The following is a 54,358-nucleotide window of genomic DNA, read 5'->3' as shown; positions in this document are numbered from 1 at the left end:
CGGTCTTGGCCTGCTGCTCCTTGACCCACAGGTCGTGGTGGACCTTGGCCCAGGCCAGATCGACCTCGCCGCTGCCCATGGCGTCGTAGGCGCCCTCCATGCCGAGCGAGCCGATATAGATGTGGGCCAGGATGCCGGCGATGAACACCACGCCGATCAGCGAGTGGATCACCTGCATGACCTGCATCCCGTTGATGTCGGTGAAGGCGAACGGGAAGATCATCATGATGCCGGTGGCGCCCATGGCGAAGCCAAAGCCGACCACCATCCAGAACACCATCTTCTGACCGGCATTGAAGCGGCCGGCGCTCGGATGCGCATCGCCGAGGAGGCCGCCACCCTGCTTGAGCCAGATCCAGTCGATCTTGCCCGGGATGTTGTCCTTGATCCAGAGCACCAGCATGAACAGCACGCCGAGCATGAACGGCCAGGCGAGGTAGATGTGCGCGTACTTGCCGTACTGGGCGAGCGTCGCGAACGCCTCCGGCCCGATCAGCGGCATCAGGAGCCGCTTGCCGAAGATGTAGTTGAGGCCCGACAGCGACAGGATGATGAAGCAGGTCGCCGTCATCCAGTGCGAGAAGCGCTCGAAGCTGTTGAAGCGCAGGAGCTTCTTGCCCGACTCCTCGCTGTGCTCGAGGCGGATGCGCCCGCGGGTGAAGTAGAACAGGCCGAGCGCGGCGATCATGCCGAGCACGGCGAGCGCGCCGATCCACGGCATCCAGGATTCGCGGAACTCGCGCCATTCCCTCCCTTGAGGCTGGATCAGGTTGGCGGCCGTGGGATTCGGGATCGAGATCCGGCCGTGGATCTTCGGATCCTGCTTGAACAACAGCTCCTCGTTGACCGAGGAGGCGGTCGGGTTCGGGGCGCCGTCCGGCGCGCGCACCTGGGCGCCGGCGGGGCCCGCCAGCATCAGGGTTGCCGCCAGGAGGGCGATGGAGGTCAGCCTGCGCATCGGCGTCTTTCCCTCAGATCGCGATCGTCTCGCGGTAGGCTGTCTTCCAGCCCCACGCACCCGAGCCGTAGCCGCGCTTGATCACCCGCTCCTTGTAGATCTGGGCGATCATCTCGCCGTCGCCGGCGAGCAGCGACTTGGTCGAGCACATCTCGGCGCAGAGCGGCAGCTTGCCCTCGGCCAGACGGTTCGAGCCGTACTTCTCGTACTCGGCGACCGAGAGGTCGACCTCCGGACCGCCCGAGCAGTAGGTGCACTTGTCCATCTTGCCGCGGGAGCCGAAGTTGCCCACCCGCGGGTATTGCGGTGCCCCGAACGGGCAGGCGTAGAAGCAGTAGCCGCAGCCGATGCACAGGTCCTTGGAGTGCAGCACCACGGCATCCGCCGTGGTGTAGAAGCAGTTCACCGGGCACACCGCCGCGCAGGGCGCGTCGGTGCAGTGCATGCAGGCCATCGAGACCGAGCGCTCGCCGGGCTTGCCGTCGTTGAGGGTGATGACCCGGCGACGGTTGATGCCCCACGGCACCTCGTGCTCGTTCTTGCAGGCGGTGACGCAGGCGTTGCACTCGATGCAGCGGTCCGCGTCGCAGAGGAACTTCATTCTGGCCATGAGGATCCCCCCTTACGCCGCGCTGATCTGACAGAGGGTCACCTTGGTCTCCTGCATGCCCGTCACGGGATCGAAGCCGTAGGTGGTGACGGTGTTCACGCTCTCGCCGAGCACCACCGGGTCGGCGCCCTTCGGGTAGAAGTCGCGCATATCCTTGCCCTGGAACCAGCCCGAGAAGTGGAACGGGGCCCAGGCGACGCCCTTGGCGACCCGGTCGGTGACCAGCGCCTTCACCTTGGCCTTCGCGGAGTTCTCCGGGCCGTAGACCCAGACGAACTGCCCGTCCTTGATGCCGCGCTCGGCGGCGTCCTGGGTGTTGACCTCGACGAACATGTCCTGCTGCAACTCGGCGAGCCAGGGATTCGAGCGGGTCTCCTCGCCGCCGCCTTCGTATTCGACGAGGCGGCCCGAGGACAGGATGATCGGGAACTGCTTGGCGACGCCGCGATCGACCGCCGCCTTCTGCACCGAGAAGCCGACATTCGGCATGCGGAACTGCCGCTCGTCGGGCCGCGTCGGGTACTTGGCGACGAGGTCGGGCCGGGGCGAGTAGATCGGCTCGCGGTGGACCGGCACCGGGTCGGGCAGGTTCCAGGCATTGGCCCGGGCCTTGCCGTTGCCGAACGGGATCACGCCGTGATCGAGGCAGACCCGCTGGATGCCGCCGGACAGGTCGGTGGCCCAGCTGACCGCGTCCGGATTGTTGCCGCCGATCCGCTGGATCGTCGCGAGCTCCTCCGCCGTCAGATCCTTGTCCCAACCGAGCTTGCGGAACACCCCGAAGGTGAATTCCGGGTAGCCGTCGGTGAGGTCGGAATCCTTGGTGAAGGAATCCTCCGCCAGCAGCGTCTGGCCGTTGCGCTCGGTGCCGAACCGGGCCCGGAAGGTGCTGCCGCCCTCCTTCACGTGCAGCGACGTGTTGTAGAGGATGTGGGTGCCCGGATGCTTCAGCTCCGGCTTGCCCCAGCACGGCCACGGCAACCCGTAATAGTCGCCGCCGACCTCCGGATCGTCCTTCGGCGCCCGCAGGGTGACGAGGTCGAACTTGTGCTGGTTCTTCATGTGCGCCTTGAGGCGCTCGGGGCTCTGGCCGCAATAGCCGGTCGACCAGCCGCCGCGGTTGATCTCCCGCAACAGGTCCTCGGCCGACGGCACGCCGTCCACGACCTTGCTGTTCTTGAACAGCGAGTCGGCGAAGCCGAGTTTCTGGGCCATCCGGTAGATGACCTCGTAGTCGTTCTTCGACTCGAAGGCCGGCTTCACGATCTGCTCGCCCCATTGCAGCGAGCGGTTCGAGGCCGTGCGCGACCCGTCCATCTCGAGCGAGGTGCAGATCGGCAGGAGGTAGGTGTTGTCGCGCCTCGCATCCATCGCCGCGAAGGTGGTCGGGTGCGGATCGGCGACGACGAGCAGTTCGAGCTCGGCCATGCCCTTCACCGCCTCGGGCATCCGGGTCACGGTGTTGCCGCCGTGGCCGAACACCATCATGGCCTTCAAGGGCGTGCGCTGGTCGACCTGGTCGGCCGGCAGGCTCACCGCGTCGAACCACCGGGTCGAGGTGAGACCGGGGGTCTCCATGTTCTCCTTGCGCGAGCGCGCCTTGCGGCCAGCGCTGGCGGGCACCTCGTCGAAGCGCGACTGCAGCCAGTCGTACTCGACCTCCCAGACCCGGGCCCAGTGCTTCCAGCCGCCCTCGACGAGGCCGTAATAGAGCGGCAGCGTCGTCACATCGAGGCCGAGATCGGTCGCGCCCTGGACGTTGGTGTGGCCGCGGAAGATGTTGGCGCCGGTGCCCGGCTTACCCACGTTGCCGGTGGCGAGGCACAGGATGCAGAGCGCCCGCACGTTGGCGGTACCGACCGTGTGCTGGGTCGCGCCCATGCACCAGATGAGCGTCGCGGGCTTCTCCTTGGCGAAGAGCTCGGCGACGCGCTTGAGCTGCTCGCCCGGCACGCCCGACACCCGCTCGACCTCGTCGGGCGTCCACTTGGCGACTTCCTTGCGGACGTCGTCCATCGCGTAGACGCGCTGGCTGATGAAGTCCTTGTCCTCCCAGCCGTTCTGGAAGACGTGCCAGAGGATGCCCCAGATCACCGGGATGTCGGTGCCGGAGCGGATGCGGACGTACTCGGTCGCGTGCGCGGCCGTGCGGGTGAAGCGCGGATCGATGACGATCATGTTGGCACGGTTGATCTCCTTGCCCGACAGCACGTGCTGCATGGAGATCGGGTGCGCCTCGGCGGGGTTGCCGCCGAGGATGATCATCGTCTTGGCGTTGCGGATGTCGTTGTAGGAATTGGTCTGGGCGCCGTATCCCCAGGTGTTGGCGACGCCCGCCACCGTGGTCGAGTGGCAGATGCGGGCCTGATGGTCGACGTTGTTCGTGCCCCAATAGGCCGCGAACTTGCGGAACAGGTACGAGGCCTCGTTGGTGAACTTGGCCGAGCCGAGCCAGTAGACCGAATCGGCGCCGTTCTTGTTGCGGATCGCCTGGAGCTTGTCGGTGATCTCGGTGATCGCCTGGTCCCAGGAGACCCGCTGCCACTCGCCGTTCACGATCTTCATCGGGTAGCGCAGGCGGCGGTCGCTGTGGACGAGCTCGCGGATCGCCGCGCCCTTGGCGCAATGCGCCCCGCGGTTGATCGGGCTCGCCCAGGACGGCTCCTGGCCGACCCAGACGCCGTTGACGACCTCGGCCGTCACCGTGCAGCCGACCGAGCAGTGGGTGCAGACGTTCTTGCGGATCACGGCCTGGGCCGGATCGGCCGACGAGCCGGCGGCCTTAGCCTGCCGCACCGCGCCGAGCCGCACGGTGCCGAGCACGGCCAGCCCGCCGGCGGCCAGCCCCGATTTCCGCAGGAAGCCGCGGCGGTCGAGGGTGTGGGCGGTCAGTCCCGCGGCGAGGGCCTGATGGCTGCCGCGGGCCGCCACGCCGTTCCTGCGCTTGGTCAGCATGCCGGTCTCACTTCTTCAGCGTCTCGTAGCCGTTGGTGCGGTAGAAGGCCTTGACGTGGTCGGTCTCGCGGTAGCGCGACCGGGTCTCGGCATTGCCGGGGTCGTAGGCCTGGGCTTCGGTGGTGCCGAGCGGTACGGACGCGACCGCGGCCGCCGCCGCGGCGGTGCCGCCGCCGAGCGCGCGGAAGAATTGCCGCCGTCCGAGGCCGTCCTTCTTCGTGTCGTCGTCCTGCCGCATCGCGGCCCTCCCTTCTGTATCCGGATCCTGGTCCTCACGCCGCCGAGGGACTTACGCCTCGATGGCGAAGGCCTCGGCCTCGACCGTCGTGAACACCTCGCCGAGCTCGCCGACGGCCCGGTAGAACGGCGTGGCGGCCTGCGCCGCAACGTCGGTAAAGAAACGCCCGATCCACGGTTTCAGATGCCGCTCGAAGAAGCGGTGATCGGCATCCGGCTCGGCCGGCAGGCGCCGGCCCGCCAGAGTCGCCATCACTTCGAGCAGGGTGGCGGCGTGGTCCTCCGGCTCGCTCGAGCCCGGATCCCGCTCGAGCCCGAGCGCAGCGAGGTCCTGGCGCACCCGCGCGAGCGGCCGCTCGTTGAGGAAGCCGGTGAGGTAGTAGGAGGCGTAGGGCATGATCAGTCCGCGCCCGACGCCGACGAACAGCGCGAAGTAGTCGCGCCCGACGGCACGCGGATCGGCCTCGCGGGCGGCGCGGCCGAGGGCGGCGTGGGCCTGACCCAGCGGCGAGGCGTCGCCATCGAGCCCTTGAAGGCCGGCGAGCAGGTCCGGCGCCGGCGCGCGGCCGAGCAGGGCCGCCAGGAGGTCGTATTCCTGGGCGCGCAGAGCGTCGATCTCGTCGGTCGGACCGGAGCCCTGGTTCACCATCACCTCGCGCAACGTGGCGTCGTCACCGGGGGCTGCCGGCGCTCGGTTTCCTCCATCATTTGGAGGATGCGGCGCCCCGTTGCCGGCACCATACCGGGGAATCCATGGCGCACAATTCTACTTTCTAACGCTTCAAATCGGTATCGCCCCGCCATGACGTCGCAGGCGGGGCGGGGAGGGGGGTGGCTCGCACTGACCGTGCGCATCGCCTCTCCCCGCCGGCGCCGGACTATTTGGGGAAAGAACAGGCGTGGTTTCTCCCTCCCCCCTCTGCGGGAGAGGGTGGCGAGCGGAGCGAGCCGGGAGAGGGGACGCCGCGTCCGGAGAGGTCGCGACCATGATGACGGGCGCCGTCTCGATCAGCGTCGCGCTGCCCCTGTCCCGGCCTACTTCGTAGGCCACCCTCCCCTGCAGAGGGGGGAGGGGGAAACCCGCGCCATTAGACATCCCTCCACCCTCGACCATGGGGGCGCAGCTCTCTCCCCGCCCGCGGGGAGACGGGGAAAGTGCGACATCGTCGGCAACGTCGCTCTCGTCGCTGGTGGTGGAGGAGGTCTCCTCCCCACCCCCGAACACCCGCTCCACCATCGCCTGCACCTCCTCGGCGGAGATCAGGCCTCCCGTGCCCGGCACCCCGCCCGGCGTGTTCCAGTCGTAGGCGTATTCCCGCGCCTCGCTGACGAAGTCGCGGATCGCCGGGTCGACCGACCACATCCGGCGGAGCGCCGCGTTGCGCAGGGCCCGCGGCACGCCGGCGCGCAGGAACGGCGTCAGGTCGGTCGCGGCGGTGAGGGCGTCAAGGGACGGGAGCTGCGCCAGTTCCTCGGGGGAGAGGCCGCCTTCGTCGTCCGGTGCCGCGACGGGCTCGGCCGGCAAGGCCTCGGGCGCCGCTTCCGCCGGCCGGCGCGCCTCGTCGCGCTTGCGCCGCGACCAGCGGGCGAGGAAGCCGTCGCTCACGGCTCCTCTGGCCGGCGCCGCGCGCCGCCTCCCTGATGGGATCCCTGGCGCGCCAGGGCCTCCGGATCGGCCCGGTCGCGCTTGCGCTTGTGAAACACCCGCTCGACGTGGAACGCCCGGTAGAACGCCCCGACCTCGACCTGGATCTCCGGCGGCATCGGCACTGCCTCGACGATCTCGCCGATGCCCTCGGCCAGCGACTCGCCCTCGTAGGGGTCAGCGGTCACGGTCGCGACGGCGTAGGTCTCAGGGCCGGTCTCGCGCAGGGCGACCCAGAGCGAGGGCTGGGCCGCCGCGAGGTTGTCGCCGTAATGCGCGGTCTCGGCCGGGTGCAGCTCGACCTCGTAGGCACCGGCATAGAACGTCTCCTCGTCGTCGGAGGCCGAGAGGCGGGTCCAGGGCGCGGTGCCGGGCAGGCCCGGCAGCACGGCGACCGGCAGCCAGGCATGGCTCGCCCACGGGCCCTTCAGCCGGCGCTTGGCGACGACGACCCCGACGGAGATCAGCTGCGTGCTCATCAGGCTTCTCCCGCCTGGATAACGGGAAGGCCCGCGACCAGGTTCTGCGGCTTCATCGTCACCAGCCGGTCGGGCGTCATGGCCAGAAGCAGGTAGACCGGCCGGTCGCCGACGCGCGGATCGGCCCGGCTGGAATCGAGGATGCGGAGCCGGAACAGGGCGACCACCCGCTCGAAAGCGGAGGGCTCGACAGCCTCGCCGCGCCACAGGGCATTGCCGATCCGCGTGCCCTCCTGGTCGAGGCCGACGAACCAGCGCCAGTCCCGGTCCTCGATCGCCGGAAGGGGGGCGACCTCGACCTCGACGGCAAGGAGATGACGCACGAAGGCCTCGATCGCCCGCGCCAGCCCCTCGCGGCTCTTCGGATCGGAGCCGAGGTTGAGCGCCATGCTGAAGGCGTCCGACCGGCTCCAGTAGGTCCAGGCGGTGTCGGCGGTCATCACGTCGAGTTCGGAAACCGGCTCGCGCCCGAGCATCGCCACGAGCGGCGATTGTCCGCGCGCGCCCTCCGCCTCGTCGATCAGTTCGGCATCGGCCAGCAGCAGCGAGCCGTCGGTCACGGAGGCCCGCTGCGGGCGGAAGAACAGCTCGGCGGCGCGCAAGGTGAAGGGGTCGTCGCAGCCGTCGAGGGCGTTGCGCAGGATCAGGTGGACGAGCTGGTTGAGGAACAGGATCGGGGTGCCGGCGCTCCCGCGGCGGACGAGGTCGAGATAGGCCGCCTCGAGGTTACGGGCGGCGAGCAGCCGGTCGCGAAAAGCCAGGATCATCTCCCAGTTCTCGCGCGCATCGGCATCCGCCAGGGCCGCGATCTCGGGCGGCGTCACCGGGCGGCGGGGATCGCGCAGGAGCGCGGCGTGGAGCGCCCGCTCGGCGGCGCAGGCCTCGTCCGGCGGCACCAGCTCGGGCCGGGCGAGGTAGGCCAGCAGCAACTCGTCGGTGACGACGAGGCCGCCGCCCGCGTCGCGCCGGGTGAGATGGTGGCCGCTCGAGACCCAGAACTCGGTCATCAAGGCTTCCTGTCGAGGAGGCCCACGAGGTCGACCCGCTCCTCGGGCTCCTCGTCGGTCTCGTAGAAATCGAAGGCGCGGGCATAGGCGTGGCGCCGGTCGGATCCCGGCACCGCCCCCTCCCGCGGGCGCAGGGCGCGGAACTGCTCGCGGATCTCGCCGTCCTCCAGCGTGCGGTGCAGCGCCAGCACCGTGCCGACCGGCGGGGTGCAGAGCGATTCGGCCACCGCGATCTCCTCCCGGGCGGCGGCGAGCGCGCTTAGCCAGTCCGGCGCGCCGAGGCGGGCCTGGAACTGGGCCGCCAGCGCCTCGGTCGCGGCCTCGCGCTCGGGCTCGCTCGCCTCGCTCACCACCACCAGGGTCGAGAAGCCGAACGACTCGATGCCGACGAAGCCGGCCCGGAACGCCGCGCGCTCCTTGCCGGCGAGCGCCGCCGGATCGCGTTCGAGGAACAGGAAGCTGCCGGTCACCGCCCACTCGCCGGGCGGGGCGGCGACCGGGAAGACCAGGGTATCGGAGGGGTCGAGCCGCAGGGTGCGGGGGAGCTTGAGGCTCACAGGCGCGGGCCTCCCCGCTCCGGATCGTACCAGCCGGTATCGTCGAGGCGGAGCAGGGCGGGATCACCGGCGAGGTGATCGCGGGCCCGCGCCAGCGCGGAGGCGGGGCCATCCTCGGCCCAGAGCGAGAGCCCGCGCAGGAGGTGGCGGGCGAAGCTCTCGACCAGCGCGTCGGCGCCGGCCTCGAAACCCTCCTCCTCCAGCGAGGTCGAGCCCGGGGTGTGGCCGGGATCGCCCGCCTCGCGCTTCGAGGCGATCAGCATGGCGGAGAAGACGAGCCAGTCGGGCACCGCGGCCTCGGCGCACGCTTCGGGCCAGGCCAGGCGCCCGCCGCCGAGGCGGGCGCGGTCGAAGAACAGGGTGCCGGCCGCGTCCAGAGTCAGCGGCTTGTCGGGCGGGGCGTGGCTGCCGACCGCCTTGGCGAGCGCCGTGAGGCCGACGAGCCCGACGAGGCGGGCGGTCGCCAGCGGCTCCTCGGGCGCCAGCACCACCGCGATCTCGACCGTGCCGGGCCGGCGCCCGACCACCAGGGTGCCGGCGGCCCCGTCATCGGCGTCGGCGAGTGCACAGGCCCGGTCGTGCGCCGTCCCGGCAGGGTCTGACAGACGCAGCAGCCGGAAGGCGGGGGGCAGCATCGGGCCGGAGGGATCCGCGAGGGTCATGAGGGAGATGGCGTCGCCTGCGCGCACGTGTCGGGTCGTTCTTTTTAACGGCTCGTATATAGCGCTGGACCGGTGAACAAGGGGCATGACGCCCCAGGGGGCGGCGGCCCGGCATGGCCCGGGCCGCCGCCCGGTCGGAGACGCGTGTGGTGTCGGATCGGATCGTGATCGCCTGTTCCTGCGAGGGCAGCATGCCCCTCGACGCGGCGGCGATCGGCAAGGCCTGCGGCGGCCAGCTGCAGACGGGCGACCAGTTCTGCGGCCGCGAGCTGGAGCGGGTGCGGGCCGCGATGGCGTCGGGGGCGCCTGTCACGGTGTCCTGCACCCTCAAGGCGCCGCTCTTCCGCGAGGTGGCGGAGGAACTGGGCGCCGAGGGCAGCGTCGCCTTCGCCAATATCCGCGAGACGGCCGGCTGGTCGGCGGGGGCAGCGGCCGCGGGGCCGAAGATGGCGGCCCTGCTGGCCGCCGCCGCCGAACTGACGCCGTCCCCGACGAGCGTGAGCTTCGAGAGCCAGGGCGTCGCCCTGGTCTACGGCCGCGACGAGGTCGCGATCGAGGCCGCGCAGCGCCTCGCCGACCACCTCGACGTCACGGTGCTGCTCACCCGCCCCGGCGAGGTGGCGCCGCCGCGCACCGGCGAGATCCCGGTACTGAAGGGCACAGTGCGGGGGGCGACCGGCCATCTCGGCGCCTTCAGCCTGGCGATCGACGACACCGCCCTGCCGCTGCCCTCCTCGCGCCGGGTGCTGGCCTTCGGGCCGTCGCGGGACGGGGCGACCTCGACCTGCGACATCGTCGTCGATCTCACCGGCGGCGCGCCGCTCTTCCCGGCGCACGAGTTGCGCAGCGGCTATCTCAGGGCCGATCCGCGCGACCCGGCGGCGGTGGAGCGGGTGCTGTTCGAGGCCTCCCACCTCGTCGGCACCTTCGACAAGATCCGCTTCGTCGACTTCCACGCCGAGCTCTGCGCCCATTCGCGCTCGCGCATCACCGGCTGCACCCGCTGCCTCGACATCTGCCCGACCGGGGCCATCGCGCCTGCCGGCGACCACGTCGCCATCGATCCCCATGTCTGCGCCGGCTGCGGCTCCTGCGCCTCCGTCTGCCCGACCGGGGCCGCCGCCTACGCCCTGCCGCCGGCCGACGCGCTGATGCGGCGCCTGCGCACCCTGCTCTCCGCGTTCCACAAGGCGGGCGGGGCCGCCCCAGTGCTGCTGATCCACGACGAGGCCCACGGCGCGCCCCTGATCGACGCGCTCGCCCGATACGGCGACGGCCTGCCGGCGGACGTGCTGCCGGTGCCGGTCAACGAGGTGACGCAGGTCGGCCCCGAGGCGATCGCCGCCGCGCTCGCCTACGGCGCGGGCGGGGTGCGGTTCCTCGTCCGGGACAAGCCCAAACATGATATCGCAGCCCTCGTCCGCAACGCCGCCCGGTTCGACGCGGTGGCGCAGGCCCTCGGCTACGGGCCGGCGGAGGGCGGCGCGGTCGTCTCGCTGATCGGGACCGACGACCCGGATGCCTTGGGCGAGGCTCTGGCCGCCGGCGCCCGCGGTACGCCGGCGCCGGTGCCGTCGGGTTTCATGCCGGACGGCGAAGTGCGCGGCGTCCTGCGCTTCGCGGTCTCGGAGCTGCACCACGCCGCGCCGCGCCCGGTCGACCGGGTGCCGCTCGATGCCGGTGCGCCCTTCGGCGGCCTCGATGTCAAGGGGGAGGCCTGCACCCTCTGCCACGCCTGCGTCGGCGCCTGCCCCACGGGCGCGCTCGCCGACGATCCCGACCGCCCGCGCCTCACCTTCGCCGAGAGCGCCTGCGTGCAATGCGGCCTCTGCGCCGCGACCTGCCCGGAGGACGCGATCGCCCTCGTGCCGCAGCTCGATTTCGCCGCCTGGGCGGCTCCGCGCCGGGTCGTCAAGGAGGAGGAGCCGTTCGACTGCATCGCGTGCGGCAAGCCCTTCGGCACCCGCAGCACCATCGAGCGGGTGATCGGCCGGCTGCAGGACCGGCACTGGATGTTCGCCGGGCCGGCGGGCGAGCAGCGGATCAAGGCCCTGATGATGTGCGACACCTGCCGGGTCTCGCACGTCCTCGACCAGGGCTTCGACCCGCACACGGCGGACGCCAACCGGCCGCGGACCTCGGAGGATTATTTTCGGGCGCGGGAGGGGTGACGGGTCACGCCCGGAGTTCGCCGGCGATCTGGTACAGGTCGCCGATGACGACCGGGACGTCGATCCCGGTCGCCAGTTGCGAGCCGTGCGCGATGCCGTTGCGCCAGCCGTAGTAGCGGATCGTCCGGCGGTAGGCGTCGGAGGCGACGTTGAGCCGTTCGAGCACGAGCGCCGCCCGGTCCTCGAACTTCGCCCGCATGCTCTCCGGATCGTGCGCGTCCCAGGCGCGGCGATCCTCCCAACGGATGCTGCTGCGACGGCTGCGGACCGCGAGCTCGGCGACCCGGTTGATCTCGGCTTCGAGCTGGCCCCAGGCGAGGATGAAATAGGCGGAATCGTTGATCCGTCGTTTCTGCGCGATGCGATCGATGAGGGCGGTGTCAGCCGCCTCCCGGGCCTGCGCGAGCTGCGCGGTGAGACCGCTCGCGATCTCCGAGTAGACGGCGGCGATGGCCGCCAGATCCCGCATGGAGGGGCTCCCTACGCCATCGCCGTGGCGAGCGCCGCCTGCGAGAGGGGCTCGGCGGCGAGGCGATCCAGGGCGGGAGCGATGGTCCAGCGCGGCGTCTCGAAGAGGCCCGCCCGATCGAGGATCAGGAACCGGCCGCTGCGCGTGGACAGATCGAGCCGGCCGTTCACGCCGATGATCCACAGGCCATCGGGAACGAAGGCCGCGACCTCCACCGCCGCATCGGAGAGGCGCAGGATCGGCAGCCGCACCGGCGGCACGCCGTACGCACGCATCATCTCCTCGTTCATCACGGTCGTGTCGCCCTGCCTGACGCAGAGATGTGGGAACCAGTCAGTGACCTGGCGATAGAGATCATTGATCCGCCCCCGCCAGTCGCCGATCCGTGCGCGCACATGGTCTGCGTCGAGGGTGATACCGTCGCCCGTTATCTCTTCGATGACGCTCAGCATGACGATCTCCAAAGCATAATGTCCCGCCCGCGCGGCATCCTGTCAACGTGCGCATCCGGTCACGCCTCGATTCCAGGGCAGCTTCACCGCGTCGCCTTCTCCAGGAACCGCACCAGGGCCGCCCGGTCCTCGGCCGCGCTGATCGTCTGCTCCGGCATCTTGGTACCGGGGGTGAAGCGGGCGGGGCCGACCTCGAACAGGCGGGAGACGGTCTCGGGCGTCCAGACGATGTCGAGCCGCCGGAAGGCCGGGGAGTAGGGGTAGTCCGGCAAAGCCGCGATGCGGCGGCCGAACACGCCGTGAAGGGTCGGCCCGGCCCGGTTGCCGCCGTCGGGGGTCAGGGTGTGGCAGGCCTCGCAGGCGCGAAAGACCTCCGCACCCCGGTCGCCGGCGAAGGCCGCCAGCGGGTCCGCCGGGCGGGCCATGGCGAGCGGACCGATCGGCTCGCCGGTTCGCAGGTCCCAGCGCCGCACCAGCCGGTCGCCGCCGCCGGTGACGAGCTCCCCGCTGTCGCGGAAGGCCAGCGACCAGACCGGCAGGCCGGGCCCGACCAGGGTGAGGCGCACCCGCGCCCCGGCCCGGTCGACGACCGCCACCGCGCCGCCGACCGTCGCGGCGGCGAGCATCCGCCCGTCGGGCGACAGCGCGAGCGCCACCACCGGCCGCGGGCCGATCTCGAGGCGCGCCCGGGTGGTGCCGTCCGGCCGCAGCAGGGACAGGGTGCCGTCGGCGCCCGCCGCCGCGATCTCCCCGTCGGGGGCCGCCGCCACGGCGTTGACCGGCGCCTCCAGCGGCACCGTCAGCGGGGGACCGGCCTCGGGCCAGATCAGCACGGTCCCGTCGTAGCCCGCGGTGACGAGGCGCCCGTCGGGCAGGAACGCGACCCCGTTGACGTTGCCCTGGTGGCCCTCCCGCACCATCGCGGGACCGCCGTCGAGGGGCGTGATCCGGGCGGTGCCGTCCCAGGAGGAAGAGGCGATCCGCCGCCCGTCCGGCGCCACCGCGAGGCCGGAGACCGGGCCGGCATGGGTCGCGAGGATCCGCTCGGGCGCTTGCCCCTCGCGCCAGAGGGCGACGCGTCCGTCCTCCCCGCCGGTGACGAGCCCACCATCGGGCAGGAGGGCCACGGCGTTCACCGCCCCGTCATGGACCCGCAGCACCCGGAGCGCCGCCCCGTCCTCGACCGACCACAGGATCGCCGAGGCATCGAAGCTGCCGGAGAGCGCCCGGCTCCCGTCCGCCGTCACGGCGAGCGCCCGCACCGGGCCGCCATGGCCGCGCATCGGCGTCTCGGCGCGGGCCGCGACGGGAAGGAGGCTCAGGAGAGCGGCGAGGGCGAGGTGGAGGAGAGCGGGCATGCGGCACGGTCCGGGCGGGGAGCTCAGGGTCTACGCGCCCGGGTCCCGGGCCGGGAAGGGGCCGGAACGCCACGGACCCGATGCCTTGACAGGGCAAGCAATGTTATATTGTTACAAGTATGGAGGTGCCCATGCCCGACGTTCTCCCGCAAGTTTCCCGCCCCCATGATTCCCGCCTTCCCGTCACCGTCCTGTCCGGCTTCCTCGGCGCGGGCAAGACGACGCTGCTCAACCACGTGCTGGCCAACCGCGAGGGCCGGCGGGTCGCCGTCATCGTCAACGACATGAGCGAGGTGAACATCGATGCCGACCTGGTCCGGGCGGGCGAGGCCGGCCTGTCGCGCACCGACGAGCGCCTGGTCGAGCTGACCAACGGCTGCATCTGCTGCACCCTGCGCGACGACCTGATGCGAGAGGTGCGCCGCCTCGCCGAGGAGGGCCGCTTCGACGCGCTCCTGATCGAGAGCACCGGCATCTCCGAGCCCCTGCCCGTCGCCAGCACCTTCTCGTTCCGCGGCGAGGACGGGCTGTCCCTGTCCGACGTCGCTCGCCTCGACGCGATGGTGACGGTGGTCGACGCCGTGAACCTGCTGCGCGATTACGGTTCGCACGACTTCCTGCGCGACCGCGGCGAGATCGCGGGCGAGGAGGATGCGCGCACCCTGGTCGACCTCCTGGTCGAGCAGATCGAGTTCGCCGACGTGGTGGTGATCAACAAGGCCGAGGACGTCGGCCCCGGGCAGCGCGACCTGGTGCGCAAGGTGGTGCGCGGCCTGAACGGCGATGCCCGGATCGTCGAGGCCGGGTTCGGCCGGGTCGCCCTCGACACCGTTCTCGAGACCGGGCTGTTCAGCGAGGAGAAGGCCCAGGCCCATCCGCTCTGGTACAAGGAATTGTACGGCGCCGCCGAGCACGTGCCCGAGACCGAGGAATACGGCATCGGCTCCTTCGTCTACAGGGCGCGCCGGCCGTTCCATCCGGCGCGCTTCGATGCCTTCACCAAGGCGACCTGGCCCGGGCTGATCCGGGCCAAGGGCCATTTCTGGCTCGCGACCCGGCCGGACTGGGTCGGGGAGCTGTCGCTCGCCGGCGCCGCCGCGCGGGTGACGCCGCTCGGCCGCTGGTGGGCCGCGGTGCCGCGCTCGCGCTGGCCCGACCATCCCGACTGGCGGGACGTGCTCGCCCGCCACTGGAGCGAGGTGTGGGGCGACCGGCGCCAGGAACTCGTCTTCATCGGCGCCGGGCTCGACGAGGCAGCGATCCGGCAAGCCCTCGATGCCTGCCTCGTCGGACCGGAGGGCGGACCCGTGACGGCGGATCGGACGCTGCCCGATCCCTTTCCGGCTTGGCCTCAGCGCGCGGCCTGAGGTTTCGTCGCGCCCACGCTCGGGGACCGGGGTCCCGCAAGGCGTGGGCCGACCACGCCGCCGGACCGGCCGCCGGCGGCCGGCCGCGACATTTTCTCCGCCGTCTCCCGCTCCCGGGGCCGAAACCTTGATCCCGGCCGGCGCTTGCCGCATCGCCTCTCCCTCCCGGGATCAGGACCCTCGCATGGCCTTGCCTCATCTGGCCTCGCCTCATCACCCGGGCGCCCGCCGGTGACGCCGCGGGCGTCCACGACCGCGCTGATGCCGCTCGCCGAGGCGCTGCCGGCGCTCGTCGCCCTGGCGCGTCCGGTCGCGGTCGCCGATGCGAGCCCGGCCGAGGCGGTCGGTGCCGTGGCGGCGCAGGATCTCGCCGTCGAGGCGGGCCGGCCGGCGGAGCGGAGGGCGCTGCGCGACGGCTGGGCGGTGGCGGCGGCGGCGGTCGTCGGCGCCTCGCCCTACGCGCCGGTGCGGCTCGGGCGCGAACCCGTCTGGGTCGAGGCCGGCGCGGCCCTGCCCGCGGGCACCGACGCGCTGCTGCCGCCCGAGGCTCTCGGCGCCGATCCGCGGGAGATCGAGGCGGAGGCCGCGATCGGGGAGGGGACGCGGGCGCCCGGTACCGAGATGCCGCCGGGCACACGGCTGCTCGCTTCGGGCGAGCGGGTGAGCGCGCTATGCGGCCTCGCCCTCGCCGCCGCAGGGTTCGACCGGGTGGCCGTGCGCCGACCGCGCCTGCGCCTGCTGGCGGCGGCGCCCGACACCCTGTCTCCGCTGCTCGCCGCCTGGATCGCCGCCCGGGGCGGCCTCACCGAGACCGTCGCCCGGCCGGCAGAGGTCGAGGATCTCACCGCCGCCCTCCTGATACCGGGGGCCGACGCCGTGATCGTCATCGGCGGCACCGGGCCTGGGCGGCGCGACGCCAGCGCCGCGGCGCTCGCGCGGGCCGGGCGGCTCCACGCCCACGGCATCGCCCTGCGCCCGGGCGAGAGCGCCGGCTTCGGCGAGGCGGCGGGGCGGCCGGTGCTGCTGCTGCCGGGCCGGCCGGACGCGGCCCTCGCCGCCTGGCTGGCGCTGGGCCGGCCGCTGCTCGCGGCGCTCGCCGGGGCCGGTCCCGACGCGACGCTGACGCTTCCTCTCACCCGCAAGGTCGCCTCCGTCATCGGCCTGACCGAGGTGGTGTTCCTGATTCGCACGATCTCCGGCGCCGAGCCCCTCGGCGGGGCCGAGATCCCGCTCCATCGCTTGGGCCGAGCCGATTCCGCCCTGCTGGTGCCGCCGGCCCACGAGGGCTATCCCGCCGGGACCCCCGTCGAGGTGCTGCCGCTTTGACCGAATTCGCCACCGATTCCTTGCTCGCCCGCCTCGCCGCCGCCTCGCGCCAGGAGCAGTTCCTGGCGGTGGTGAGCCGGGACGAGGCGATGGCGCGCTGGCGCGAGGCCGTGCCGCACGCGCCCCTCGCCCCCGAGACGGTTCCGCTGCACGAGGCGCTCGGCCGGGTGCTCGCCGCCGACATCGCCTCGCCGATCGACGTGCCGCCCTTCGACCGCGCCCTGGTGGACGGCTTCGCCCTGCGCAGCGCCGACACGGAAGCGGCGAGCGAAGCCGAGCCGCGCCGCCTCGTCCTGAACGCCGAGATCCTGGCCTGCGGGGTCGCCCCCGCGCTCACGGTCGGCCCCGGCACCGCGACGCCGATCGCCACCGGCGGCGTCTTGCCCCGCGGCGCCGACGCGGTGGTGATGATCGAGGCGACCGAGTTCGAGGACGGGCCGACGCCCGGAATCGCCGTGAGCCAGCCGGCGGGGCCGGGCCGGTTCGTCGGCTATGCCGGCGCCGACATGGCCCGGGGCGAGACGGTGTTGCGCGCCGCCACCCTGGTCACCGCCCGCGAGATCGGCATCCTGGCGGCCTGCGGCCTCGCCGAGGTCGCGGTTTTGCGCCGGCCCCGCGTCGCGGTGCTCTCCACCGGCGACGAGCTGGTGGCGCCGGGGTCGAGCCTCGCGCCGGCGAAGCTCTACGATTCGAACGGCGCCATCGTGGCGGCGAGCGTGGCCGAGAACGGCGGCGTCGCGGTGCCGGGCGGCATCGTGCCGGACGACGAGGCCGCGCTCGAAGCGGCGCTGAAGCGGGCCCTCGCCGCCTCCGACCTCGTCGTCCTGTCGGGGGGCACCTCGAAGGGGGCGGGCGACGTCTCGCACCGCATCCTGTCGCGGCTCGGCGAGCCCGGCATCCTGGTCCACGGCGTGGCGCTGAAGCCCGGCAAGCCGCTCTGCCTGGCGAAGGCCGGCGCCGTGCCGGTGGTGGTGCTGCCGGGCTTCCCGACCTCGGCGATGTTCACCTTCCACGAATTCGTGGTGCCGCTGATCCGGGCGCTGGCCGGCCTGCCGGCCCGGGAGGAGGAGAGCGTGGAGGCGCGCCTGCCGCAGCGCCTGCCCTCCGAGCTCGGCCGCACCGAATACGTGATGGCGGCGCTCTCCCGCGGCAGAGACGGCCTGGTGGCGCTGCCGCTCGCCAAGGGCTCCGGGGCGGTCACGGCCTTCTCGCAGGCCGACGGGTTCTTCGCTGTGCCGGCCACCCAGGCCGGGATCGAGGCCGGCGCGACGGTGCGGGTTTCCCGGATCGGCCGGGCGGCGCGGCCGCCGGACCTGACGATCGTCGGCAGCCACTGCCTCGGCCTCGACCGGCTGGTCGGGCGCCTCGCGGGCCGCGGCATCTCGGCCCGCACCCTCTGGGTCGGGTCGGCCGGGGGTCTCGCCGCCTTGCGCCGGGGAGAATGCGACCTCGCGGCGATGCACCTCCTCGATCCCGAGACCGGGCGCTACAACGCACCCTACCTCACCCCCGGCCTCGCCTTGGCCCCGGGCTGGCGCCGGCTCCAGGGCGTGGTCTTCCGGAAGGGCGATGACCGCTTCGAGGGGGCGTCGGCGCAAGGCGCGGTGGGCGGGATCCTCGCGGACGACGCGGCCGTGATGGTCAACCGCAACACCGGCGCCGGCACGAGGGCGCTGGTCGAGGGCCTGCTCGACGGCGCCCGGCCCGCCGGCTACTGGAACCAGCCGCGCTCGCACAACGCCGTCGCGGCGGCGGTGGCGCAGGGCCGGGCCGATTGGGGCGTGGCGATCTCGACGGTGGCGAAAGCCTACGGCCTCGGCTTCCTGGCCCTCACCGAGGAGCATTACGATTTCGCCTACCGCGAGAGCCGCCGCGACGAGCCGCCCCTGGCGGCGTTCCTCTCCCTCCTCGACGACGAAGGCCTCGCCGCCGACCTCGCCGGGCTCGGCTTCACCCGGGCGGGAGCGTGACGATGCGGGTCATCGGGCTCGCCGGCTGGTCGGGGGCGGGCAAGACGACGCTGCTCGTCCGGCTGATCCCGGTGCTCCGGGCCCGGGGCCTGCGCGTGGCGACGCTTAAGCACGCCCACCACGCCTTCGACGTCGACCAGCCGGGCAAGGATTCGTACCGCCACCGCGAGGCCGGCGCCTGCGAGGTGATCGTCGCGTCGCGCCGTCGCGTGGTGCAGATCCGAGAAGTCGCGGAGGAGGCGCGCCTTCCCGACCTGCTGCGCCGGCTCGGCCCCTGCGATCTCGCGGTGATCGAGGGCTTCAAGCGCGAGGCGCATCCGAAGATCGAGGTCTACCGCCACGCCAACGGCCGCCCGCCGCTGCATCCGGACGACGCCCGGATCGTCGCGGTGGCGAGCGACCATCCCTTTCCGGAGGCCGGCCGGCCGGTCGTGCCCCTCGACGCGGTGGAGGCGGTCGCCGATATCGTGCTGGCGCGGTCGGAGCCCCTCGCGGTGGTGCTGGAGAGGCTCGAATCGAGGATGGAGTCTCATGGCGCAGCTGACTGACGACTGCTTCGCCTTCGGCGGTCCCTTGCTCTCGGTGGACGAGGCCGCCGCCCTCGTGGCCGAGCGGCTGCCGGTGCTCGCCGGGATCGAGACCGTGCCGCTGACCGAGGCCGACGGGCGCATCGCCGCCGGGGACGTCGTCACCGGCCTCGACCTGCCGCTCTTCGACAATTCCGCCGTCGACGGCTACGCCGTGCGCTTTTCCGACCTCACGGCCGGGCCCGAGACCCTGCTGCCGGTGCGCGGCCGCCTGCCCGCCGGCGCCGCGCCGGGGTGCGACGCGCTTTCGGGCTCCGCGATGCGGATCTTCACCGGGGCGCCGATGCCGCCGGGAGCCGATACGGTGTTCATGCAGGAGGACGTGCGGCGCGAGGGCGACGCGGTCGCACTGCCCGCGGGCCTCAAGGCCGGCGCCAACCGGCGTCTCGCCGGCGAGGACGTGGCGCGCGGCAGCCTCGTGATCCCCGCCGGCCGCCGCCTGACCCCGCCTGACCTGGCGCTCGCCGCCGCCACCGGCCACGCGGCGCTCGCGGTGCGCCGCCGCCTGCGGGTCGCGGTGTTCTCGACCGGCGACGAGCTGGCCGAGCCGGGCGCAGCCCTGCGGCCGGGGGCGATCCACGATTCGAACCGCGTGCTGCTCGTCGCGCTCCTGCGCCGCCTCGGCGCCGCGGTGACCGATCTCGGCATCCTGCGCGACGACCCCGCCCTCCTGCCCGGGCTCCTGCGGGCGGCGGCCGACGGCCACGACCTCATCCTCACCTCCGGCGGCGTCTCGACCGGCGAGGAGGATCACGTCAAGGCGGCGGTGGAGGCGGTCGGCCGGCTGGTGTTCTGGCGCCTCGCGATCAAGCCCGGCCGCCCCGTCGCGATGGGTCTCATCGGCGACACCGCCTTCGTTGGCCTGCCGGGCAACCCGGTCGCGGTCTACGTCACGCTGCTCGTCGTGGTCCGCCCGCTGCTCGCCCGCCTCGGCGGCGCCCGCCTCGACGCCCCGCCGAGCGAGCCCGCCCGTGCCGCCTTCCGCTACCGCAAGAAGGCCGGGCGGCGCGAATACGTCCGCGTCTCGCTGCGGCGGGGGGCCGACGGGGTGGTGGAAGCGGTGAAGTTCCCGCGCGACGGTGCCGGCGTGCTGTCCTCGCTCACCGGCAGCGACGGGCTCGCTGAATTGCCCGAGGCGGTGACGGGGGTGGAGGAGGGGGATCGAGTCGAGGTCTTCCGCCATCCGCTGCTGTGGTGAGGCGACGATGGCCGTGAGCCCCGGACTCGGCGTAAGGACGTCGCGACCGGCGGCCCCGGCCTTCGACGGAGATCCTCATGATCGGCTACGTGACCCTCGGGACGAGCGACCTGGAGCGGACGGCGGCGTTCTACGATGCGCTGGCCCGCGAGATGGGCGCCGCTCGCATGATGGAGACAGATCGCTTCATCGCCTGGGGCAATCCAGGCGGCGGCGCCGGCATTGGCCTGACCAAGCCCCACGACGGCAAGCCGGCGAGCGTCGGCAACGGCGTCATGGTAGCGCTCGCCGCCCGGGACCCGGCGCATGTCGACCGCCTGCATCGCCTGGCGCTCGACCTCGGCGGCACTGACGAGGGCCAGCCTGGCCCGCGCGGCGGCTTCTACGCGGCGTATTTCCGCGATCCAGACGGCAACAAGCTCAACGCCTTCGTCATGGCAACGCAGGGGGCGTGAGGCCTTCGCGGGGGAAACCGCATCCCGGTTCCCCGATCGCCGTCGCGGAAGCTGGACGGTTCCCCTCTGCGTCCCTAGGCTGCCGCCGTCGGAGTTGGACGGGACGTGGAGTGGGTGGCATGGGCACGGGTTCGGTGACGTCGCGGTGGGTGACGGGTGCGATGCTGGCGCTCGCGGCGACGCCGGCGCTGGCGGCCGACGAGCCCTCGCGCCTGGACCAGGTCATCGAGCGCAAGGTCCTGACCATCTGCACCACCGGCGACTACCGGCCGTTCTCCTATCGTCCCGACGGCGCCAACGACTTCGTCGGCATCGACATCGATCTCGGCCGCTCGCTCGCCAAGTCGCTCGATGCGGAAGCCGTGTTCATCCAGACCAAGTGGTCGAACCTGCTCGCCGACTTCAAGGCGAAGTGCGACGTGGCGATGAGCGGCATCTCGGTGACGCTGCCGCGCCAGCGCGAGGTCTTCTTCAGCGAGATGTACCTCGTCAACGGCAAGGCGCCGATCGTGCGCTGCGACGAGGTCGCGAAGTACCAGACGACGGAGGCCATCAACCAGCCTTCGACCCGCGTCGTCGTCAATCCCGGCGGGACGAACGAGAAGTTCGCCCGCGCCAACCTCGCCAAGGCGCAGATCCAGCTCTTCCCGGACAACCGCGTCATCTGGCAGGAGATCGCGCAGGGGCGCGCCGACGTCATGGTCGCCGAGTCGGTCGAGGTGAAGCTCCAGGAGAAGCTGCATCCGGGCCTGTGCGCGGTGAACCCCGACCAGCCGCTGCAATACGGCGAGATGGGCTTCCTGCTGCCGCGCGGCGACACGGTGTTCAAGGCCTATGTCGACCAGTGGCTGCACCTCGCCAAGGCCTCGGGCGAGTTCGACCGGATCTTCAACGCCAACATGAAGTGAGGGGTGGCGGAGCGTCCGGAGCCGGCGATCGGCCCGGCCGCTCCGCCGATGCCGTCCCGGGAGACGATCTCCGCCCGCGCCGGAGCCTCTGGCGATCCGGCCCGTGAGCCGGAGCGGGTCAGTCCTTGGGGTCGGGTTGCTCGCCAGTCGCCAGAGGACCCAGTATTCGGCGTCCCGCCGGACCCTGGCTGACCCGGGTCGTCTCGTCGTCCCGGTGCCACTCTCCCGCCGACGGGCAATCCCGCAGGATCAGGGTCCGTCCGTCCGGCGAGACGGCGTAGAGACACTGAAAGCCGTCTTTGTAGGAGCCGTCGATCGTCAAGCGCTGACCATCGGCACGCCAGAGCAGGGTGTAGTCCCAGCCGTCGCCTGCGTCGAAGGTCTTGCCGGCGATCGTTCCGCGGCGTTCGAAGCACCAGGTGGACGACGAGACCTTCCACCGCACGCGATCGGGATGTCGTGTCTCACTCTTCCAGCATCCGTAGAACAAGCGCTTCTGACGATACGGCGACGATATCTCGGACGCAGCGGATCGTACCGGTGAGGCAAGATCGAACATCAGCAAGAAAATCACGGCACCTGAAACGTGACGGACATTCGACGGACCGATCATCATGGCCTCGCGTAAGATGATCATGCCTTGGAGTCCGTTCGATCGACCGTGTCGCTCGACCCAGCACCGGGGATGGCCTCTCTGGCGTCCTACCGGGGCCTCAACGCGAAGCCCGGAACGACCACGCTCCGCGTCATTCCGAGGCCGCGTAGCAAAGCACGGAATCCAGAACCGCAGATGGTCCAGGATAAAGCGGACGCCGATCCGCCTCGTTCTGTACGACCTGAGCGTCTGGATTCCGGGCTCCGCTGCGCGGCCCCGGAATGACCCGGAGGGTGGAAAGACCGTCGAGACGGTCGAACCGACTCCTACATGTTGACGTAGTTCGGACCGCCCGGACCTTCCGGCGTGACCCAGTTGATGTTCTGGTTCGGGTCCTTAATATCGCAGGTCTTGCAGTGGACGCAGTTCTGCGCGTTGATCTGATAGCGCGGCTCGCTCCCCTCTTCGATCCACTCGTAGACGCCGGCCGGGCAGTAGCGGCCGGACGGTCCGCCGAACACGTCGTGCTCGGAGGATTTCTGCAGGCCCATATCCTTGACCTGAAGGTGGACCGGCTGATCCTCCTCGTGGTTGGTGTTCGACAGGTAGACCGACGAGAGACGGTCGAAGGTCAGCACCCCGTCGGGCCGGGGATACTTGATCGGCTTCACGTCCTTGAGCGGCTTGGTGCAGGCATAGTCCGGCTTGCCGTGGCTCAGCGTGCCGAACAGCGACAGGCCGGCGAGCTCGTTGAGCCACATGTCGAGCCCGCCGAGGCCCACGCCGACGAGGGTGCCGTATTTCGACCAGAGCGGCTTGACGTTGCGCACCCGCTTCAGGTCGTAGCCGATCGGGCTCGAACGCCAGCGCTCCTCGTAGGAGGTCAGCTCGTCCTGGGCCCGGCCGGCGGCCAAGGCCTCGTGAATCGCGCCGGCGGCCTGCATGCCCGAGAGCACTGCGTTGTGCGAGCCCTTGATGCGGGGCACGTTGACGAAGCCGGCGGAGTCTCCAACGAGGCAGCCGCCCGGGAAGACGAGCTTCGGCACCGATTGCCAGCCGCCCTCCATGATCGCCCGCGCGCCATAGCCGATGCGCTTGGCGCCCTCGAACACGTCGCGGATCATCGGGTGGGTCTTGAAGCGCTGGAACTCCTCGAACGGCGACAAGGTCGGGTTCTCGTAGTTCAGGTGCGTCACGAAACCGACCGAGACCAGGTGGTCGTCGAAATGGTACAGCCACGAGCCGCCGCCGGCCTTGTTCGGCAAAGGCCAGCCCATCGAGTGCTGAACCAGCCCCGGCCGGAACTTTTCGGGCTTGACCTGCCACAGCTCCTTCACGCCGAGACCGTATTTCTGGTGGTCGGAATGCTGGTTGAGGCGGTAGCGGTCGATCAGCTTCTTGGTCAGCGAGCCGCGGGCGCCCTCGCCGAACACCGTGTACTTGGCGCGCAGCTCCATGCCGCGGGTGAAGTCGTCCCGCGCCTCGCCCGACCGGGCGATGCCGAGATCGCCGGTGGCGATGCCGACCACCGCGCCGGCCTCGTCGTAGAGGATCTCGGAGGCCGGGAAGCCCGGATAGATCTCGACCCCGAGTTCCTCCGCCTTGCGGCCGAGATACTTGGTCACGTTGGAGAGCGAGCCGACGAAGTTGCCGTGATTGCTCATCAGCTTCGGGAAGGCGACGTTCGGCAGCGAAATGCCGCCGGCCGGCCCGAGGAACATGAACTCGTCCTTCACCACCTCGGTCTTGAGGGGGCGGTCCGGGTCCTCGCGCCAGCCGGGCGCCAGCGAATCGAGGCCGCTCGGGTCGATCACCGCGCCCGACAGGATATGCGCCCCGACCTCGCTGCCCTTCTCGACCACCACCACCGACACCTCGGTGCCGGCCTCGGCCGCGAGCTGCTTGAGCTGGATGGCGGCAGCCAGCCCGGCCGGGCCCGCTCCGACGATCACCACGTCGAAGTCCATCGCCTCGCGTTCCGGCAGCTCCATCCCGTTCCTCCCTTTGAACTCGCGATAGTTCACATATAAACGATCTTGGCCCGCCTCAAGCGGTCCGAGGTGCCGGACCGTGCGACGGCGTGTCTCCGGGCGCAAGCGGCGGCGCCCAGTGCCCCCGCGCGAGAATGCCTGTGCGCGTCCTGTCGCGCCTGTTGTCCACAGCCGCACGGCACGCCACATCGTACATATGACCCCCGACGCTCCCGACAGCCGCGACCTTCTCTCCTTCCTCGACTTCTACGTCGCGGCGGGCGTCGACGCCGCGCTGGACGAGACGCCGCACGACCGCTTCTCCGAGCCGGAGGCGCCGCGCCGGGCGGCGCGGGAGGCGGCCGAGCCCGAGGCGCCGCCCCGCCGCGTCCCGCCGCCGGAGCGGCCGACGCTCGAGGAGCCGTCCCGGGTCGCGCCGGCGCGCCCTGAACTTCCGCGCCAGGAAGCCCCTCGTGGCCAGGACCCTCGTGGCCAGGACGCCCCGCGTGTCGAGGCGCCCAGCACCTACGGCCGGTCCGCCGCCGCCGCCCCCGGCGAGGCGGCGGGCGACGCCCGCGAGCTCGCCGCCACCGCCGCGAGCCTGGAGGAGCTGGAGGGCCTGCTCGCCCGGTTCGAGAGCTGCGCCCTGCGCTTCACCGCCAAGAACCTCGTCTTCGCCGACGGCAACCCGCAGGCCCGGGTGATGTTCGTCGGCGAGGCGCCCGGCGCCGACGAGGATCGGATCGGCAAGCCGTTCATGGGCCGCTCGGGCCAGCTCCTCGACCGGATGATGGCGGCGATCGGCCTCGACCGCACCAACGCCTACGTGGGCAACGTCGTGCCCTGGCGCCCGCCGGGCAACCGCAACCCGACCCCGCAGGAGCTCGCGACCTGCAAGCCGTTCATCGAGCGGCAGATCGCGCTCGCCGATCCCGACATCCTGGTCTGCCTCGGCGGCGTCGCCACGCAGGCGCTGGCCGGCACCAAGGACGGCATCCTGAAGTCGCGCGGACGCTGGTTCCCCTATCGCACGGAGAAGCGCGAGATCCGGCTGCTCGCCACGCTCCATCCGGCCTACCTGCTGCGGCAGCCGCTGCAGAAGCGCCTCGCCTGGCGCGACTTTCGCGCCTTGCGCGCCGCCCTCGACGAGGGGGAGCGGTAACGTCCGGAAGCGGAACCGTGTCGGCTCCCGTCGATTACTCTTGAGCCTCGGGCCTGCGCCGCGTAGCCGTCGCGGCCAAGGTTCACGGGCCAACGGGTAGCTGACCATGCGCTGGGAAGATTTTCGCACCTCCGACAACGTCGAGGACCGCCGCGGCGAGGGCGGCGGCGGTGGCGGCTTCGGCTTTCCGGGCGGCGGTGCGGGCGGCCTCGGCATCGGCACCATCGTGATCCTGTGCATCATCGGCTGGGTCACCGGCATCAACCCGGCGATCCTGATCGGCGGCGCCGAGACGGTGACGCGCCAGCGCGCGCCCCAGGAACAGGGCCAGCCGCAGCAGGGCCAGCCCGACCGGCGCACCGGCGCCCCCTCCGACCAGACCGGCAAGTTCGCCGCCGCCATCCTCGGCAACACCGAGGACGTGTGGAGCCAGGTGCTGCCGAACCAGACCGGGCGGCAATACACCCCGACCACGATGGTGCTCTATACCGGCGGCACCCGCAGCGGCTGCGGCCAGGCCCGGGCGGCGATGGGGCCGTTCTACTGCCCGCTCGACAAGAAGGTCTATCTCGACACCTCCTTCTTCAAGGAGATGGAGCAGAAGTTCCGGGTGAAGGGCGACTTCGCCTACGCCTACGTCATCGCCCACGAGGTCGGCCACCACGTCCAGGACGTGCTCGGCATCCTGCCCAAGGTCCAGCGCAAGCAGCAGCAGGTCGGCGAGCGCGAGTCGAACGCCCTCTCGGTCCGCGTCGAGCTGATGGCCGATTGCCTCGCCGGCGTCTGGGCCAAGAATTCCGACGACCGCTTCAAGGCGCTGGAGCCCGGTGACATCGAGGAGGCGATGCAGGCCGCGAGCGCCATCGGCGACGACCGGCTGCAGAAGCAGAGCCAGGGCTACGTCGTGCCGGATTCCTTCACCCACGGCTCCTCGGCCCAGCGCATGCGCTGGTTCCAGACCGGCTACCGCAGCGGCCAGACCCAGTCCTGCGATACCTTCCGGGCCTCGCAGCTCTGATGGCCGGGCTCGACGCCGCGAGGGATTTCGTGCCGCTGAGCATCGCGGTGCTCACGGTGTCGGATACCCGCACGCTCGCCGACGACCGCTCGGGCGACACGCTGGTCGGGCGCCTGGAGGCTGCTGGGCACCGCCTCGCCGCCCGGGCGATCGTTCCCGACGAGGTCGAGGCGATCCGCGGGCAGGTGCGGGCCTGGGGCGAGGATCCGGGCGTCGACGTCGTCATCACCACCGGCGGCACCGGCTTCACCGGCCGCGACGTGACGCCGGAGGCCCTGGAGCCGCTGTTCGAGAAGCGGATGGACGGCTTCTCGGCCGTGTTCCACCGCATCTCCTACGACAAGATCGGCACCTCGACCCTGCAATCGCGGGCGACCGCCGGGGTGGTGAACGCCACCTACGTGTTCGTGCTGCCGGGCTCGCCCGGGGCCTGCCGCGACGCCTGGGACGGCATCCTGGCGGCGCAGCTCGATTACCGGCACCGGCCGTGCAACTTCGTCGAGATCATGCCGCGGCTCGACGAGCACCTGAAGCGCGGCGCGACTAGCTTCGCAGCAGCGACGCCTTCAGGGGCTTGACCGGCAGGCGGACCTTCAGAGGAAGGCCCGCCCGCAGGGCCGTCACCCGCACGAGGTCGCCGGCCCGGATCTGCCGGGTGCCGGTCAGCGCCTCGCGCCGCCCGGCGATCCGCTCGAACAGGGCGGCATGCGGGCGGCGCAGGCGGCCGACCGCGTCGGCGGTCGTCGTGGCGCCGAACCGGTCGAGCACCCGGATCCAGCCCTCCGCCGGCACGTCGCCGGATTCCAGGCACAGCATCCAGGGCCGGCGCGCCAATCCGGCCGCCGCAACCCACGGGCTACGCCCCCGCGCCACCAGGGCCGCCCCGGTGCTCTCGGCCATGGTGCCGACCTCCGGATCGTCCGGATGTGCGGCCGCGATCACCGCATCGCCCACCACCCCCGCCGCGACGCCAGCCACAAGCGCCGCCAGGGTGTCGGCGAGGGCGTCGATGCGCTCCGGATCGATCGCGCCGGGGAGATGGATGACTGCCGTGAACATGATCGCGCCATAGCGGATGGCGGGCGTCGCGTCCTGCCTCGATCGTTGGCACTTGCGTTTGTTCCTGTTTTGTTCGAAGTTCGGCCGCGTCTGGATGGGAGGCCGGCATGGAATCGGGATGCGGGCGGGGGCTGCGCCGCCTCGCCGGGTCGACTCCGGCGGCGGAGAGCCGCCGCGGGCGCGGCGCCACCGCCAACCCGACCGGCCGGTTCGAGCCGGCCGCGCGCGAGGCCTTCGCGGATGGCTGGGAGATCGAGGAGGAGCTGCCGCCGCTGCGCACCGAGGTGACGCTGGAGCGGGCGCGCACCATCATCACCCGCAACGATTCGCCCGATATCGGCTTCGACCGTTCAATCAACCCGTATCGCGGCTGCGAGCACGGCTGCGTCTACTGCTTCGCCCGGCCGAACCACGCCTATGCGGGCCTCTCGCCGGGGCTCGACTTCGAGACCAAGCTCTTCGCCAAGCCCGACGCCGCCGCGCTGCTGGAGCGGGAGCTCTCGGCCCGGGGCTACGCCCCGCGCACCATCGCGCTCGGCACCGCCACCGATCCCTACCAGCCGATCGAGCGGCGCTACCGCCTCACCCACGGCATCCTCGAGGTGCTGGCGCGCTTCCGCCACCCGGTCGGGATCGTCACCAAGTCCGATCTGGTGCTGCGCGACCTCGACATCCTGGCGCCGATGGCGGCACAAGGCCTGGTGAAGGTCGCGCTCTCGGTCACCACCCTCGACCCCGACCTCGCCCGCCGGATGGAGCCCCGCGCCCCGCGGCCGGAGAAGCGCCTCGCGGCGATCCGGGCGCTGGCGGAAGCGGGCGTTCCGGTGATGGCGCTGGTGGCGCCGCTGATCCCGGGCCTCAACGACCACGAGATCGAGGCCGTGCTCGCCCGCGCCCGCGAGGCGGGAGCGACCGAGGCCGGCGGCGTGCTCCTGCGCCTGCCGCACGAACTCGCCGACCTGATGCGCGACTGGTTTTCCGAGCATTATCCCGACCGGGCCGGACGGACCTTCGCGATCCTGAGCGAGGCGCGCGGCGGCAAGGTCTACGACGCGACCTATGGGCGGCGCTTCACCGGGACGGGGCCCTACGCGGATTTGCTGGACCAGCGGATGCGGGTGGCGATGACCCGGCTCGGCTATCCGGCGGACAGGGTGCGGTTGCGGACGGATCTGTTCCGGGTGCCGGTGGGGGTGGGTGGGCAGTACAGCTTGTTCTAAAGCGGGCGGGCGTCGCCACGGTACATGACACAGGAGTCCGGCGTGTGCCGGAACGACGGCCGCTGGGCGTGAACCCTCCCCCCTCTGCGGGGGAGGGTGGTCCCTGCTTTAGCAGGGGCCGGGAGAGGGGCAGCGCGACGCTGATCCAGAGGGCGCGCCTCTCACAACGGTTCAGGCTTTTCCGGAGGCGTGGTTCCCCTCTCCCGCCCCACTCCGTGGGGCACCCTCCCCCGCAGAGGGGGGAAGGGGAAAACCCACGCCATTCTCGTCTCCGCATGACCTAACCGCCCACACGTCAGACGATCAGCACTGACCCAGAGGCAGGGTCTGCTACCCTGCCCTTATGACCGGCCAGCCACCACCCACCCTCGACACCCCCCGCCTCCACCTCCGCCCCGTCGCGCCCGACGACGCGGAAGCCACCAGTGCCCTGATGACCCCGGCGGTGAGCCGGTGGCTCGCCTCCTGGCCGCTGTCCTTCACCGTCGCGATGGCGCGGGAGCGGATCGCCATGGCGCAGACTCTCGCGGAAGCCGGGCAGGCGCTCTCGCTGGCGGTGACCGCCCGCGAGAGCGGCGAACTCCTCGGCTGGATCATGCTGCACCGGAGCCGCGACGATCCGCGGACAGCCACGCTGGGCTACTGGCTCGGCGAGGCGCATCAGCGCCGCGGCTACCTGCGCGAGGCGGCGACGACCCTGCTCCCGGTCGCCGCCGCATGGCTCGACGTCCACCGGATCGAGGCCAGCGCGCATCCGGAGAATGCCGGCTCCTTCGCGGTGATGCGGGCCTGCGGCATGACCTTCCAGTGCGAGACCGTGATCCACGCCCCAGCCCGCAGCCGCGACGAACCCGTCCACGTCTACGCCGTCGCGCGCGACGCCCTCACTCCGCCGTCAGGCATAGCTCGAACGTGATGCAGGCGGCGTTGGCGCCGCGGCGCAGGATGCCCTCGTGGATGTCGCCCGCCACGTCCACCACCGCGATGTCGAGATGCGCGCCCGGGAGGCCGTCCGGCCCCGGCCGCACGGTCCCGTCGCGGATCAGCACCTCGCTGGCATCGGTGGGAATCACCCGCCCGTCGGCGAAGGCCGGCCGCACGATGCTGCCGATGCCGCGCACCCGCGCCACGGACAGACCGTGGGCCCGGGCCGCCGCCTCGATCGCCGCATGGATCTCCTCGTTCGGCTGGATCTTCAGGAGGAGGCAGCTGGCCTGCGCCTGCGCCAGCGGGACCGGGGTGAAGAGCGAGAAGTTGGTCTCGGCATCCGGGACGACCCGCCAGGCCGCCTCCGCCGTGCCCCAGACCTCGGCCCGAACGGGGTCGGCGATCACAACCTCCGCCGGCAGCAGATGGCCGGCGCGGCGGCGCCCGTCGGGCTCGATCCAGGTGCCGTGGACGTGCAGGAAGCCCGCGCCGTCGCGCTCGCCGAAGGTGGCGCTCGCCCGCTCCAGCCTGGTCTCGCCCTCAGGCCGGAAGGTCGCGCTGTAATAGGCGGCGAAGAGCGGGTCCGACGACAGGGCCGGCATCACGTAGGAGAAGGGCGAGAAGCGCCCGCCCGTGAGATGCACCACGCCGCCCCGAATCCCGGCTTCCGCCAGCGGTCCGGCGACGGCGTCGAGGAGCGTGTGCCCCGGCGCCAGGTCGAAGGCGCGATGGATCGGGCTGCCTGCGGAGGCGAGCCAGCGCTCGGGCCGGACGGGGCCGGGCTGGGCGAGGGTGGCGAAGGGTGACGTCCGAGGCGCGCTCATCCCTGCGCCTTCTCGCCGAGCAGGCCCGCCGCTTCCAGCTCTTCCCGCACCATCTTCTTGGTGATCTTGCCGTAGCCGGATTTCGGCAGCGACTCGCGCAGGATGACCCGGCGCGGCAGCTTGTAGCGGGCGACCTTGTCGAACAGGAACGCCATCACGTCGTCCTCGGACAACGCCATGCCCTCGCGGGGCACACAGACCGCGATGCCGATCTCGCCCCAGGTCGGATCGGGCACGCCGAGCACCGCCGTCTCGGCCACCGCCGGATGGGCCAGGATCTTCTCCTCGATCTCGCGCGGATAGATGTTCGAGCCGCCCGAGATGTACATGTCGGAGGCGCGGCCGGTGATGTAGAGGAAGCGCTCCGCGTCGAGGTAGCCGAGGTCGCCGGTGCGGAACCAGCCGTCGCGAAAGGCCTCGGCATTGGCCTTCGGGTTCTCCCAGTAGCCGGCGAAGACGGCGGGACCGCAGACACAGATCTCGCCGGTCTCGCCGGCAGCGACCTCGCGCCCCTCCGGGTCCTGGATCTGCACCTGCATCCCGGTGCGCTCGAAGCCGCAGGTACCGATCTTCACCTCCGGCCCGTCCTCGGCCTCGTGCAGGGCGGGGGGCAGGACCGTGATGTTGCCGGTGACCTCGCCGAGGCCGAAATACTGCACGATCACCTTGCCCAGCGTGCGCAGCGCCCGCTTCTGGTCCTCGCGGTACATCGGCGCGCCGGCATAGATGATGTAGCGCAGCGAGGAATGGTCGTTGGCGTCGACCGCTGGATGCTCGACCATCATCTTCAGGATGGTCGGCACCGTGAACATGTTGGTGACGCGGTGGCGCGCGACCAGGCCCCAGACCTCCGCCGCGTCGAAGCGCTCGGAGCCGGGCAGCACCGAGGTGACGGCCCGGGCGACCTGGGCGACGGCGTGCACCCCGGCTCCGTGCGAGAGCGGCGCCACCACCAGAGAGGCGTCGGTCTCAGGCGCCGTGCCCGGCATCAGGTCGCAGAGGTGGTTGGTGATGACGAAGGCCATCTGGCCGTGGGTCAGCACGGCGGCCTTCGGCTTGCCGGTGGTGCCGGAGGTGTAGAAGAACCAGCACGGGTCGTCGTGCTCGACGCCGGCATTCGCGACGGACTGCCCCGTGCCCTCCGCCACCACGTCCTCGTAGGCCTCGCCCTGCGCCGGACCCTCGCCGATGACGACGACGCGGCTCAGGGACGGGCAGGCCTCGCGCACGGCGGCGACGTGGTCGGGATAGTCGGCGTGGCACAGGAAGGCGGTCGCGCCCGATTGCTGCGCGAGGTAGGCGACGTCGCCGGGCATCAGCCGGAAGTTCGTCGGCACGAACACCGCGCCGAGCCGGAACGCCGCGTACATGATCTCCAGGATGGCGTTGCCGTTGCGGGCATGGACCAGCAGCCGGTCCCCCTTGGCGATCCCGCGCTGCCTGAGCGCGCCGGCCAGCGCCGAGACCCGGGCGTCGAACTCGGCCCAGCTCCAGCTCCGCTCGCCCCACACGATGGCCGGGCGGTCCGGGTGCCGCGCGGCGGCCTGGGTGAGGGAATGGGCGAGGTTCATCACCCGGCGCGACATCGGGGTCATCATCGGGCGGCCCTCGGGGTCGTCGTGGTCACGTCGGTGTCCTCCCTGGCGGCGCCGGCCGTTCGGCTCGTTGCGCGTCGGGGGGACCTTACGACGCTCCGGGCGGGAAGCGGAAGCGCCGGGCGTGCATGCTTTGCCTTACGCCTTCGACTTGAAGCTGAGCCGGTGGTGCCGGGTGAGGCCGAGGCGCGACATCGCCGCCCGGTGGACGGCGGTGCCGTAGCCGACGTTGCGCTCCCAGGCGTAAGCCGGGTGGCGGAGCGCCAGCGCCCGCATCAGCCGGTCGCGCACCACCTTGGCGACGATCGAGGCGGCGGCGATCTGCGGCACCAGCCGGTCGCCGCCGACGAGCGCCCGGCAGGGCAGGGGCAGCCCGGGGGGCACGTCGCGCCCGTCCACCGCCACCTCGGCCTCGATGCCGAGGCGGGAGACGGCGCGGCGCATGGCGTCGAGGGTGGCGGCGCGCACGTTGATCCGGTCGATCAGGTCGCGGGAGGCGCCGGCGAGCGCCACGCGCCCGGCGGCCGTGATGCGAGGCGCCAGGCGCTCGCGGGTGGCGGCGTCGAGGCGCTTGCTGTCGTCGAGCGACTCCAGCAGGTCGGGGGGGAGGGCGGCCGGATCGAAATGCACGGCGGCCACGATCACCGGACCGCAGAGCGCGCCGCGGCCGACCTCGTCGCAGCCGATGAGGACGGGATAGCGGGCGGCGTCTCGGGCATCGAAGGGGCGCATCGCGCAGATGTGCACGCGGTCCGGTTTCGAAATCCCTGCCCATGCAACCGGTGACGTTCCCTTTCGGGCGGCGCGGCGCGATGATCACCCGATGAAGGCGCACCGAGGCGCCGGACCGGGGAGGAGGCCCTCGCGCCCTGCGCGTCGATGACGCGCTCGGGCCGGGTTCGCGGCGTCTGGCACGCGGCATGCGGCTCCCGGTGTCCGGTCCCGCTCGGTCCGGATTCAGCCGCTGGAGGTACGCCGCCCATGAAGGTCGCCCTCGCCGTCGCCGCGCTCTCCCTCGTCCAGCCGGCGCATTCCTGGTACCCCTACGAGTGCTGCTCCGACCAGGATTGCGAGCCGGTCTCCGACGCCGTCGAGGTGCCGGGCGGCTATCAGACGCACGGGATCTTCGTGCCGATGGCGAAGGTGCGGCCGAGCCAGGACGGGCGCTACCATTGGTGCCACCGCGGCGCCTACGTGTTCTGCTTCTTCGCGCCGCTCGCCGGGTAACGATTCCCTCGACACCCCCCCTGCCTCCCGCCTCTTGGCGGATCGGCGCCCCGCTGGCACCTCTTGCGTCCCGGGCGCGTTCCCATAGGGCACGGGACCCCGCCGGGCCGAAGCCCGGGAATCTGACGAAACCAGGAGGATGCATGACCACGCCGCCGCGAAAGAGCCCGTTCCTGGCGCTCGCCCTCCCCGTCGCGCTGCTCGCCGGGGCCCTGACGATCGGGTTCTGGACCCTCGACCACATCAGGGTCGCCCGCGCCAAGGCGCAGGCCGCGCAGATGTGGATGCAGCCGTGAGACCGGACCTCAAAAAAGGACCGCGCTCCGAGGAGGCGGCCCTGAAGTCATTTGGGTCTCGAAACCTCGGAGGAGGCCCGGCCCGCCGGCATCGCGGGGGCTGGGGGGCTGGGTACCGGAGCGGCCGGCGGGCCGGGCCATGAGGTCGACTTACCCTTACGCGCGCATCAAGGCCGGCGCGCGGCGCGATTGTGGCGGTTTGTGGGCGATCGTGCCGTTTCTCGCATATTTCCGGCTCGCGTCGGTGAGTTGCCGGCGCAGTGTCGCTCCGGCGCAACCCTTGCGGGGCGGTTGACGCCATCCCATCATGGTCGGGACCGGGTCGTTCGCCGGCTCCTCACCGCCGCCCCGGACAGCTGCGCCCTTCAGGCGCGAATCACCCCGACAGGCAGGAGACACGATGAGCGAAGGAGAGACGGCCGATAGCCGGAGTACCGGCGCGCACGTGGTGCCGTTCCCGCGCACCGTCCCGCAGGTGTCATTCCATCGCGACGAGCTGCGCATCATCCTGAACCTCTACGGCCGGATGGTCGCCGAGGGCGAGTGGCGGGACTACACGATCGACTTCACCCGCGAGAAGGCGGTGTTCGCCATCCACCGCCGCACCTCCGAGCGGCCGCTCTACCGCATCGAGAAGGACCCCCGCCTCGCCCGGCGCCAGGGCGCCTACGCGGTGATCGCCGAGACCGGGCGCATCCTGAAGCGCGGCCACGACCTGGCGCAGGTGCTGCGGGTGCTCGAGAAGCCGCTCCGGGTGGTGTGACGATCGAGAGGGTGCGCCGCTCGCCGCCCCTCCCCCCTCTGCGGGGGAGGGTTGAGGTTGCGGTGCACACCGTTCCTTAACGCTCCCGCGCGCCACCCCGCTCTTCACCCCCCGGCAAGCATCTTTGCCAACCGGAACGACAGGTTTCCCGGCGGATTATCACGGGGCTGACAAGGTCACGCTCGAGGACCGCAGGGATGCACAAGCAGAGTGGATGGGCCGCGGCGATGGTCGTCGCGGCGACGATGGCGGCCGGACCGGCCGCGTCGCGAGAACTGGTCGCCTTCGACGCGGCGGCGGAGGCCGGCACGGTGGTGGTGCGGACCGCCGAGCGGCGGCTGTACTTCATCAACGGCGACGGGACGGCGATCCGCTATCCGGTCGCGGTCGGCAAGGCCGGCAAGCAATGGACCGGCTACGCCCGCATCGACGGAAAATATCTCCGGCCGGCCTGGTCGCCGCCCGACGAGGTGAAGCGGGACAATCCCCGCCTGCCGGAAGTGATCGCCGGCGGCTCGCCGAGCAACCCGATGGGCGCCGCGGCTCTCACCCTGGACCGGGGCGAGTACGCGATCCACGGCACCAACCGGCCGGGCTCGATCGGCACCTTCGCGTCCTATGGCTGCATCCGCATGTACAACCAGGACGTGGCCGATCTCTACGGCCGCGTCCAGGTCGGCGCCACCGTGGTGGTGACGCGCTGAAAGGTCAGCCCTCGCGCCCGTGCACCTGCGCGGGCGGCGAGGTGGCCTCGACCGCCGTGAAGGTCTCGAGGATGCGGTAGGTGTGCTGCGCGCCTGCGGGCACCAGCCAGGAATCGCCCGGCTCCAGCCGCACGGTCTGGCCCTCGACCACCAGCTCGGCCCGGCCCGAGATCACGTAGCCGACCGTCTCGTAGTCGCGGGCGGCGCTCGGCTTGTCGTCGGTCGGCGGCTCGTCGACCCACAGCCGCATCGCGACGTGCTTGCCGGAGGCCAGGTAGCGCTGGCCGTCCGGCCCCTGCGGCGACTGCCCGCCGGACACCTTCTTGATCGTCGTGTCGCCCATGATCCTGCTCCTGTCGGGGACGTCTCGCGACCCCAACGGGAGCGGGTGGCGGGCGTTCCCGGAGGTTACCGCAGCGTCGTCACCGCAGCGTCGCGGCGATCGCCCGCTGGATGCCGCGGATGTCGGCCCCGCGCTTGAGCGTGCGGGAGATCGGGTCGGGCCGGCCCGAGACCCAGATCGTCAATTCCGAATCGACGTCGAAGCTGCCGGCATTCTCGATCGAGAACGAGGTGATCGCCCGGTAGGGCACCGTGAGGTAGGAGACCTTGCGGCCGGTCAGCCCCTGCTTGTCGACCAGGATCATCCGCCGGTCGGTGAAGACCATCAGGTCGCGGATCACCCGGAACGCCACCTGCACCGTCTCGCCCGGGATCAGCATCCCGTCGAGTTCCTGGGCCACCGCCTCCGGCGCCACGTCGCTGCCGTGGCCGAGCAGGCCGTCGAGCAATCCCATCCGGTCCTCCCCTTAAGATCGCCTCTCAGAAGTCGGTCGCCAGGCCCTTCACTTCCCAATCGTCGTAGCGCACCGGCTCCAGCCCGCCGCGCCCGTTGATCTCGCGCTCGCGCCGGATCTCCTCGGCCCGGGCGTCGATCGCGGCCCGCCGGGCCTCGGCCTCGGCCAGCGCGCGCTGCGCGGCCGGCGACAGGGTCCTGGTCCCGGGGGCAGGGGCCTCGCTCTCGCTCATCGGTCGACTCTCGATACCTTCCCATCGCGGCGCTTGCATCTCGGGCGGCCGGATGCCACCCCGGGGAGCGAAGGCCGCCGGTTCCTCCGAGGTGGAGGGCGCGGGCGGCAGCGTCAAGATCGGGTCCGCATCGGGCCTGAAGATCCGCGCGAGCGGCGCGGCGGAGTGAGGATGGACGGACAGCAAAACGGGGCAGCGGGACCGGAGGTCGCCGGCCTGCCGGCGCGGCGCCTCGCCTGGGGGATCGTGGCCGACCTGCTCGGCAAGAACCGCGGCACCGCGCTCGAGGACGCGATGGAGCCGGTCGTCCACCGCGCAGCCCTGTCGCCCCAGGATGCGGGCCTCGCCCGCGCCATCGCCACCGCGACGTTCCGGCATCTCGGGGTGATCTTCCACGCGCTCGACCGGCGCCTGGCCAAGGGCCTGCCGGAGGACCAGCCGGACCTCGTCGCGCTGCTCGCGACCGGCGCGGCGCAGATTCTCTACCTCAACGTCCAGGACCACGCCGCCGTCGACCTGGCGGTGCGCCTCGCCAAGGCGGAGCCCGGCCTGCAGCACCTCGCCGGCCTCGCCAACGCGGTCCTGCGCCGGATCGTCCGCGAGCGCGACGCGATCCGCCAGGAGGGCGACGCCGATCCCCTGCACCTCAACACGCCGGGCTGGCTCGCGCGGCGCTGGATCGCCGCCTACGGCGAGGAGACCGCCCGCGCCATCGCGGCCGCCCATGCCCGCGGGGCGGGACTCGACCTGACCCTGCGCCCGGGGACTCCGCTCCCCGAAGGCCTCGACGGCCGGCGCCTGCCGGGCTCCCTGAGCCTGCGCCTCGACGATGCCCGGACCCCGGTGCCGGAGCTGCCGGGCTTTCAGGACGGCGCCTGGTGGGTGCAGGATGCCGCGGCGGCGCTGCCGGCCCATCTCCTCGGCGTGCGGCCGGGCGAGCGGGTCGCCGACCTCTGCGCCGCGCCGGGCGGCAAGACCGCCCAGCTCGCCGCGGCGGGCGCCGAGGTGGTGGCGGTCGACCGCTCGGCCCCGCGCCTGCGCCGGCTTGAGGCGAACCTCGCCCGGCTCGGGCTCTCGGCCGAGGTCCGGGCCGTCGACGCGCTGACGCTGCCGGAGGACCAGCCCTTCGACGCGGTGCTGCTCGACGCGCCGTGCAGCGCCACCGGCACGGTGCGGCGCCACCCGGACGTCGCCTGGTCGAAGCGCGAGGGCGACCTCCTGCGCCTCACCGGGCTCCAGACCCGGCTCCTCGACAAGGCGGCACGGCTGGTTCGCCCGGGCGGGCGCCTCGTCTACTGCACCTGCTCGCTGGAGCCGGAGGAGGGCGAGGCGCAGGCCGAAGCCTTCCTCAAGCGCCACCCGGACTTCGTCCGCCGCCCGATCGCGCCCGAGGAGGTCGGCGATTCCGCCCTCGTCACCGCGTCGGGCGACCTGCGCACCCTGCCGTCGCATTGGCCCGAGGAGGGCCGCGGCGGACTCGACGGCTTCTACGCCGTGCGGCTGGAGCGCAAGGCCGCGTGAGGAACCTGTTCACGGGGCGATCCGACGGTTTGACCCCGCGATGATCCTTGACCATTCCTTGACGGGAGCGGCCGCCCGACACCGGCCTCCGAGGGCACCGCCCGATCGCGCGGCGCTCGGGCGGTGCCCTCGGTCTTCGAGTGTGCCGCATTTTCTTCGACGGACCGGTCTCCGCTTCGTCGGAAAGTGCTTGTGCAGGAGGTGGCGTGGGTTGGGGGCCTGACCGCTGGCGATTCTACCGGCTCGTCGGGCACGAGGCGGGGCGCGTCCTGCGGGGTGCGGCCGTGCGCGCGACCTCGCGCCCCTCGGCGCTGGCCCGCCTGCGCCCGACCGGCCTCGTCATCGCGCCGCAGGACCTGCGCACCAGCGACGCGACCATCGCGGCCGACATCTATGCCGGGCTGTTCGTCTTCGCCGGCCGGGCGCTCGCCACCGGCGGGCGCTCGCCGTTCGATTTCGCGCCGCCCTCGCCCCAATGGGGCGAGGAGCTCTACGGCTTCGGCTGGCTGCGCCACCTGCGCGCCGCCGAGAGCGCGCTGTCGCGCTCAAACGCCCGCGCCTTCGTGCAGGACTTCATGGCCGGCCGCGGCGACCAGGACCTGGCGCAGCGCCCGGCCGTGGTGGCGCGGCGGCTGATCTCGCTCCTGTGCCAGTCGCCCCTGGTGCTGGAGGGGGCCGACCACGCCTTCTACCAGGCCTTCCTGAAGCTGATCGGCCGCTCGACCCGCAGCCTCGACCGGGCGCTGCGCCGCGGGATCATGCCCCGCGACCGGCTCGTCGCCGCGGTGGCGCTCGCCTATGCGGGCCTGTGCTGCGAGGGCTTCGAGCCGGTCCTGCGCCGGGGCACCCGGCTCCTCCACCGCGAGCTGACGCGCCAGATCCTGCCCGACGGCGGCCATCGCAGCCGCGACCCGGGTTTCGCCAAGGACCTGCTCCTCGACCTCCTGCCCCTGCGCCAGAGTTTTCTCAGCCGCGACATCGCCCCGCCGGAGGCGCTGCTCAACGCCATCGACCGGATGCTGCCGCTCCTGCGCCTCCTGCGCCACGGCGACGCCTCGCTCGGACACCACAACGGGATGGGGGCGACCGCTGCCGACCAGCTCGCCACCCTGCTGGTCTATGACGGCGCGCTGGCCAAACCCCTGATGCACGCGCCGCACACCGGCTACGCCCGCCTCGAGGGCGGGGGCGGCACCCTGGTGGTGGCCGATATCGGCGCCGTCCCGCCGCCGGCCTACTCGGCCGCGGCCGGGGCCGGCTGCCTGTCCTTCGAGCTGTCCTGCGGCCCGCAGCGGCTGGTGGTGAATTGCGGCATGCCGGCAACCGGCGAGGAGATGCGCGAGCTCGCCCGCACCACCGCCGCCCACTCCACCGTCTGCCTCGCCGATTCCTCCTCCTGCCGCTTCCTCGCTCTGCCGCAGCCCAGCGTGATCCATCCGCTCGCCGCCTGGCTGAAGCGCCGGATGGGGCCGATCGTCGTGCGCGGGCCGGCCGAGGTCACGGTCGAGCGCGGCTCCGACGCGGCCGGCGCCGCCGTGCTCGCGGCCCGGCACGACGGCTACGCCCCGACGCTCGGCCTCCTCCACGAGCGGCGCTGGCGCCTGCATCCCGACGGCGCCCTGCTGGAGGGCCATGACGGCTTCGTGCGCGATGCCGCCGGCCGGGGCGGTCCCGCCGAGGCGGCGATCCGCTTCCATCTCCACCCGAGCGTGCGGGCGAGCCGGGTGGGGCGCGGCGTGCGGCTCGCGGGGGCCGGCGCACCCTGGCTGTTCGAGGCCGACGAGATCGACCCGGTGATCGAGGAGAGCGTGTTCTTCGCCGCCCTCAACGGCGCCCGCCGCACCGAGCAGATCGTCCTCCACCTCACCGCCGCCGACGGCACCCGGGTGGCCTGGCGCTTCCGCCGCCTGCCGGACTGAGCAGGACGGCGTCGTGAACTCGGCGGGTTGAGCCCATCTGTTAGCTTTTAGTCCACCGCGCCGGTCGATATTTTTCTTCGTCTCTCACCCATTTGAGGGTTTCGCGGTCCTGAATGAGCATTCTTCAGGCACCGGCCGTGCTACACATCGGGACCGAGTCGGCGAGGCGGGACCCACGGGATGAAGCTGGACGCGCCGACCCTGGTGACCGTGACCGTCTTCGTGATGGTCGTGATGGGCGCGCTGTACCTTCTGTCCTGGAGCCAGGCCCGGCAGACCCGGGCTTTGGGCTTCCTCGGCGCCGCCCAGCTCGTCGGCGCCGCCGCGGTCACGCTGTTCGGCCTGCGCGGCATCATCCCGGACTGGCTGTCGATCGGCCTCGCCAACGCGGTGATGCTCGGGGCCTACGGGCTGATCTGGGGCGGCGCCCGCTCGTTCGAGGGGCGGCGCGTCCCGCTGCCCTGGATCGCCGCCGGCCCGCTCGTCTGGCTCGCCGCCTGCCTGGTGCCGTCCTTCTACGCCTCCCTCGGCGCCCGGGTGATCCTGTCCTCGGCCGTCGCCGGCCTCGCCTGCGCGCTCGCCGCCCGCACCCTCTGGCACCATCGCGGCGAGCGGCTGCCGTCGCGGGCCCCGGCGGCGATCCTGCTCGCCAGCGAGGCGCTGCTGCTATGGGTGCGGATTCCCGCGACCCTGGTCCTGCCGGCACCGCCGACCGGCACCCCGGAGCAGACCTACTGGGTCGCGGTCCTGTCCTTCGTCGCCCTGCTCTACACGGTGGCGGTCTCGGTGCTGTTCATGGCGATGGCCAAGGAGCGCCTCGAGGCCGAGCAGCGCCGCGCCGCCGAGACCGACCCGCTCACCGGCATCGCCAACCGCCGGGCGCTGGCGGCGGAGGCCCGCCGCGCGCTCGCGACCGGGCCCTGCGCCCTGCTGCTGTTCGATCTCGACCATTTCAAACGGGTCAACGACACGTTCGGCCACGCCGTCGGCGACGCGGTCCTGATCGGCTTCTGCGCCGCCGCCCGCCGGGTCCTGCCCGCGGGGGCGGCGTTCGGGCGCCTCGGCGGCGAGGAATTCGCCTGCCTGCTGCCCGGTGCCGGCACCGCCGAGGCGGCGGCCACCGCCGAGACCGTGCGCCTCGCCGTGGCGGCGATGCGCCCCGGTCCGGCGCCGGGCCTCGCGGTCACGGTGAGCGTCGGGGTCGCCAGGAGCGCCGGCGATCCGGGTGGTGCCGGCTTCGAAGCCCTGCTCGGCCTCGCCGACCGGGCGCTGTACCAGGCCAAGGCGCAGGGGCGGGACCGGGTGGAGCTCGCGGCGCCGGAGCTGCGGCAGGTGGCGTGAGGCGGTCCACCCCTCCTCTCCGAGCGGGGAAGCGTCAGACATCGGACGCAGGCCCACCCGGCGCCGACCCGGGTTGTCGTCGCTTGATCGGCGCCTAAGACATCCCCATCGCACCCCGCCCGGGCCTGCGCCCGGCGCCAGATGAGGGCTCGCCCCATGGACTATCGGCAGTTCGGCCGCTCCGGCCTCAAGGTTCCGGTTCTCAGTCTCGGCACCGGCACCTTCGGAGGCAGCAACGAGTTCTTCCAGCGCTGGGGCCAGACCGACGTCGCCGAGGCGAGCCGGATGGTCGACCTGTGCCTCGACGCCGGCGTCAACTTCTTCGACACCGCCGACATCTACTCGCAGGGCGCCTCCGAGGAGATCCTGGGCCAGGCGCTGAAGGGCAAGCGCGACCGGGCGCTGATCTCGACGAAGGCGACCTTCCCGATGGGCGAGGGGCCGAACGACATAGGTCCGAACGATTTGGGCTCCTCGCGCTACCACCTCGTGCGCGCCTGCGAGGCGAGCCTGAAGCGCCTCGGCACCGACCACATCGACGTCTACTTCATGCACGGCTTCGACGCGCTCACCCCCGTCGACGAGACCCTGCGCGCCCTCGACGACCTCGTCCGGGCGGGCAAGATCGGCTATATCGGCGCCTCGAATTTCTCCGGCTGGCAGCTGATGAAGGCGCTCTCGACCTCCGAGCGCTACGGGCTGGCGCGCTACGTCGCCTATCAGGGCTACTACTCGCTGGTCGGCCGCCACTACGAGTGGGAGCTGATGCCGCTGGGCCTCGACCAGGGCGTCGCCCTGATGGTGTGGAGCCCGCTCGGCTGGGGCCGGCTCACCGGCAAGATCCGCCGCGGCGCCAATACCAGCGGGCGCATCGCGTCGGGCGGTGCCGAGGGCGGACCGCCGGTCGCCGACGAGGCCCTGTTCCGGGTCGTCGACGTCCTCGACGAACTCGCCGCCGAGACCGGGCGCAGCGTGGCGCAGGTGGCGCTCAACTGGCTGCTCAGCCGCCCGACCGTCGCCAACATCGTGGTCGGCGCCCGCAACGAGGAGCAGCTGAAGCAGAATCTCGGCGCCGTCGGCTGGACCCTCGACCCCGCCCAGATCGCCCGCCTCGACGCGGCGAGCCACGAGACGCCGATCTACCCCTACTGGCACCAGAAGGGCTTCGACGAGCGCAACCCGAAGCCGACCAGCTGGTAGTGCCTCACACCGCCGGATAACCGGATCCGGCGGTGCACCGCCCGTTTCGCGCATCGCGCGGGCGGACAAGCTGCGGTATGAGAGACGGTTCGTATCCCCCGGCCCAGCCGGGGGTTGGACCGCCCCGGTCCGGCAGCGGTCTCAAGCGATTCCCGAGGTCCCCGAATGGCGCATGCCGGCGTCCATGATCCCGTCCTCGTCGCCCTGTCGGTCGCGATCGCGATGCTGGCGTCGTTCGTGGCGCTGGATCTGGCGGGCCGGATGAAGGCCGCGGCGGGCTGGGCCCGGTGGGCCTGGCTGATGACCGCCGCCCTGGTGCTCGGCGGCGGCGTCTGGTCGATGCACTTCGTGGCGATGCTGGCCTTCCGTCTGCCGGGCCTCGAAGTCACCTACGATCTCGGCCTGACGCTGCTCTCCCTCGCGCTTCCGGTCGTCGTGACGGCCTTCGGCCTCGCCGTCGCCCGCAGGCCGGGCGCCGGACCGGGCAGCATCGTCGCGGCGGGGCTGGTGACCGGGCTCGGCATCGCCTCGATGCACTATACCGGCATGGCGGCGATGCGGCTGCCGGCCGCCCTCCACTACGACCCGGCCTGGACCTTCGCCTCGGTGCTGATCGCCGTCGGGGCCGCCACGGTGGCGATCCGGCTGGCGCTGGGCGAGACCGGGCTCCTATTGCGGGTCGCGGCCTCCGGGGCGATGGGGCTCGCCATCGCGGGCATGCACTACGCCGCGATGCAGGGCCTGCACGTCTCGCACGCCCCCGGTGTGGACCATGCCGGGGTGGGGGTCGACCAGGTCCGCCTCGCCGTCGGCGTCACGGCGGTGACCTTCCTGGTCTTCACCCTCGCGCTGCTGGCCGCCGCGATCGACCGCCGGGTCTCCCAGCGCGCCGCCCGCGAGGCCGCGGCCCTGCGCGCCAGCGAGGAGCGCTACCGCCTGCTCCTCCAGAGCGTGACCGACTACGCGATCTTCATGCTCGACCGCGACGGGGTGGTGGCGAACTGGAATTCCGGCGCCCGCCGGATCAAGGGCTACGAGGCCGGCGAGATCGTGGGCCGGCACTTCTCGTGTTTCTACACCGCGGAGGATCGGGCGGCGGGCGTGCCGGCCCGTGCGCTCGCCACCGCGGCGGAGAGCGGCAAGTTCGAGGCCGAGGGCTGGCGGCTGCGCCGGGATGGCACGCGGTTCTGGGCCAGCGTCGTCATCGACCCGATCGTCGGCGAGGACGGCCGGCTCGTCGGCTTCGCCAAGGTCACCCGCGACATCACCGAGCGCAAGCGCGCCCAGGAGGCTCTGGAGCGGGCGCAAGGAGCCCTCGCCCAGGCGCAGAAGATGGAGGCGGTGGGCCAGCTCACCGGCGGCGTCGCCCACGACTTCAACAACCTGCTGATGGCGGTGCTGGGCAGCCTCGAACTGCTGCGCAAACGCCTGCCCGACGATCCCCGCATGCTGCGCCTGCTCGACAACGCGGTGCAGGGCGCCGAGCGCGGCGCGGCCCTGACCCAGCGGATGCTCGCCTTCGCCCGGCGCCAGGACCTCAAGCCGGCTTCGGTCGACCTCGCGCGGCTGGTGCGCGACATGACCGACCTGCTGCAGCGCTCGATCGGCCCGGGAATCCGAATCGAGACGCGGTTTCCCGTCGGCCTGCCGCCGGCCCTGGTCGACGCCCACCAGCTCGAGCTCGCGCTCCTCAACCTCGTGGTCAATGCCCGCGACGCGATGCCGGAGGGCGGCTCCGTCACGGTCGCGGCCCGGCTGGAGCCGGGGGACGGGGCGGGCGACCCGATGCTCTGCCTCGCGGTCACCGATACCGGCACCGGCATGGACGAGGCGACGCTCGCCCGGGCGCAGGAGCCGTTCTTCACCACCAAGGGCGTCGGCCGCGGCACGGGCCTCGGCCTCTCGATGGTGCACGGCCTGGCGGCGCAATCGCATGGCCGCCTGGTGCTGCGCAGCCGCCCGGGCGCCGGGACCACCGCCGAGATCTGGCTGCCGGTGGCGGCGCCGGGGATCGCCGCGGCGCCGGACGAGGCGCCCGCCCGCCGCGCCTATCCCCGGAGCGTCGCGCCGCAGGTCGTCCTCGTCGTGGACGACGATCCCCTGGTGCTCGAGAACAGCGCCGCGATGCTGGAGGATCTCGGCCACCGGGTGATCGAGGCCCGCTCCGGCCAGGAGGCGCTGGAGCTGATGCGCCGCGCCCGCACCCTCGACCTGGTGCTCACCGACCACGCCATGCCGGAGATGACCGGTCTTCAGCTCGCCGCCCGCATCGCCGCCGAGCGGCCCGGCCTCAAGGTGATCCTCGCCACCGGCTACGCCGACTTCGCCGGCTCCGCCGAGGCGGGCCCCGACGAGGCCGCCCGCCTGCCGCGGCTCGCCAAGCCCTACGACCAGGCGACGCTCGCCCGGATGATCGAGGCGGTGGTGCGAGGGAATGCGGGGGCGGCCGACGATACCGTGGTGCCGTTCCCGAAGAGTGCGTGAGGGGCGAAAAATACCTGCTCCACTGTACTGACATTCACCGCGTCATTCCGGGGCTCGCCGAAGGCGAGAGCCCGGAATCCAGAGCCTCTGAACGTGCAGGAAAAAGCGGGCAGATCTCCGCTCGACACTGCACCACCTGCGGTTCTGGATCCCGGGCTCCGCTGCGCGGCCCCGGGATGACCCTGTGTGGTGGACACGGTGCGGCCAGCGAGGGTGCTGTGCCGCGAAGGCGGCGACGGCCTTCGGCTCACGCCGCCGGCATCTTCCGCGCCTTGGCGTCGCGCAGCAGCGCCAGCCCCTCGGGCCCGAGATCGAGCGCGAGGCGCAGGACCTCGTCGGCATAGGCCTGCGGCGTCGTGCCGGCCTGCTTGGCGGCGCGCGAGAGGCGCAGACCGAGCGCCCCGTCCACGGGGATCGAGGTGCCGCGGGGCGCCGGCTCCGGCAGGGGAGCGGACGGGGCGGCCACGGAGGCAGCCGGCGCCTTATCGGACACCTTGGCCGGCGCGATGTCGGGCCGGGGCGGCAGGCCGAGGCCCTGGCGCCGCCCCTGCGCCGCCAGCCGGTCGGCGCGCTCGTTGCCGGCATGCCCCGCATGGCCCTTCACCCAGACCCAGCGCACGTCGCGCCGCGCCGCAAGCTCGTCGAGGCGCTGCATCAGCTCGACGTTCTTCACCGGGCCGGTGGTGGTGCGCCAGCCCTTGAGCTTCCAGCCGCGGATCCACTCGGTGACGGACTTGATCACGTACTGGCTGTCGCAGCGCATCTCGATCGCCGCGCCCTCGGGAAAATACTCCAGCGCCCGGATCGCCGCGGTCAATTCCATGCGGTTGTTGGTGCTCTGCGGATCGCCCCCGCACAGCTCGACGGTGCCCTCCGGCGCCTCGATCACCACGCCCCAGCCGCCCGGGCCGGGATTGGGATCGCAGCCGCCGTCGGCATACACGATGGTTCGCATGGCTGCCTTTGCCTGAACGTCAAACGGAACGCGGCCGTCCCCCGAATCGGGGTGCCGGCCGCACGGGCAGTGTCGGCCCGGAATGGTGAACAAATACCCAGGCGCGCGCCCGCGCAACCCGGGCGGGCCCTGGCACGGCGCTTGCGGTGGCACGGCGCTTGCGGTGACCCCAGGATGCGCGATGATGAGGCGCCGGCGCGACGCAGGGGAGCGTCCAGTCGGCCCGCCCGCGCCGCCCTCGGACCGCCAAGAAGAGACGCGCCCCATGCCAGTCGATCCCGCCGACGCCGTCGAGGAGATGCTGCCGCCGGCCCGCCTCGTGCCGCTGGCCTTGCAGCACGTGCTGGTGATGTATGCCGGCGCCGTCGCGGTGCCGCTGATCATCGGCCGGGCGCTCGGATTGCCGCCGGAAGAGGTCGCCTTCCTGATCAGCGCCGACCTGTTCGCCTGCGGCCTTGCGACCCTGATCCAGTCGGCGGGATTGCCGGGCGTCGGGATCCGCCTGCCGGTGATGATGGGCGTGACCTTCGCGGCGGTCGGCCCGATGCTGTCGATGGCGGCGACGCCCGGGATCGGGCTCCTCGGCATCTACGGCTCGGTGATCGCCGCCGGAATCTTCGGCCTCCTGGTCGCGCCCTTCGTCAGCCGCCTGCTGCCGCTCTTTCCGCCGGTCGTCACCGGCACCATCATCCTGGTCATCGGCATCTCGCTGATGCGGGTCGGCATCAACTGGGCCGGCGGCGGCCAGCCGACGCTGACGAAGATGGTCGACGGCGTGCCCGCCGCGGTCCCGAACCCGAACTATGCGCAAGGAAGCGGCCTCGGCATCGCCTTCATGGTGCTGCTGACGATCCTCGCCCTGATCCGCTGGGGCCGGGGGTTCCTCGCCAACGTCGCGGTGCTCGCCGGCATCGTCGCCGGCTCGGTGCTGGCGGCGTTCCTGGGACTCATGCATCTCGACAAGGTCGCGGCGGCGCCCTGGTTCGCCCCCGTCCTGCCGTTCCATTTCGGCTGGCCCCAGTTCCATCTGGTGCCGATCGCCACGATGTGCGTCGTGATGATCGTGGTGATGATCGAATCGACCGGGATGTTCCTGGCGCTCGGCGAGATCACCGGCCGGCCGGTGTCGCAGAAGGACCTGGCGCGGGGCCTGCGGGCCGACGGGCTCGGCACGCTCTTGGGCGGTATCTTCAACACCTTCCCCTACACCTCGTTCTCCCAGAATGTCGGCCTCGTCGGGGTGACCGGGGTGCGCTCGCGCTTCGTCACGGTGGCGGGCGGGGTGATCATGCTGGCCCTCGGATTGCTGCCGAAGATGGCCGCCCTGGTCGAGGCGGTGCCGCAGGTGGTGCTCGGCGGCGCCGGGCTCGTGATGTTCGGGATGGTGGCGGCCACCGGGGCGCGCATCCTCACGGGCGTCGATTTCCGCGGCCAGCCGAAGAACCAGTTCGTGGTGGCGATCGCGGTCGGCTTCGGCATGATCCCGCTGGTGGCGCCGACCTTCTTCCGCAACCTGCCGCACGCGCTGCACCCGCTGCTCGAATCGGGCATCCTGCTCGCCTCGATCGCCGCGGTCGTGCTCAACGCCTTCTTCAACGGCGTGGGCAGCACCGAGCAGGCGGGGCGGGACGCCTCCGCCGCGGCGGCGGCCGCCGAACACGTCTGAGATCCCTCTTCATCGCACGAGGAACCCATGACCCTGCTGCACAAGACCTACGGCAAGGGCCGGGTGCGGGTGATGCGCGTCCACCGCGCCGGCGACCGGCACGAGGTGCGCGAGCTGACCGTCAAGGCGATGCTGACCGGCGCCTTCGACCGCACCTTCACCCACGCCGACAACCGCGACACCGTCTCGACCGACACGATCAAGAACGTGGTCTACGTCGTCGCCCGCGAATGCCCGGATCTGCCGGCGGAGGCGTTCTGCCGCGCGGTGGCGCAACGCCTGCTCGACAGCTACCCGCAGATGGAGACGGCCACCGTCACCGGCCACGAGACCCGGTGGAACCGGTTCTCCGTCGACGGGGCGGCGCATCCCCACACCTTCACCCTCGACGGCAACGGCCAGCCCTTCGCCCGGGTGGAGCTGTCCCGCACGGGCGCGGTGGTGGAATCGGGCCTGTCGGGCTTCACCTTCCTGAAGAGCACGGAATCGGGCTGGGCCAACTACGTCAAGGATCCCTACACCACGATCCCCGAGACCCACGACCGGATCGCCGCCACCAGCATGGAGGCGTCCTGGCTCTGGGCCTCCGAGCCCGCCGGTTACGAGGCCGCCAACGCCCGCATCCTCGACACGCTGCTGCGGGTGTTTTCCGGCAGCTACAGCCACAGCCTGCAGGACAGCCTCTACCGCATGGGCACGGCCGCGCTCGAGGCGGTGCCGGAGATCGCCACGATCACGCTCGCCTGCCCGAACAAGCACTACCTCTTGGCGAACCTGACCCCGTTCGGCCTCGACAACCCGAACCAGGTGTTCGTCGCGACCGACGAGCCGCACGGGCAGATCGAGTGTACGGTGGGGCGGTGAGGCGCGACGTGCCGCCGTAGCCGCCCGCCGGGACTTGAGCGACGCGGCATCGCCTCCGCGCGCAGGGAGTCGGACGCGTGCTGGACCATCTCGCCGTCGACGTGTCCGACCTCGACCGGAGCCGGCGCTTCTACGCCGCGGCGCTCGCGCCCTTGGGCTACGCCGTGACGCGGGACGGGGCCGCCGCGGTCGGGTTCGGCGTGGCCGCGGGCAAGGGACGATCGCGCGATCCCGGTGGCGATTTCTGGATCGCCGTGGGCGCTCCCCCCGCTCCACAGATCCATTTCGCCTTCAGCGCATCGTCGCGCGCGGCCGTCGACGCCTTCTTCGCCGCCGCGCTCGCGGCGGGCGGCGTGGATAACGGTCGCCCCGGCCTGCGCCCGCGCTACCATGAGAATTACTACGCGGCGTTCGTGATCGACCCGGACGGCTACAACATCGAGGCCGTCTGCCACGTAGCTTGCGACTGACTCAGAGCCAATCTGACTTTCTCAAGATCTCTCCACCCTCCGGGTCATTCCGGGGCCGCGGAGCGGAGCCCGGAATCCAGACACTCAGTTCGTACAGAACGAGGCGGATAGGTATCCGCTTTATCCTCGACCATCCGCGGCTCTGGATTCCGGGCTCCGCTTTCGCGGCCCTGGAATGACGGGGAGGAGGTCAAGACTGGGGGTTGGCTCAAGCAGGCTCTCAATGCCGCGTCGGGTTCGCCCCCACCGTCTCGGCGGTGAGCCAGTCCACCACCTCGGCCAGCGCCTCCCTCGGCGGCAGACCGCGTCCTTGCGCCTCGGTGAACAGGGCGAGCTGGCGGTCGGCGCTGGTGCCGCGGGCGACGATCCAGCGGGCGAGGTCGAGCTCGGCCTCGCAAGCCAGCGCCCGCGCATCCTCGGCGACCAGCGCGAGGGTCTCGGCGAGCACCGTCGCCACTGGATGCGCTTCGCGCGTCGTCTCGCAGACGAAGCTGCCGTGGATGCCGTAGCGCTGCGCCCGCCAGCAATTCTCCGCCGCGATCGCCTGCGAGGCGCCGGTGAGGTCGCGGTGGCGCTCGGGCTCCCGGGCGAGGCGGCGCACCAGGCAGCGGTAGAGCGCCGCGATGGCGAGCGCGTCGTCGAGGCGGGTGCAGCTGTCGGCGATGCGCAGGTCGAGGCCGGGCCCCGTCGGGGACGGGCAGATCACCCACCAGACGTGGCGCGGATCGTCGAGGGCCCCGGCGCCCATCACCGTGTCGAGGTAGCGGGCGTAATCCGCCTCGTCGCGGAAGAGCGGCGGCAGGCCGCTGCGGGGCAGTTCCCGCGCGGCGGCAAGGCGGTAGCCGAGGAGACCGGTGCGCTGCGCCTGCCAGAACGGCGACGAGGTCGACAGCGCCAGCAGCAGGGCGAGATAGGGCTGCATCCGGTTCATCAGGTCGACCCGCGACACGCCCACCGGCACGCCGACCCCGACGCTGAGCCCGCAGACCACGTTGCGGCTGCCGACCATCTGGAGGTCGCGCAGGACCCGGCCCTGGGCGGCCTGGTCGCGGGGGCGCACCCGGCTCCACTGGGCGAGGGGGTGGGTGCCCGACGCCATCAGGGCGAGGCCGCGGGCGGAGGCGAGCGCGCCGAGGCCGCTGCGCAGGGAGGCGAGGGCCTGGCGCGCCGCGCCGAGGTCGCTCGCCGGCGCGGTCGACCAGACCAGCTGCGGCTCCATCAATTCGGTGCGCACCTGCGGGTATCCGGCCCGGCAGGCGGCCAGGAAATCGCGGGTGCGGGCCCGGGCGGCGTCGCGCTTGCCCGCATCGTTGATGAACACCTCCTCCTCGAGGCAGACGTCGAAATCCGCTCGCATACGCAACACCTCCGGCAACAGCGGGCCGCGACGCGCCGACGACCGCCGGCCTCCAGTCGGCCGACGGCCGCGGGGCGGCTCGGTTATCAGCTCTCAGAATTGCGGCGCGAGCCCGACCGACTGCGCCGCTTCACGGGGCGGATCAGGCCCCCGCCGTCACGCTCCCGCCCGCCCGTCGCCGAGCACGGCCTGGACCAGGGCGAGCACCGCCACGGCGGCGGTGTCGGCGCGCAGGATCCGCGGGCCGAGGGAGAGGCGGGCGGTGTGGGGACGGTCTCCGATCAGGGCGCGCTCCTCCGGCGTGAACCCTCCCTCCGGTCCGATCACAACGGCCAGCGGAACCGTGCCGTTCCCGGGAACGGCCTGGCGCAGGGCCGCAACCGGATCGGCGACGGGGGCGTCCTCGTCGCAGAACACCAGCAGGCGCTCCGGCGCGAGCCCGGCGATCGCCTCGGCCAGCGGCGCAGGCTCGCGGATCTCCGGCAGGCTCAGGATCCCGCACTGCTCGGCGGCCTCGACCGCGTTGGCCCGCAGCTTGTCGAGCTTGATCCGGTCGCCTTGCGTGCGCCGGGTCACCACCGGGTGGATCAGGCTCGCGCCCATCTCCACCGCCTTCTGGGCGACGTAGTCGAGGCGCGCCGCCTTGAGCGGGGCGAACAGGTAGTGCAGGTCGCCCGCCGGTGTCTGGGGCCGGGTCTGCGCGCGCAGCACCAGGTCCGCCGCCTTGCGGCCGGTGGGCGCGATCTCGGCCCGCCACTCGCCGTCGCGGCCGTTGAACACCAGGACCGGCTCGCCCGCGTCGCGCCGCAGCACCGAGAGCAGGTAATTGGCCTGCGCCCGGTCGAGGGTATGCCGCGCGCCCTCATGCATCGGGATGTCGAGGAAGAGCCGGGGAGCGTTGAAATCGTAGGCCGCCATGGCCGCCCTGCTCGCCGAGATGGGGGCGGGATGTCAATCGTCCGGCCTGTGGCCTCTGCGCAACAGGGCCTCGCGACCGCGGCCCGATCCGCCACCGGGACCCGCCCCCCGCACGATGGCGCCACATTCCTGTGCAGAAAGCGCTACGAGGCCGGGAGCGGCACGGAATTCTTCACTATGCCGGGCGTGCCGCCGAGAATGCGGCCGGGCCGGCGAGAGGCCAGACAGTTCGGGGCCGGAGCTTTGGGGGGTTGGGAGATGACTCGCATGCGTGTGACCGTGGCGGCTTTGGCCGGAAGCCTGCTCGGCGCGACGCTCCTCGGCGGGGCCGCCCGGGCCCAGGGCGCCGACTGCGCCGCGATCCAGAAGACCCTGACCGAGCGCAAGGACATCGTCGGCAAGGTCAACGCCGCCTCGCAGGGCAAGAAGGCGAAGATCACCGCGGCCGCCGCCTGCAGCCTGTTCACCAGGCTGCAATCCAACGGCACCGAGGGCCTGAAGTGGATCTCCGCCAACAAGGACTGGTGCTCGATCCCGGATTCCTTCGTCGAGGGCTTCAAGGCCGATCACGGCCGGGTTTCGTCCCTGCGGACCAAGGTCTGCCAGGCGGCGGTGCAGCAGGCGGCGATGGAGAAGAAGGCCCGCGCCATGGCGGCGCAGCAGCAGCAGGGCGGGGGCGGCGGCGGCCTCCTCGGCGGGCCGGGCCTGACCGGCAGCTTCCGGGTGCCGCAGGGCGCGCTGTGAGCCGGGCGCCGATGACGGTTCCGGTCTGTCACGCCCGCGCATGAATTCTGCCCCCGATCGTCCGGTCGCCGACGCGGTCACCGGGCACTGGGTGGACCGGCACGCCCCCGAGGCGTTCCGCCCCTATCTGCGCCTCGCGCGCATCGAGCGGCCGATCGGCTGGTGGCTCCTGCTGCTGCCGTGCTGGTGGTCTGCGGCGCTCGCCGCGGTCGCGGCGGGGCAGCCGGGCCCGAGCCTGTGGCACCTCGTCCTGTTCCTGGTCGGGGCGGTGGCGATGCGCGGGGCGGGCTCGACCTACAACGACATCGCCGACCGCGACCTCGACGCCCGCGTCGAGCGCACCCGCCTGCGGCCGCTGCCCTCCGGGCGAATCCGCGTGCGCCACGCCCTGGTCTTCCTTGTGGCGCAGGCCCTCGTCGGCCTCGCGGTGCTGCTGCAATTCAACACCACGGCGATCCTGGTCGGCATCGCCTCGCTCGCGCCCGTCGCGATCTACCCGTTCATGAAGCGGGTGATGCCGGTGCCGCAACTGGTGCTCGGCCTCGCCTTCGCGTGGGGCGCGCTCATGGGCTGGGTCGCCCAGTTCGGCCGCCTCGACGCCCCGGCCTACTGGCTCTACGCCGGCGCCATCGCGTGGGTGATCGGCTACGACACGATCTACGCGGTGCAGGACATCGAGGACGACGAGATCGCCGGCATCAAGTCCTCGGCCCGCTTCTTCGGCACGCGGGTGCGGCTCGCGGTGGCGGGCTGCTTCCTGGCCTGCGTCCTGTTCATCGGCCTCGCCCTGTCCGGGGCCGGGGCCGGGCCGATCGGTCTCGCCGGTCTCGCGCTGTTCGCCGGCCACCTCGCCTGGCAGGTCGGGCGGCTCGATCCGCGCGACGGCGCGGAGGCGTTGCAGCTGTTTCGCAGCAACCGGGATGCGGGGCTGATCCTGTTCTGCGGCCTCGCCCTCGACGCGCTCTGGCAAGGTCTCATGTGAGCGCAAAGGCTCATGGGAGCGCAAGAACTCGTGTGAGCGTTCAGACGCCGCCGCCCTCGGTCATCAGCGCCTCGTCGCGGTAGACCAGCGGGCGCAGCGGCAGGCTGCCGGTCTTGCGGCGGGTGAGGAAGCGCGGCCGGCGATGGGCCAGCAGGCCGTGCCGGCGGCGGATGCGCACCGCGCCGAGCTTCACCCGGCCGATCTGCTCGCCCATCGGGGAGACGGCGCCGTCCTCCTGGATCACCACCAGGGGCAGGCCCGATTCGGCGCCGAGCCGACGCCACACCGCCACCACCTCGTCGTCACCCCAGATGCCGAGGCGCATCACCGGATCGCCGCTGCGGTCGAGCAGGGTCACGGCGAAGCGGTCCTCCCCGGCGGCGTCGCTGGCGTCGCCGTCGAGGCAGAGGGCGAGGCTGCCGGCGGCGCTGGCGCCGGGCAGGCGGCCGACGATCGGCAGCGCCGACGGCTCGGCCTGGACCGGGCCGCGGTGGATGACCGGGAGCCCGAGGTCGCGGCGGGCGGCCATGCCGTTCGAGGAGCGGCGGTTCGAAGAGGGGAATCTGGTGACCATGGATCTGCTCGACGCCCTGTTCGCGTGAGGCGGCGACCTCTGTCGTGTCGTCCGCTGATGTCACGACTTTGGACCGCCCCCGGCTCAGAACGCCTTAAAAGGCAGCGTTAAGCGATGGTTGTGGCGAGGCAGATGCGTCGAATGCTCAACGGATCCTTGTCCCGACCCGATTCATTTATCGTTCACCGCCAGTACATGGCCCCCGGGCGGTGCGAAACGCTTCGCTAAGACAATGCGGCATCGGTGCCGCCGTAGGCCGGCCGCGGCGTCCTTGTGGGCTCAGGTGGGGGCGCCTACAACGGAGTCGATTGTGGGACTCGATCTTGCTCCGGCTCCCCCGTGCCCGCCGCGGGTCCGCTGGGCACTCCTCCTCGAACCTTCGGCGGCCGACCATGCCTCTCCCCGACGACGTGCGCGCGCTCCTGCCCGAAGATCTCCTGCCTCAGGTCCGGGCGATCATCCGCGAGGCGGCCCTGCTGGCGCTGCCGTATTTCCGGCAGGGCGAGCGAACCAGCGCCCGGGTCTGGAGCAAGGCCGGCGGCTCGCCGGTGACGGAAGCCGACGTCACGGTGGACGCCTTCCTGAAGGTGCGCCTGAGCGAGCTGATTCCCGGCGCCGCCTGGCTCTCGGAGGAGACCCGCGACGATCCGATCCGCCTCGCCCACGACCTCGTCTGGATCGTCGACCCGATCGACGGCACCCGGGCCTTCCTGTCGGGCGATCCGGACTGGTCGATCGCCGTGGCGCTGCTGGCCCGTGGCGAGCCGGTGCTCGGCCACGTGGCCGCGCCGGTCACCGCGACCCTCTACGAGGCCGTGGCGGGGGAGGGGGCGACGAAGGACGGGGTGCCGATCCGGGTCTCCGCTCAGGTGGCCGTGGCCGGCGCCCGGGTCACCGGTCCGAAGCCGATGGCCGACCGGCTCGAGCGCCAGAGCGGGCTCACCGGCACGCCGGGCGCGCTGGTACGCCTGCCCCGCATCCCGTCGCTGGCCTTGCGCCTGGTGCGGGTGGCGGAAGGGCTGGTCGATGTCGGGCTGGTTTCGTCGGATGCCCGCGACTGGGACCTCGCCGGGGCCGACCTGATCCTGCGCGAGGCGGGAGGTGCCGTGCTGGGCCTCGACGGCCGCGTTCCGGTCTACAACCGGCGCGAGCCGATCCACGGCGAGCTGGTGGCGCTGCCGCAGGGGTTGCGGGAGGTGGTGCTGGCGGGGTTGGCTTGAGCGGCTGCCGTACTTTCGCAGTCGGAAGTCTTGCTCGCCTCGACGGTGAATGAAGCCCAGAATGTCATGTATGGACGGCCCCCGTTTCGCAAGGGTTTGTGAGCATCGGTTTGAGCCAGTCGGTTCAGGAGCAGTCATGTATCCGGCCTCTGATGCCGTCGTGCCGCCGCGGTTGATGCGACGAGGACGACGGCGGGCCACCAAGGGGTGCGCACAAGCGTTCCTTGCGAAGAACCAGGCTCCCAACATCCCGACGCGCTGTGACGCGCGATGACGTGGCGGAGTGTCCTGGTCCCAGGTCCCTCATCCTGCTCTGGCCTTGGCCGTGCTTACAGCTCCTTGCTCACCGAAGGTCGCGTCCCGCCGCTCCTCAAGCGGCGGCG

Annotated in this window: 54 protein-coding genes (1 of these 54 cut by a window edge); 28 read left to right on the top strand and 26 right to left on the bottom strand. The window is 72.1% G+C overall.

Going from position 1 to position 54,358, the window contains the following annotated elements; all coding sequences use genetic code 11:
• The 10 genes from BM430_RS07960 to BM430_RS07915 all read right to left on the bottom strand — a co-directional run.
• Window positions 1-958, bottom strand: the 5' portion of a protein-coding gene (locus BM430_RS07960; protein WP_093566717.1) for a formate dehydrogenase subunit gamma. It extends 44 nt beyond the left edge of the window; the window shows 958 of its 1,002 coding nt (coding positions 1-958); its start codon is at window positions 956-958; the stop codon falls past the left edge of the window.
• Between the two features lie 13 nt (window positions 959-971).
• A complete protein-coding gene (fdh3B, locus tag BM430_RS07955) occupies window positions 972-1,568 on the bottom strand; it encodes a formate dehydrogenase FDH3 subunit beta (RefSeq protein WP_048442646.1) in 597 nt (198 codons plus the stop codon).
• A gap of 12 nt (window positions 1,569-1,580) precedes the next feature.
• Window positions 1,581-4,523: a formate dehydrogenase subunit alpha gene (locus BM430_RS07950; RefSeq protein ID WP_093566716.1), complete on the bottom strand. Its 2,943-nt coding sequence runs from the start codon at window positions 4,521-4,523 to the stop codon at window positions 1,581-1,583.
• A 7-nt stretch (window positions 4,524-4,530) separates the two neighbouring features.
• Window positions 4,531-4,761 (bottom strand): formate dehydrogenase, encoded by a 231-nt coding sequence (locus BM430_RS07945; protein ID WP_093566715.1) that lies wholly within the window; start codon window positions 4,759-4,761, stop codon window positions 4,531-4,533.
• Window positions 4,762-4,812: 51 nt separating this feature from the next.
• Window positions 4,813-5,409, bottom strand: a complete 597-nt coding sequence (locus tag BM430_RS07940; RefSeq protein ID WP_093566885.1) for a TorD/DmsD family molecular chaperone — start codon at window positions 5,407-5,409, stop codon at window positions 4,813-4,815.
• 132 nt (window positions 5,410-5,541) lie between these two features.
• On the bottom strand, window positions 5,542-6,366 hold the full coding sequence (locus BM430_RS35205; protein WP_244539374.1) for a DUF3306 domain-containing protein: 825 nt from the start codon (window positions 6,364-6,366) through the stop codon (window positions 5,542-5,544).
• Window positions 6,363-6,884 (bottom strand): DUF3305 domain-containing protein, encoded by a 522-nt coding sequence (locus BM430_RS07930; RefSeq protein WP_093566714.1) that lies wholly within the window; start codon window positions 6,882-6,884, stop codon window positions 6,363-6,365. The genes BM430_RS35205 and BM430_RS07930 overlap by 4 nt, the downstream gene beginning before the upstream one ends.
• The gene (locus BM430_RS07925; protein ID WP_093566713.1) at window positions 6,884-7,891 is read right to left on the bottom strand and encodes a DUF6352 family protein; all 1,008 of its coding nucleotides are present in this window, start codon (window positions 7,889-7,891) and stop codon (window positions 6,884-6,886) included. The genes BM430_RS07930 and BM430_RS07925 overlap by 1 nt, the downstream gene beginning before the upstream one ends.
• Complete coding sequence (locus BM430_RS07920; protein ID WP_093566712.1) at window positions 7,891-8,448, bottom strand: DUF6505 family protein; 558 nt, start codon at window positions 8,446-8,448, stop codon at window positions 7,891-7,893. The genes BM430_RS07925 and BM430_RS07920 overlap by 1 nt, the downstream gene beginning before the upstream one ends.
• Window positions 8,445-9,110 carry a biotin/lipoate--protein ligase family protein gene (locus BM430_RS07915; protein ID WP_093566884.1) on the bottom strand — a complete coding sequence of 222 codons (666 nt, stop codon included), beginning with the start codon at window positions 9,108-9,110 and terminating at the stop codon, window positions 8,445-8,447. Before BM430_RS07915 ends, BM430_RS07920 begins: the two co-directional genes overlap by 4 nt.
• A gap of 191 nt (window positions 9,111-9,301) precedes the next feature.
• Between BM430_RS07915 and BM430_RS07910 the strand changes: the two genes are divergently transcribed.
• Window positions 9,302-11,281 carry a 4Fe-4S binding protein gene (locus tag BM430_RS07910; RefSeq protein ID WP_093566883.1) on the top strand — a complete coding sequence of 660 codons (1,980 nt, stop codon included), beginning with the start codon at window positions 9,302-9,304 and terminating at the stop codon, window positions 11,279-11,281.
• Window positions 11,282-11,285: 4 nt separating this feature from the next.
• Here BM430_RS07910 and BM430_RS07905 read toward each other — a convergent pair whose 3' ends face one another.
• The 3 genes from BM430_RS07905 to BM430_RS07895 form a co-directional block, all read right to left on the bottom strand.
• Window positions 11,286-11,750 carry a hypothetical protein gene (locus BM430_RS07905; RefSeq protein ID WP_093566711.1) on the bottom strand — a complete coding sequence of 155 codons (465 nt, stop codon included), beginning with the start codon at window positions 11,748-11,750 and terminating at the stop codon, window positions 11,286-11,288.
• Window positions 11,751-11,761: 11 nt separating this feature from the next.
• Window positions 11,762-12,202, bottom strand: coding sequence for a hypothetical protein (locus BM430_RS07900; protein WP_143131976.1), 441 nt, complete (start codon window positions 12,200-12,202; stop codon window positions 11,762-11,764).
• 83 nt (window positions 12,203-12,285) lie between these two features.
• A complete protein-coding gene (locus BM430_RS07895; RefSeq protein ID WP_093566709.1) occupies window positions 12,286-13,560 on the bottom strand; it encodes a c-type cytochrome in 1,275 nt (424 codons plus the stop codon).
• 131 nt (window positions 13,561-13,691) lie between these two features.
• Between BM430_RS07895 and BM430_RS07890 the strand changes: the two genes are divergently transcribed.
• From BM430_RS07890 to BM430_RS07860, 7 genes are all read left to right on the top strand, one after another.
• Window positions 13,692-14,927 carry a GTP-binding protein gene (locus BM430_RS07890; RefSeq protein WP_093566708.1) on the top strand — a complete coding sequence of 412 codons (1,236 nt, stop codon included), beginning with the start codon at window positions 13,692-13,694 and terminating at the stop codon, window positions 14,925-14,927.
• A 261-nt stretch (window positions 14,928-15,188) separates the two neighbouring features.
• On the top strand, window positions 15,189-16,253 hold the full coding sequence (locus BM430_RS07885; RefSeq protein WP_177302975.1) for a molybdopterin-binding protein: 1,065 nt from the start codon (window positions 15,189-15,191) through the stop codon (window positions 16,251-16,253).
• Window positions 16,250-18,223, top strand: a complete 1,974-nt coding sequence (locus BM430_RS07880) for a molybdopterin biosynthesis protein (protein WP_244539373.1) — start codon at window positions 16,250-16,252, stop codon at window positions 18,221-18,223. The genes BM430_RS07885 and BM430_RS07880 overlap by 4 nt, the downstream gene beginning before the upstream one ends.
• 2 nt (window positions 18,224-18,225) lie before the next feature.
• The gene (mobB, locus tag BM430_RS07875) at window positions 18,226-18,771 is read left to right on the top strand and encodes a molybdopterin-guanine dinucleotide biosynthesis protein B (protein WP_093566706.1); all 546 of its coding nucleotides are present in this window, start codon (window positions 18,226-18,228) and stop codon (window positions 18,769-18,771) included.
• Window positions 18,755-20,008, top strand: coding sequence for a molybdopterin molybdotransferase MoeA (gene glp / locus BM430_RS07870; protein WP_093566705.1), 1,254 nt, complete (start codon window positions 18,755-18,757; stop codon window positions 20,006-20,008). Before mobB ends, glp begins: the two co-directional genes overlap by 17 nt.
• A 77-nt stretch (window positions 20,009-20,085) precedes the next feature.
• Window positions 20,086-20,463: a VOC family protein gene (locus BM430_RS07865; RefSeq protein ID WP_093566704.1), complete on the top strand. Its 378-nt coding sequence runs from the start codon at window positions 20,086-20,088 to the stop codon at window positions 20,461-20,463.
• Between the two features lie 119 nt (window positions 20,464-20,582).
• Window positions 20,583-21,371 carry a transporter substrate-binding domain-containing protein gene (locus tag BM430_RS07860; protein WP_244539372.1) on the top strand — a complete coding sequence of 263 codons (789 nt, stop codon included), beginning with the start codon at window positions 20,583-20,585 and terminating at the stop codon, window positions 21,369-21,371.
• Window positions 21,372-21,489: 118 nt separating this feature from the next.
• Here the strand turns inward: BM430_RS07860 and BM430_RS07855 are convergent, their stop codons facing one another.
• Together BM430_RS07855 and BM430_RS07850 are read right to left on the bottom strand one after the other, a co-directional pair.
• Window positions 21,490-22,008: a hypothetical protein gene (locus tag BM430_RS07855; RefSeq protein WP_177302974.1), complete on the bottom strand. Its 519-nt coding sequence runs from the start codon at window positions 22,006-22,008 to the stop codon at window positions 21,490-21,492.
• A gap of 284 nt (window positions 22,009-22,292) precedes the next feature.
• Complete coding sequence (locus BM430_RS07850; RefSeq protein ID WP_093566703.1) at window positions 22,293-23,957, bottom strand: electron transfer flavoprotein-ubiquinone oxidoreductase; 1,665 nt, start codon at window positions 23,955-23,957, stop codon at window positions 22,293-22,295.
• A gap of 196 nt (window positions 23,958-24,153) precedes the next feature.
• Between BM430_RS07850 and BM430_RS07845 the strand changes: the two genes are divergently transcribed.
• The 3 genes from BM430_RS07845 (at window position 24,154) to moaB (ending at window position 26,694) form a co-directional block, all read left to right on the top strand.
• Window positions 24,154-25,098, top strand: coding sequence for a uracil-DNA glycosylase (locus BM430_RS07845; RefSeq protein ID WP_093566702.1), 945 nt, complete (start codon window positions 24,154-24,156; stop codon window positions 25,096-25,098).
• Between the two features lie 106 nt (window positions 25,099-25,204).
• Complete coding sequence (locus BM430_RS07840) at window positions 25,205-26,116, top strand: KPN_02809 family neutral zinc metallopeptidase (protein ID WP_093566701.1); 912 nt, start codon at window positions 25,205-25,207, stop codon at window positions 26,114-26,116.
• On the top strand, window positions 26,116-26,694 hold the full coding sequence (moaB, locus tag BM430_RS07835) for a molybdenum cofactor biosynthesis protein B (protein ID WP_093566700.1): 579 nt from the start codon (window positions 26,116-26,118) through the stop codon (window positions 26,692-26,694). Before BM430_RS07840 ends, moaB begins: the two co-directional genes overlap by 1 nt.
• Here the strand turns inward: moaB and BM430_RS07830 are convergent.
• Complete coding sequence (locus tag BM430_RS07830) at window positions 26,660-27,175, bottom strand: hypothetical protein (protein ID WP_093566699.1); 516 nt, start codon at window positions 27,173-27,175, stop codon at window positions 26,660-26,662. The two genes, moaB and BM430_RS07830, sit on opposite strands and share 35 nt — an antisense overlap.
• A gap of 107 nt (window positions 27,176-27,282) precedes the next feature.
• On the opposite strand from BM430_RS07830, the gene BM430_RS07825 reads away from it, so the two are divergent.
• Together BM430_RS07825 and BM430_RS07820 are read left to right on the top strand one after the other, a co-directional pair.
• A complete protein-coding gene (locus BM430_RS07825) occupies window positions 27,283-28,395 on the top strand; it encodes a PA0069 family radical SAM protein (RefSeq protein WP_093566698.1) in 1,113 nt (370 codons plus the stop codon).
• Between the two features lie 343 nt (window positions 28,396-28,738).
• Complete coding sequence (locus BM430_RS07820; protein WP_093566697.1) at window positions 28,739-29,311, top strand: GNAT family N-acetyltransferase; 573 nt, start codon at window positions 28,739-28,741, stop codon at window positions 29,309-29,311.
• Here the strand turns inward: BM430_RS07820 and BM430_RS07815 are convergent.
• From BM430_RS07815 to BM430_RS07805, 3 genes are all read right to left on the bottom strand, one after another.
• Complete coding sequence (locus tag BM430_RS07815; protein WP_093566696.1) at window positions 29,280-30,146, bottom strand: PCC domain-containing protein; 867 nt, start codon at window positions 30,144-30,146, stop codon at window positions 29,280-29,282. The two genes, BM430_RS07820 and BM430_RS07815, sit on opposite strands and share 32 nt — an antisense overlap.
• Entirely contained in the window at window positions 30,143-31,741 is a 1,599-nt protein-coding gene (locus BM430_RS07810) for an acyl-CoA synthetase (protein ID WP_093566880.1), read from the bottom strand. Before BM430_RS07810 ends, BM430_RS07815 begins: the two co-directional genes overlap by 4 nt.
• Before the next feature lie 138 nt (window positions 31,742-31,879).
• Window positions 31,880-32,473: a ribonuclease HII gene (locus BM430_RS07805; protein ID WP_093566879.1), complete on the bottom strand. Its 594-nt coding sequence runs from the start codon at window positions 32,471-32,473 to the stop codon at window positions 31,880-31,882.
• Between the two features lie 249 nt (window positions 32,474-32,722).
• Between BM430_RS07805 and BM430_RS07800 the strand changes: the two genes are divergently transcribed.
• The 4 genes from BM430_RS07800 (at window position 32,723) to BM430_RS07790 (ending at window position 34,731) form a co-directional block, all read left to right on the top strand.
• Window positions 32,723-32,968: a hypothetical protein gene (locus tag BM430_RS07800; RefSeq protein ID WP_093566695.1), complete on the top strand. Its 246-nt coding sequence runs from the start codon at window positions 32,723-32,725 to the stop codon at window positions 32,966-32,968.
• A gap of 143 nt (window positions 32,969-33,111) precedes the next feature.
• Window positions 33,112-33,264: a hypothetical protein gene (locus tag BM430_RS34615; RefSeq protein ID WP_177302973.1), complete on the top strand. Its 153-nt coding sequence runs from the start codon at window positions 33,112-33,114 to the stop codon at window positions 33,262-33,264.
• Window positions 33,265-33,664: 400 nt separating this feature from the next.
• The gene (locus tag BM430_RS07795; protein WP_093566694.1) at window positions 33,665-34,027 is read left to right on the top strand and encodes a DUF2794 domain-containing protein; all 363 of its coding nucleotides are present in this window, start codon (window positions 33,665-33,667) and stop codon (window positions 34,025-34,027) included.
• Between the two features lie 197 nt (window positions 34,028-34,224).
• Window positions 34,225-34,731 carry a L,D-transpeptidase gene (locus BM430_RS07790; protein WP_093566693.1) on the top strand — a complete coding sequence of 169 codons (507 nt, stop codon included), beginning with the start codon at window positions 34,225-34,227 and terminating at the stop codon, window positions 34,729-34,731.
• Window positions 34,732-34,735: 4 nt separating this feature from the next.
• Here the strand turns inward: BM430_RS07790 and BM430_RS07785 are convergent, their stop codons facing one another.
• The 3 genes from BM430_RS07785 to BM430_RS07775 all read right to left on the bottom strand — a co-directional run bounded on the left by BM430_RS07785 (window position 34,736) and on the right by BM430_RS07775 (window position 35,760).
• Window positions 34,736-35,074 (bottom strand): cupin domain-containing protein, encoded by a 339-nt coding sequence (locus tag BM430_RS07785; RefSeq protein ID WP_093566692.1) that lies wholly within the window; start codon window positions 35,072-35,074, stop codon window positions 34,736-34,738.
• Window positions 35,075-35,153: 79 nt separating this feature from the next.
• On the bottom strand, window positions 35,154-35,528 hold the full coding sequence (locus BM430_RS07780) for a PH domain-containing protein (RefSeq protein ID WP_093566691.1): 375 nt from the start codon (window positions 35,526-35,528) through the stop codon (window positions 35,154-35,156).
• A gap of 25 nt (window positions 35,529-35,553) precedes the next feature.
• Window positions 35,554-35,760, bottom strand: a complete 207-nt coding sequence (locus tag BM430_RS07775) for a DUF1674 domain-containing protein (RefSeq protein WP_093566690.1) — start codon at window positions 35,758-35,760, stop codon at window positions 35,554-35,556.
• A 171-nt stretch (window positions 35,761-35,931) separates the two neighbouring features.
• Between BM430_RS07775 and BM430_RS07770 the strand changes: the two genes are divergently transcribed.
• The 5 genes from BM430_RS07770 to BM430_RS07750 all read left to right on the top strand — a co-directional run bounded on the left by BM430_RS07770 (window position 35,932) and on the right by BM430_RS07750 (window position 44,225).
• Window positions 35,932-37,281: an RsmB/NOP family class I SAM-dependent RNA methyltransferase gene (locus tag BM430_RS07770; protein WP_093566689.1), complete on the top strand. Its 1,350-nt coding sequence runs from the start codon at window positions 35,932-35,934 to the stop codon at window positions 37,279-37,281.
• A gap of 206 nt (window positions 37,282-37,487) precedes the next feature.
• Window positions 37,488-39,200 carry a heparinase II/III family protein gene (locus BM430_RS07765; RefSeq protein ID WP_093566688.1) on the top strand — a complete coding sequence of 571 codons (1,713 nt, stop codon included), beginning with the start codon at window positions 37,488-37,490 and terminating at the stop codon, window positions 39,198-39,200.
• A gap of 180 nt (window positions 39,201-39,380) precedes the next feature.
• On the top strand, window positions 39,381-40,541 hold the full coding sequence (locus BM430_RS07760; RefSeq protein WP_093566687.1) for a GGDEF domain-containing protein: 1,161 nt from the start codon (window positions 39,381-39,383) through the stop codon (window positions 40,539-40,541).
• Window positions 40,542-40,697: 156 nt separating this feature from the next.
• Complete coding sequence (locus BM430_RS07755) at window positions 40,698-41,741, top strand: aldo/keto reductase (RefSeq protein WP_093566686.1); 1,044 nt, start codon at window positions 40,698-40,700, stop codon at window positions 41,739-41,741.
• A 165-nt stretch (window positions 41,742-41,906) separates the two neighbouring features.
• The gene (locus BM430_RS07750) at window positions 41,907-44,225 is read left to right on the top strand and encodes an MHYT domain-containing protein (protein ID WP_093566685.1); all 2,319 of its coding nucleotides are present in this window, start codon (window positions 41,907-41,909) and stop codon (window positions 44,223-44,225) included.
• Window positions 44,226-44,472: 247 nt separating this feature from the next.
• On the opposite strand, the gene rnhA is transcribed toward BM430_RS07750, so the two are convergent.
• Entirely contained in the window at window positions 44,473-45,180 is a 708-nt protein-coding gene (gene rnhA, locus BM430_RS07745) for a ribonuclease HI (protein ID WP_093566684.1), read from the bottom strand.
• Window positions 45,181-45,445: 265 nt separating this feature from the next.
• Here rnhA and BM430_RS07740 point away from each other — a divergent pair, with 265 nt between their 5' ends.
• The 3 genes from BM430_RS07740 (at window position 45,446) to BM430_RS07730 (ending at window position 48,180) form a co-directional block, all read left to right on the top strand.
• Window positions 45,446-46,846 carry a nucleobase:cation symporter-2 family protein gene (locus tag BM430_RS07740; protein WP_093566683.1) on the top strand — a complete coding sequence of 467 codons (1,401 nt, stop codon included), beginning with the start codon at window positions 45,446-45,448 and terminating at the stop codon, window positions 46,844-46,846.
• A gap of 27 nt (window positions 46,847-46,873) precedes the next feature.
• Window positions 46,874-47,710, top strand: a complete 837-nt coding sequence (pucL, locus tag BM430_RS07735) for a factor-independent urate hydroxylase (protein ID WP_093566682.1) — start codon at window positions 46,874-46,876, stop codon at window positions 47,708-47,710.
• Between the two features lie 77 nt (window positions 47,711-47,787).
• On the top strand, window positions 47,788-48,180 hold the full coding sequence (locus tag BM430_RS07730; protein ID WP_093566681.1) for a VOC family protein: 393 nt from the start codon (window positions 47,788-47,790) through the stop codon (window positions 48,178-48,180).
• Window positions 48,181-48,400: 220 nt separating this feature from the next.
• Here BM430_RS07730 and BM430_RS07725 read toward each other — a convergent pair whose 3' ends face one another.
• Both BM430_RS07725 and BM430_RS07720 read right to left on the bottom strand, forming a co-directional pair.
• Window positions 48,401-49,537 (bottom strand): carboxylate-amine ligase, encoded by a 1,137-nt coding sequence (locus tag BM430_RS07725; protein ID WP_093566680.1) that lies wholly within the window; start codon window positions 49,535-49,537, stop codon window positions 48,401-48,403.
• Between the two features lie 156 nt (window positions 49,538-49,693).
• Window positions 49,694-50,455 (bottom strand): 16S rRNA (uracil(1498)-N(3))-methyltransferase, encoded by a 762-nt coding sequence (locus BM430_RS07720; RefSeq protein ID WP_093566679.1) that lies wholly within the window; start codon window positions 50,453-50,455, stop codon window positions 49,694-49,696.
• A 258-nt stretch (window positions 50,456-50,713) separates the two neighbouring features.
• Between BM430_RS07720 and BM430_RS07715 the strand changes: the two genes are divergently transcribed.
• Window positions 50,714-51,199, top strand: a complete 486-nt coding sequence (locus tag BM430_RS07715) for a hypothetical protein (RefSeq protein ID WP_093566678.1) — start codon at window positions 50,714-50,716, stop codon at window positions 51,197-51,199.
• A 40-nt stretch (window positions 51,200-51,239) separates the two neighbouring features.
• Window positions 51,240-52,181 (top strand): 4-hydroxybenzoate octaprenyltransferase, encoded by a 942-nt coding sequence (ubiA, locus tag BM430_RS07710; RefSeq protein WP_093566677.1) that lies wholly within the window; start codon window positions 51,240-51,242, stop codon window positions 52,179-52,181.
• Window positions 52,182-52,221: 40 nt separating this feature from the next.
• Here ubiA and BM430_RS07705 read toward each other — a convergent pair whose 3' ends face one another.
• Entirely contained in the window at window positions 52,222-52,755 is a 534-nt protein-coding gene (locus BM430_RS07705; protein ID WP_093566676.1) for a DUF6101 family protein, read from the bottom strand.
• Between the two features lie 392 nt (window positions 52,756-53,147).
• On the opposite strand from BM430_RS07705, the gene BM430_RS07700 reads away from it, so the two are divergent.
• Window positions 53,148-53,975 carry a 3'(2'),5'-bisphosphate nucleotidase CysQ gene (locus BM430_RS07700; protein WP_093566675.1) on the top strand — a complete coding sequence of 276 codons (828 nt, stop codon included), beginning with the start codon at window positions 53,148-53,150 and terminating at the stop codon, window positions 53,973-53,975.
• The last annotated feature ends 383 nt before the right edge of the window (window positions 53,976-54,358 follow it).

The sequence above is a fragment of the Methylobacterium sp. 174MFSha1.1 genome, from assembly GCF_900116815.1.
Taxonomy (GTDB): Bacteria; Pseudomonadota; Alphaproteobacteria; order Rhizobiales; family Beijerinckiaceae; genus Methylobacterium.
The sequence above is the reverse complement of the archived record's forward strand: the minus strand, read 5'-3'. Positions and strand labels throughout refer to the sequence as shown.

Excerpts from the sequence above, each read along its gene's own strand:
- fdh3B (WP_048442646.1), bottom strand. The coding sequence starts at position 1,568 with ATGGCCAGAATGAAGTTCCTCTGCGACGCGGACCGCTGCATCGAGTGC.
- BM430_RS07950 (WP_093566716.1), bottom strand. The coding sequence starts at position 4,523 with ATGCTGACCAAGCGCAGGAACGGCGTGGCGGCCCGCGGCAGCCATCAG.
- BM430_RS07945 (WP_093566715.1), bottom strand. The coding sequence starts at position 4,761 with ATGCGGCAGGACGACGACACGAAGAAGGACGGCCTCGGACGGCGGCAA.
- BM430_RS07940 (WP_093566885.1), bottom strand. The coding sequence starts at position 5,409 with ATGGTGAACCAGGGCTCCGGTCCGACCGACGAGATCGACGCTCTGCGC.
- BM430_RS07930 (WP_093566714.1), bottom strand. The coding sequence starts at position 6,884 with ATGAGCACGCAGCTGATCTCCGTCGGGGTCGTCGTCGCCAAGCGCCGG.
- BM430_RS07925 (WP_093566713.1), bottom strand. The coding sequence starts at position 7,891 with ATGACCGAGTTCTGGGTCTCGAGCGGCCACCATCTCACCCGGCGCGAC.
- BM430_RS07915 (WP_093566884.1), bottom strand. The coding sequence starts at position 9,110 with ATGACCCTCGCGGATCCCTCCGGCCCGATGCTGCCCCCCGCCTTCCGG.
- BM430_RS07910 (WP_093566883.1), top strand. The coding sequence starts at position 9,302 with ATGCCCCTCGACGCGGCGGCGATCGGCAAGGCCTGCGGCGGCCAGCTG.
- BM430_RS07905 (WP_093566711.1), bottom strand. The coding sequence starts at position 11,750 with ATGCGGGATCTGGCGGCCATCGCCGCCGTCTACTCGGAGATCGCGAGC.
- BM430_RS07900 (WP_143131976.1), bottom strand. The coding sequence starts at position 12,202 with ATGCTGAGCGTCATCGAAGAGATAACGGGCGACGGTATCACCCTCGAC.
- BM430_RS07895 (WP_093566709.1), bottom strand. The coding sequence starts at position 13,560 with ATGCCCGCTCTCCTCCACCTCGCCCTCGCCGCTCTCCTGAGCCTCCTT.
- BM430_RS07890 (WP_093566708.1), top strand. The coding sequence starts at position 13,692 with ATGCCCGACGTTCTCCCGCAAGTTTCCCGCCCCCATGATTCCCGCCTT.
- BM430_RS07885 (WP_177302975.1), top strand. The coding sequence starts at position 15,189 with ATGCCGCTCGCCGAGGCGCTGCCGGCGCTCGTCGCCCTGGCGCGTCCG.
- mobB (WP_093566706.1), top strand. The coding sequence starts at position 18,226 with ATGCGGGTCATCGGGCTCGCCGGCTGGTCGGGGGCGGGCAAGACGACG.
- glp (WP_093566705.1), top strand. The coding sequence starts at position 18,755 with ATGGCGCAGCTGACTGACGACTGCTTCGCCTTCGGCGGTCCCTTGCTC.
- BM430_RS07865 (WP_093566704.1), top strand. The coding sequence starts at position 20,086 with ATGATCGGCTACGTGACCCTCGGGACGAGCGACCTGGAGCGGACGGCG.
- BM430_RS07860 (WP_244539372.1), top strand. The coding sequence starts at position 20,583 with ATGGGCACGGGTTCGGTGACGTCGCGGTGGGTGACGGGTGCGATGCTG.
- BM430_RS07855 (WP_177302974.1), bottom strand. The coding sequence starts at position 22,008 with ATGATCATCTTACGCGAGGCCATGATGATCGGTCCGTCGAATGTCCGT.
- BM430_RS07850 (WP_093566703.1), bottom strand. The coding sequence starts at position 23,957 with ATGGAGCTGCCGGAACGCGAGGCGATGGACTTCGACGTGGTGATCGTC.
- BM430_RS07845 (WP_093566702.1), top strand. The coding sequence starts at position 24,154 with ATGACCCCCGACGCTCCCGACAGCCGCGACCTTCTCTCCTTCCTCGAC.
- BM430_RS07840 (WP_093566701.1), top strand. The coding sequence starts at position 25,205 with ATGCGCTGGGAAGATTTTCGCACCTCCGACAACGTCGAGGACCGCCGC.
- moaB (WP_093566700.1), top strand. The coding sequence starts at position 26,116 with ATGGCCGGGCTCGACGCCGCGAGGGATTTCGTGCCGCTGAGCATCGCG.
- BM430_RS07830 (WP_093566699.1), bottom strand. The coding sequence starts at position 27,175 with ATGTTCACGGCAGTCATCCATCTCCCCGGCGCGATCGATCCGGAGCGC.
- BM430_RS07825 (WP_093566698.1), top strand. The coding sequence starts at position 27,283 with ATGGAATCGGGATGCGGGCGGGGGCTGCGCCGCCTCGCCGGGTCGACT.
- BM430_RS07820 (WP_093566697.1), top strand. The coding sequence starts at position 28,739 with ATGACCGGCCAGCCACCACCCACCCTCGACACCCCCCGCCTCCACCTC.
- BM430_RS07815 (WP_093566696.1), bottom strand. The coding sequence starts at position 30,146 with ATGAGCGCGCCTCGGACGTCACCCTTCGCCACCCTCGCCCAGCCCGGC.
- BM430_RS07810 (WP_093566880.1), bottom strand. The coding sequence starts at position 31,741 with ATGACCCCGATGTCGCGCCGGGTGATGAACCTCGCCCATTCCCTCACC.
- BM430_RS07805 (WP_093566879.1), bottom strand. The coding sequence starts at position 32,473 with ATGCGCCCCTTCGATGCCCGAGACGCCGCCCGCTATCCCGTCCTCATC.
- BM430_RS07800 (WP_093566695.1), top strand. The coding sequence starts at position 32,723 with ATGAAGGTCGCCCTCGCCGTCGCCGCGCTCTCCCTCGTCCAGCCGGCG.
- BM430_RS34615 (WP_177302973.1), top strand. The coding sequence starts at position 33,112 with ATGACCACGCCGCCGCGAAAGAGCCCGTTCCTGGCGCTCGCCCTCCCC.
- BM430_RS07795 (WP_093566694.1), top strand. The coding sequence starts at position 33,665 with ATGAGCGAAGGAGAGACGGCCGATAGCCGGAGTACCGGCGCGCACGTG.
- BM430_RS07790 (WP_093566693.1), top strand. The coding sequence starts at position 34,225 with ATGCACAAGCAGAGTGGATGGGCCGCGGCGATGGTCGTCGCGGCGACG.
- BM430_RS07785 (WP_093566692.1), bottom strand. The coding sequence starts at position 35,074 with ATGGGCGACACGACGATCAAGAAGGTGTCCGGCGGGCAGTCGCCGCAG.
- BM430_RS07780 (WP_093566691.1), bottom strand. The coding sequence starts at position 35,528 with ATGGGATTGCTCGACGGCCTGCTCGGCCACGGCAGCGACGTGGCGCCG.
- BM430_RS07775 (WP_093566690.1), bottom strand. The coding sequence starts at position 35,760 with ATGAGCGAGAGCGAGGCCCCTGCCCCCGGGACCAGGACCCTGTCGCCG.
- BM430_RS07770 (WP_093566689.1), top strand. The coding sequence starts at position 35,932 with ATGGACGGACAGCAAAACGGGGCAGCGGGACCGGAGGTCGCCGGCCTG.
- BM430_RS07760 (WP_093566687.1), top strand. The coding sequence starts at position 39,381 with ATGAAGCTGGACGCGCCGACCCTGGTGACCGTGACCGTCTTCGTGATG.
- BM430_RS07755 (WP_093566686.1), top strand. The coding sequence starts at position 40,698 with ATGGACTATCGGCAGTTCGGCCGCTCCGGCCTCAAGGTTCCGGTTCTC.
- BM430_RS07750 (WP_093566685.1), top strand. The coding sequence starts at position 41,907 with ATGGCGCATGCCGGCGTCCATGATCCCGTCCTCGTCGCCCTGTCGGTC.
- rnhA (WP_093566684.1), bottom strand. The coding sequence starts at position 45,180 with ATGCGAACCATCGTGTATGCCGACGGCGGCTGCGATCCCAATCCCGGC.
- BM430_RS07740 (WP_093566683.1), top strand. The coding sequence starts at position 45,446 with ATGCCAGTCGATCCCGCCGACGCCGTCGAGGAGATGCTGCCGCCGGCC.
- pucL (WP_093566682.1), top strand. The coding sequence starts at position 46,874 with ATGACCCTGCTGCACAAGACCTACGGCAAGGGCCGGGTGCGGGTGATG.
- BM430_RS07725 (WP_093566680.1), bottom strand. The coding sequence starts at position 49,537 with ATGCGAGCGGATTTCGACGTCTGCCTCGAGGAGGAGGTGTTCATCAAC.
- BM430_RS07720 (WP_093566679.1), bottom strand. The coding sequence starts at position 50,455 with ATGGCGGCCTACGATTTCAACGCTCCCCGGCTCTTCCTCGACATCCCG.
- BM430_RS07715 (WP_093566678.1), top strand. The coding sequence starts at position 50,714 with ATGACTCGCATGCGTGTGACCGTGGCGGCTTTGGCCGGAAGCCTGCTC.
- ubiA (WP_093566677.1), top strand. The coding sequence starts at position 51,240 with ATGAATTCTGCCCCCGATCGTCCGGTCGCCGACGCGGTCACCGGGCAC.
- BM430_RS07705 (WP_093566676.1), bottom strand. The coding sequence starts at position 52,755 with ATGGTCACCAGATTCCCCTCTTCGAACCGCCGCTCCTCGAACGGCATG.
- BM430_RS07700 (WP_093566675.1), top strand. The coding sequence starts at position 53,148 with ATGCCTCTCCCCGACGACGTGCGCGCGCTCCTGCCCGAAGATCTCCTG.